54 protein-coding genes and 2 tRNA genes (1 of these 56 only partly in view) are annotated in these 54,684 nt (G+C 68.6%); 28 read left to right on the top strand and 28 right to left on the bottom strand.

The window, feature by feature from the left end; genetic code table 11:
- Together RHOFW104R8_RS03035 and RHOFW104R8_RS03030 are read left to right on the top strand one after the other, a co-directional pair.
- Positions 1-391, top strand: partial view of a methyl-accepting chemotaxis protein gene (locus tag RHOFW104R8_RS03035; protein WP_068095707.1) — the end only. Its footprint begins 788 nt before the window's first position; only the last 391 of its 1,179 coding nucleotides appear in the window; its start codon lies off the left edge, out of view; it ends in the stop codon at positions 389-391.
- Between the two features lie 10 nt (positions 392-401).
- Positions 402-701, top strand: a complete 300-nt coding sequence (locus RHOFW104R8_RS03030) for an STAS domain-containing protein (protein WP_068095709.1) — start codon at positions 402-404, stop codon at positions 699-701.
- A gap of 72 nt (positions 702-773) precedes the next feature.
- Here RHOFW104R8_RS03030 and RHOFW104R8_RS03025 read toward each other — a convergent pair whose 3' ends face one another.
- Positions 774-1,136, bottom strand: a complete 363-nt coding sequence (locus tag RHOFW104R8_RS03025) for a hypothetical protein (protein ID WP_068095710.1) — start codon at positions 1,134-1,136, stop codon at positions 774-776.
- 197 nt (positions 1,137-1,333) lie between these two features.
- On the opposite strand from RHOFW104R8_RS03025, the gene RHOFW104R8_RS03020 reads away from it, so the two are divergent.
- Positions 1,334-1,684: a hypothetical protein gene (locus tag RHOFW104R8_RS03020; RefSeq protein WP_068095711.1), complete on the top strand. Its 351-nt coding sequence runs from the start codon at positions 1,334-1,336 to the stop codon at positions 1,682-1,684.
- Between the two features lie 76 nt (positions 1,685-1,760).
- On the opposite strand, the gene RHOFW104R8_RS03015 is transcribed toward RHOFW104R8_RS03020, so the two are convergent.
- The 6 genes from RHOFW104R8_RS03015 to RHOFW104R8_RS02990 all read right to left on the bottom strand — a co-directional run bounded on the left by RHOFW104R8_RS03015 (position 1,761) and on the right by RHOFW104R8_RS02990 (position 7,146).
- Positions 1,761-2,324, bottom strand: coding sequence for an NUDIX hydrolase (locus tag RHOFW104R8_RS03015; protein WP_068095712.1), 564 nt, complete (start codon positions 2,322-2,324; stop codon positions 1,761-1,763).
- Between the two features lie 75 nt (positions 2,325-2,399).
- Positions 2,400-3,416: a magnesium and cobalt transport protein CorA gene (locus tag RHOFW104R8_RS03010; protein ID WP_068095713.1), complete on the bottom strand. Its 1,017-nt coding sequence runs from the start codon at positions 3,414-3,416 to the stop codon at positions 2,400-2,402.
- A gap of 74 nt (positions 3,417-3,490) precedes the next feature.
- The gene (locus RHOFW104R8_RS03005) at positions 3,491-4,708 is read right to left on the bottom strand and encodes a DUF4105 domain-containing protein (protein ID WP_082823501.1); all 1,218 of its coding nucleotides are present in this window, start codon (positions 4,706-4,708) and stop codon (positions 3,491-3,493) included.
- A 78-nt stretch (positions 4,709-4,786) separates the two neighbouring features.
- Positions 4,787-5,626 carry an HlyC/CorC family transporter gene (locus RHOFW104R8_RS03000; protein ID WP_068098996.1) on the bottom strand — a complete coding sequence of 280 codons (840 nt, stop codon included), beginning with the start codon at positions 5,624-5,626 and terminating at the stop codon, positions 4,787-4,789.
- 81 nt (positions 5,627-5,707) lie between these two features.
- Complete coding sequence (gene ybeY / locus RHOFW104R8_RS02995) at positions 5,708-6,169, bottom strand: rRNA maturation RNase YbeY (RefSeq protein ID WP_068095045.1); 462 nt, start codon at positions 6,167-6,169, stop codon at positions 5,708-5,710.
- Positions 6,166-7,146 carry a PhoH family protein gene (locus RHOFW104R8_RS02990; protein ID WP_068095043.1) on the bottom strand — a complete coding sequence of 327 codons (981 nt, stop codon included), beginning with the start codon at positions 7,144-7,146 and terminating at the stop codon, positions 6,166-6,168. Before RHOFW104R8_RS02990 ends, ybeY begins: the two co-directional genes overlap by 4 nt.
- Before the next feature lie 93 nt (positions 7,147-7,239).
- Between RHOFW104R8_RS02990 and RHOFW104R8_RS02985 the strand changes: the two genes are divergently transcribed.
- The 4 genes from RHOFW104R8_RS02985 to RHOFW104R8_RS02970 are packed head-to-tail and all read left to right on the top strand — an operon-like array spanning position 7,240 to position 10,950.
- Positions 7,240-7,920 (top strand): TetR/AcrR family transcriptional regulator, encoded by a 681-nt coding sequence (locus tag RHOFW104R8_RS02985; protein ID WP_235604449.1) that lies wholly within the window; start codon positions 7,240-7,242, stop codon positions 7,918-7,920.
- Entirely contained in the window at positions 7,917-8,888 is a 972-nt protein-coding gene (locus tag RHOFW104R8_RS02980; RefSeq protein ID WP_068095040.1) for an HlyD family secretion protein, read from the top strand. The genes RHOFW104R8_RS02985 and RHOFW104R8_RS02980 overlap by 4 nt, the downstream gene beginning before the upstream one ends.
- A 23-nt stretch (positions 8,889-8,911) precedes the next feature.
- A complete protein-coding gene (locus RHOFW104R8_RS02975) occupies positions 8,912-9,844 on the top strand; it encodes an ABC transporter ATP-binding protein (protein ID WP_068095048.1) in 933 nt (310 codons plus the stop codon).
- Positions 9,841-10,950: an ABC transporter permease gene (locus RHOFW104R8_RS02970; protein WP_068095037.1), complete on the top strand. Its 1,110-nt coding sequence runs from the start codon at positions 9,841-9,843 to the stop codon at positions 10,948-10,950. The genes RHOFW104R8_RS02975 and RHOFW104R8_RS02970 overlap by 4 nt, the downstream gene beginning before the upstream one ends.
- A 146-nt stretch (positions 10,951-11,096) precedes the next feature.
- Here the strand turns inward: RHOFW104R8_RS02970 and miaB are convergent, their stop codons facing one another.
- Complete coding sequence (gene miaB / locus RHOFW104R8_RS02965; protein WP_068095034.1) at positions 11,097-12,488, bottom strand: tRNA (N6-isopentenyl adenosine(37)-C2)-methylthiotransferase MiaB; 1,392 nt, start codon at positions 12,486-12,488, stop codon at positions 11,097-11,099.
- A 324-nt stretch (positions 12,489-12,812) separates the two neighbouring features.
- On the opposite strand from miaB, the gene RHOFW104R8_RS02960 reads away from it, so the two are divergent.
- Positions 12,813-13,856 carry a lytic transglycosylase domain-containing protein gene (locus RHOFW104R8_RS02960; protein ID WP_235604448.1) on the top strand — a complete coding sequence of 348 codons (1,044 nt, stop codon included), beginning with the start codon at positions 12,813-12,815 and terminating at the stop codon, positions 13,854-13,856.
- 4 nt (positions 13,857-13,860) lie between these two features.
- Here the strand turns inward: RHOFW104R8_RS02960 and RHOFW104R8_RS02955 are convergent, their stop codons facing one another.
- Entirely contained in the window at positions 13,861-15,030 is a 1,170-nt protein-coding gene (locus RHOFW104R8_RS02955) for a S1C family serine protease (RefSeq protein WP_068095030.1), read from the bottom strand.
- Between the two features lie 163 nt (positions 15,031-15,193).
- Between RHOFW104R8_RS02955 and petA the strand changes: the two genes are divergently transcribed.
- The 5 genes from petA (at position 15,194) to RHOFW104R8_RS02930 (ending at position 19,002) form a co-directional block, all read left to right on the top strand.
- Positions 15,194-15,799, top strand: coding sequence for a ubiquinol-cytochrome c reductase iron-sulfur subunit (gene petA / locus RHOFW104R8_RS02950; protein ID WP_068095027.1), 606 nt, complete (start codon positions 15,194-15,196; stop codon positions 15,797-15,799).
- On the top strand, positions 15,799-17,100 hold the full coding sequence (locus RHOFW104R8_RS02945) for a cytochrome bc complex cytochrome b subunit (protein ID WP_068095024.1): 1,302 nt from the start codon (positions 15,799-15,801) through the stop codon (positions 17,098-17,100). The genes petA and RHOFW104R8_RS02945 overlap by 1 nt, the downstream gene beginning before the upstream one ends.
- 13 nt (positions 17,101-17,113) lie before the next feature.
- Positions 17,114-17,854: a cytochrome c1 gene (locus RHOFW104R8_RS02940; protein WP_068095021.1), complete on the top strand. Its 741-nt coding sequence runs from the start codon at positions 17,114-17,116 to the stop codon at positions 17,852-17,854.
- A gap of 70 nt (positions 17,855-17,924) precedes the next feature.
- Positions 17,925-18,563, top strand: a complete 639-nt coding sequence (locus RHOFW104R8_RS02935) for a glutathione S-transferase N-terminal domain-containing protein (protein ID WP_068095019.1) — start codon at positions 17,925-17,927, stop codon at positions 18,561-18,563.
- A gap of 10 nt (positions 18,564-18,573) precedes the next feature.
- Positions 18,574-19,002 (top strand): ClpXP protease specificity-enhancing factor, encoded by a 429-nt coding sequence (locus tag RHOFW104R8_RS02930; RefSeq protein ID WP_082823500.1) that lies wholly within the window; start codon positions 18,574-18,576, stop codon positions 19,000-19,002.
- Between the two features lie 42 nt (positions 19,003-19,044).
- On the opposite strand, the gene RHOFW104R8_RS02925 is transcribed toward RHOFW104R8_RS02930, so the two are convergent.
- From RHOFW104R8_RS02925 to RHOFW104R8_RS02910, 4 genes are all read right to left on the bottom strand, one after another.
- Complete coding sequence (locus RHOFW104R8_RS02925; protein ID WP_068095014.1) at positions 19,045-19,449, bottom strand: DUF3301 domain-containing protein; 405 nt, start codon at positions 19,447-19,449, stop codon at positions 19,045-19,047.
- 43 nt (positions 19,450-19,492) lie between these two features.
- A complete protein-coding gene (nadC, locus tag RHOFW104R8_RS02920; RefSeq protein ID WP_068095010.1) occupies positions 19,493-20,350 on the bottom strand; it encodes a carboxylating nicotinate-nucleotide diphosphorylase in 858 nt (285 codons plus the stop codon).
- Entirely contained in the window at positions 20,347-22,611 is a 2,265-nt protein-coding gene (locus RHOFW104R8_RS02915) for a DUF1631 domain-containing protein (RefSeq protein ID WP_068099001.1), read from the bottom strand. The genes nadC and RHOFW104R8_RS02915 overlap by 4 nt, the downstream gene beginning before the upstream one ends.
- A 115-nt stretch (positions 22,612-22,726) precedes the next feature.
- A complete protein-coding gene (locus tag RHOFW104R8_RS02910; RefSeq protein ID WP_068096149.1) occupies positions 22,727-22,996 on the bottom strand; it encodes a Trm112 family protein in 270 nt (89 codons plus the stop codon).
- Between the two features lie 67 nt (positions 22,997-23,063).
- On the opposite strand from RHOFW104R8_RS02910, the gene purE reads away from it, so the two are divergent.
- Positions 23,064-23,567, top strand: coding sequence for a 5-(carboxyamino)imidazole ribonucleotide mutase (purE, locus tag RHOFW104R8_RS02905; protein WP_068096147.1), 504 nt, complete (start codon positions 23,064-23,066; stop codon positions 23,565-23,567).
- Complete coding sequence (locus RHOFW104R8_RS02900) at positions 23,564-24,754, top strand: 5-(carboxyamino)imidazole ribonucleotide synthase (RefSeq protein WP_068096145.1); 1,191 nt, start codon at positions 23,564-23,566, stop codon at positions 24,752-24,754. Before purE ends, RHOFW104R8_RS02900 begins: the two co-directional genes overlap by 4 nt.
- 50 nt (positions 24,755-24,804) lie before the next feature.
- On the opposite strand, the gene RHOFW104R8_RS02895 is transcribed toward RHOFW104R8_RS02900, so the two are convergent.
- Positions 24,805-25,383 carry a superoxide dismutase gene (locus RHOFW104R8_RS02895; protein ID WP_068096143.1) on the bottom strand — a complete coding sequence of 193 codons (579 nt, stop codon included), beginning with the start codon at positions 25,381-25,383 and terminating at the stop codon, positions 24,805-24,807.
- Between the two features lie 115 nt (positions 25,384-25,498).
- Between RHOFW104R8_RS02895 and grxD the strand changes: the two genes are divergently transcribed.
- From grxD to RHOFW104R8_RS02860, 7 genes are all read left to right on the top strand, one after another.
- Positions 25,499-25,822, top strand: a complete 324-nt coding sequence (gene grxD, locus RHOFW104R8_RS02890; RefSeq protein ID WP_068096141.1) for a Grx4 family monothiol glutaredoxin — start codon at positions 25,499-25,501, stop codon at positions 25,820-25,822.
- On the top strand, positions 25,819-26,589 hold the full coding sequence (locus RHOFW104R8_RS02885; RefSeq protein WP_068096139.1) for an SDR family NAD(P)-dependent oxidoreductase: 771 nt from the start codon (positions 25,819-25,821) through the stop codon (positions 26,587-26,589). The genes grxD and RHOFW104R8_RS02885 overlap by 4 nt, the downstream gene beginning before the upstream one ends.
- A 66-nt stretch (positions 26,590-26,655) precedes the next feature.
- Positions 26,656-27,255, top strand: coding sequence for a YhgN family NAAT transporter (locus RHOFW104R8_RS02880; protein ID WP_068096154.1), 600 nt, complete (start codon positions 26,656-26,658; stop codon positions 27,253-27,255).
- Between the two features lie 99 nt (positions 27,256-27,354).
- Positions 27,355-29,067, top strand: coding sequence for a lysophospholipid acyltransferase family protein (locus RHOFW104R8_RS02875; protein WP_068096137.1), 1,713 nt, complete (start codon positions 27,355-27,357; stop codon positions 29,065-29,067).
- Between the two features lie 353 nt (positions 29,068-29,420).
- Positions 29,421-32,735 carry a TonB-dependent receptor gene (locus tag RHOFW104R8_RS02870; RefSeq protein ID WP_068096136.1) on the top strand — a complete coding sequence of 1,105 codons (3,315 nt, stop codon included), beginning with the start codon at positions 29,421-29,423 and terminating at the stop codon, positions 32,733-32,735.
- A 148-nt stretch (positions 32,736-32,883) separates the two neighbouring features.
- A complete protein-coding gene (ppnN, locus tag RHOFW104R8_RS02865) occupies positions 32,884-34,284 on the top strand; it encodes a nucleotide 5'-monophosphate nucleosidase PpnN (RefSeq protein WP_068096134.1) in 1,401 nt (466 codons plus the stop codon).
- Positions 34,285-34,353: 69 nt separating this feature from the next.
- Positions 34,354-34,430, top strand: a tRNA-Asn gene (locus RHOFW104R8_RS02860).
- 52 nt (positions 34,431-34,482) lie between these two features.
- Here the strand turns inward: RHOFW104R8_RS02860 and RHOFW104R8_RS02855 are convergent.
- Positions 34,483-34,992: a GspH/FimT family pseudopilin gene (locus RHOFW104R8_RS02855; RefSeq protein WP_068096132.1), complete on the bottom strand. Its 510-nt coding sequence runs from the start codon at positions 34,990-34,992 to the stop codon at positions 34,483-34,485.
- A 198-nt stretch (positions 34,993-35,190) separates the two neighbouring features.
- Here RHOFW104R8_RS02855 and uvrB point away from each other — a divergent pair, with 198 nt between their 5' ends.
- Both uvrB and RHOFW104R8_RS02845 read left to right on the top strand, forming a co-directional pair.
- On the top strand, positions 35,191-37,215 hold the full coding sequence (uvrB, locus tag RHOFW104R8_RS02850) for an excinuclease ABC subunit UvrB (protein WP_068096129.1): 2,025 nt from the start codon (positions 35,191-35,193) through the stop codon (positions 37,213-37,215).
- Positions 37,216-37,302: 87 nt separating this feature from the next.
- Positions 37,303-37,377 (top strand) — tRNA-Val (locus RHOFW104R8_RS02845).
- 309 nt (positions 37,378-37,686) lie between these two features.
- Here RHOFW104R8_RS02845 and RHOFW104R8_RS02840 read toward each other — a convergent pair.
- Both RHOFW104R8_RS02840 and RHOFW104R8_RS02835 read right to left on the bottom strand, forming a co-directional pair.
- The gene (locus RHOFW104R8_RS02840) at positions 37,687-38,004 is read right to left on the bottom strand and encodes a hypothetical protein (RefSeq protein WP_068096127.1); all 318 of its coding nucleotides are present in this window, start codon (positions 38,002-38,004) and stop codon (positions 37,687-37,689) included.
- A gap of 86 nt (positions 38,005-38,090) precedes the next feature.
- Positions 38,091-38,372 carry a hypothetical protein gene (locus RHOFW104R8_RS02835; protein WP_068096125.1) on the bottom strand — a complete coding sequence of 94 codons (282 nt, stop codon included), beginning with the start codon at positions 38,370-38,372 and terminating at the stop codon, positions 38,091-38,093.
- Between the two features lie 263 nt (positions 38,373-38,635).
- Here RHOFW104R8_RS02835 and dapD point away from each other — a divergent pair, with 263 nt between their 5' ends.
- Genes dapD through dapE form a run of 4 tightly spaced genes read left to right on the top strand, consistent with a single transcriptional unit; the run spans position 38,636 to position 41,524 of the window.
- On the top strand, positions 38,636-39,463 hold the full coding sequence (gene dapD, locus RHOFW104R8_RS02830) for a 2,3,4,5-tetrahydropyridine-2,6-dicarboxylate N-succinyltransferase (RefSeq protein ID WP_068096123.1): 828 nt from the start codon (positions 38,636-38,638) through the stop codon (positions 39,461-39,463).
- Positions 39,464-39,490: 27 nt separating this feature from the next.
- Entirely contained in the window at positions 39,491-39,958 is a 468-nt protein-coding gene (locus RHOFW104R8_RS02825; protein ID WP_068096121.1) for a hypothetical protein, read from the top strand.
- Positions 39,955-40,311: a Spx/MgsR family RNA polymerase-binding regulatory protein gene (locus tag RHOFW104R8_RS02820; protein ID WP_068096119.1), complete on the top strand. Its 357-nt coding sequence runs from the start codon at positions 39,955-39,957 to the stop codon at positions 40,309-40,311. The genes RHOFW104R8_RS02825 and RHOFW104R8_RS02820 overlap by 4 nt, the downstream gene beginning before the upstream one ends.
- A 10-nt stretch (positions 40,312-40,321) precedes the next feature.
- Positions 40,322-41,524, top strand: a complete 1,203-nt coding sequence (dapE, locus tag RHOFW104R8_RS02815) for a succinyl-diaminopimelate desuccinylase (RefSeq protein ID WP_068096117.1) — start codon at positions 40,322-40,324, stop codon at positions 41,522-41,524.
- A 29-nt stretch (positions 41,525-41,553) separates the two neighbouring features.
- On the opposite strand, the gene tatA is transcribed toward dapE, so the two are convergent.
- From tatA to RHOFW104R8_RS02760, 11 genes are all read right to left on the bottom strand, one after another.
- A complete protein-coding gene (gene tatA, locus RHOFW104R8_RS02810) occupies positions 41,554-41,757 on the bottom strand; it encodes a twin-arginine translocase TatA/TatE family subunit (protein WP_068096115.1) in 204 nt (67 codons plus the stop codon).
- A 15-nt stretch (positions 41,758-41,772) separates the two neighbouring features.
- Positions 41,773-42,432 carry a nitrous oxide reductase accessory protein NosL gene (locus RHOFW104R8_RS02805; RefSeq protein ID WP_068096113.1) on the bottom strand — a complete coding sequence of 220 codons (660 nt, stop codon included), beginning with the start codon at positions 42,430-42,432 and terminating at the stop codon, positions 41,773-41,775.
- Between the two features lie 10 nt (positions 42,433-42,442).
- Positions 42,443-43,276: an ABC transporter permease gene (locus RHOFW104R8_RS02800; RefSeq protein ID WP_068096111.1), complete on the bottom strand. Its 834-nt coding sequence runs from the start codon at positions 43,274-43,276 to the stop codon at positions 42,443-42,445.
- Positions 43,273-44,205 carry an ABC transporter ATP-binding protein gene (locus RHOFW104R8_RS02795; protein ID WP_068096109.1) on the bottom strand — a complete coding sequence of 311 codons (933 nt, stop codon included), beginning with the start codon at positions 44,203-44,205 and terminating at the stop codon, positions 43,273-43,275. Before RHOFW104R8_RS02795 ends, RHOFW104R8_RS02800 begins: the two co-directional genes overlap by 4 nt.
- Positions 44,189-45,475 carry a nitrous oxide reductase family maturation protein NosD gene (locus RHOFW104R8_RS02790; protein ID WP_068096107.1) on the bottom strand — a complete coding sequence of 429 codons (1,287 nt, stop codon included), beginning with the start codon at positions 45,473-45,475 and terminating at the stop codon, positions 44,189-44,191. The genes RHOFW104R8_RS02795 and RHOFW104R8_RS02790 overlap by 17 nt, the downstream gene beginning before the upstream one ends.
- A 56-nt stretch (positions 45,476-45,531) precedes the next feature.
- Complete coding sequence (gene nosZ, locus RHOFW104R8_RS02785; RefSeq protein WP_068096104.1) at positions 45,532-47,463, bottom strand: TAT-dependent nitrous-oxide reductase; 1,932 nt, start codon at positions 47,461-47,463, stop codon at positions 45,532-45,534.
- A 30-nt stretch (positions 47,464-47,493) separates the two neighbouring features.
- Complete coding sequence (locus RHOFW104R8_RS02780) at positions 47,494-49,689, bottom strand: NosR/NirI family protein (RefSeq protein ID WP_068096102.1); 2,196 nt, start codon at positions 49,687-49,689, stop codon at positions 47,494-47,496.
- Entirely contained in the window at positions 49,689-50,756 is a 1,068-nt protein-coding gene (locus tag RHOFW104R8_RS02775) for an FAD:protein FMN transferase (protein ID WP_068096100.1), read from the bottom strand. The genes RHOFW104R8_RS02780 and RHOFW104R8_RS02775 overlap by 1 nt, the downstream gene beginning before the upstream one ends.
- A 54-nt stretch (positions 50,757-50,810) precedes the next feature.
- Entirely contained in the window at positions 50,811-51,875 is a 1,065-nt protein-coding gene (locus RHOFW104R8_RS02770) for an NAD(P)/FAD-dependent oxidoreductase (RefSeq protein ID WP_068096098.1), read from the bottom strand.
- Positions 51,876-51,942: 67 nt separating this feature from the next.
- On the bottom strand, positions 51,943-52,731 hold the full coding sequence (locus RHOFW104R8_RS17980; RefSeq protein WP_068096096.1) for a toll/interleukin-1 receptor domain-containing protein: 789 nt from the start codon (positions 52,729-52,731) through the stop codon (positions 51,943-51,945).
- 173 nt (positions 52,732-52,904) lie between these two features.
- On the bottom strand, positions 52,905-54,684 hold a 1,780-nt coding region (locus RHOFW104R8_RS02760), incomplete at its 5' end, for a penicillin acylase family protein (protein ID WP_068205423.1).

Genomic DNA, 54,684 nt, shown 5'->3' with positions numbered 1-54,684 from the left:
GCTCTCGGCCAAGGGCGGCATCGACGCGATGATGGCCCACGTCACCGAGAGCGACGCGCGTACCAGCGCGGTGGCCGACCAGGTGGTCGAGATCAACCGCGGACTCGGCAGCGACGTCTCCACCACGATCCGCTCGCTGCAGTTCGAGGACATCCTCAGCCAGCTGATCAGCCAGACCCGCACCCGCCTGACCGAGCTGCAGGAAGTCACCACCGAGTGTACCCGCGACATCGAGGAGCTGGCCTGCGCGCCGCTGGAGGCCGGGGCACTGGACGAACGCGCGCAGCGGGTGCGCAGCCGGCTGGCGATCCAGCGCGAGAAGGCGCGCCTGCGTTCGCGCGGCCCGGCCCTGCAGAACTCGATGGACGCCGGCGAGATCGAACTCTTCTGAGGATGGCACCATGATTGTCCACCACGACAGCGAACACGATTGCCTCACCCTGCAGCTGGGCGAGCGTTTCGATTTCAGCATCCATCGCGACTTCCACGACGCCTGCCTGGGCAGCGGCAGGGCCGCGCGCAGCTATGTCGTCGACCTCGGCGAAGTTACCCGCATGGACAGCTCGGCGCTCGGCATGCTGCTGCTGCTGCGCGAGCACGCCGGCGCCGATCGTGCCGATATCCGCATCGTCAACGCTGCCGGCGAACTGCGCAGCACCCTGCGCGTGGCCGGTTTCGACAAGCTGTTCGTGCTGCACTAACGGAACCGAAGGACAAGCGGCAAAAAGGCTCCCTGCGGAGCCTTCTTGCCATCTGCGGTCGACGATCGCCGGTTACCAGGTGCGCACCTCGACGATGCTGACGGTGAAGCTGCTCATGCCGGACTCGTAGCGGAACAGGCGGCCCAGGTCGAAATTCACCGCGCTGCCGGGGGCGATGTTGGAGGTGCCGGCCGGCCACCCCTGCTTGCTCTGCAACACCTTGCCGTCGGCATCCTTGACGTCGACGCGGACCTGCGCGGCCGAGGGGGCGGCACAGTTGTTGACCAGCTCGCCGCGCAGGCTGATCCGCATGGTGGAGCCCATGCTGTTGAACCCCGGGTGGAAATCCTTGATGGCGAAATCCCTGGGGTTGCAGTCGGCGTGGGCGGCCAGCGGAGCGAGCAGCAATACGGCGGAGACGATGAGTGTTTTCATGGGTATCGGCCATCCCGGTAAACGCTTTCAGCGCGGACATCGGGATCATCGGCACCGCGGGCGGAACCTTTAGAGCCTGTTCGCGACCCCGGGGCGTCCCGCGCCGGGCTAAAGATTCCCGCGCGGGCGCCGACATGGAGGGGCCGATCATTCGCGCTTCCCGGTTTCCCTCACTCCCCACTGCCAATGGAATTCCCATGAAAGCATTCGCCGCTTCCGCCGTGTTGCTGTTCGCTCCGCTGGCCGCCCACGCGGCCTGCTCGCCCACCGATTTCGCCATCAAGGATTTCAGGCCCGGTGTCGCCGCTTCGCGCCTCAGCCTGCGCGGCGAGCTGGTCAACAACTGTGCCGCCCCCTCGGCCGCGCAGGTCCGCATCGAGATCAAGGATGCCGACGGCAAGGTGTTGCAGAGCAAGCAGGGCTGGCCGGCCGGCACCTCCAACATCGCTCCCGGCGGCACGGTGAATTTCGACCTGGGCCGCCTGTTCCGCTACGAGTCCAGCATGAGCAGCTACACCGCCAGCATCGTCGACGTGCGCGCCTGGTAAAGGCGCGGGGCCACCCGGGAAAAGGCTCCGCGGGGAGCCTTTTCTTATGGCGTGCCGGTGCCCTTGCGCCCAGGCGTCAGCGCCGGCCGTGCTCGATGAACCACAGCCCGGCGAACAGTTTCGGGTCGATCGAATAGCCTTCGGCGGCGCGGGCGAACAGCCAGCTGCCGGCTTCGCGGCGCGGTACCTCGTGCACCACGATGTTCTCGGTTTCGTCGCCGCCGCCCGGGCCGACTTTTTCCAGGTCCCAGGCGCGCACGAAGGTGATCATCTCGGTGCTCATGCCGGACGAGGACGGCCCGCGATGGATGAACTCCACCCGCTGGCAGCGGTAGCCGGTTTCCTCCTCCAGCTCGCGCCGGGCGGCGAGCAGCGCGTCCTCGCCCTCGCGCCCCCGTTCGTCGCCGACCAGTCCGGCCGGCATCTCGATGGTGTTCTGCAGGATCGACACGCGGTACTGCTCGACGAACAGCACCCTGTCCTCGGGCGTCACCGCCAGGATGATCGCCGCGCCGCCGGGGTTGTTGCGCTCGGCGTACTCCCAGCGGCCACGCTTGCGCAGGCTCAGCCAGCGGCCTTCATGCAGGGTTTCCACCGGGGCGTTGGCGTCGGCGGGGATGCGGCTTGCGGAATCGTTCATCGGTGATCGCGTGCGGGTGAAGGCCGGCGGACATCTTGAACGTTCCGCATGGCAGCGACAACCGCCCGCCGCCGGCTACAGCCACCTGGCGCGCTTGAGGCCGAGGTAGATGCCGCTGACGACGCCGGCCACCACCACGATGATGGCGGGATAGGCCCAGGACTGGTGGAGTTCGGGCATGTTGGCGAAGTTCATGCCGTACCAACTGGTGAGCAGGGTCGGTGCGGCGAGCATGGCGGCCCAGCCGGCGAGTTTCTTCATCACCTCGTTCTGGCGCAGGCTCACCAGCGAGAGGTTGACGTTGATCGCGGCGGTGAGCATCTCGCGCATGGCGCCGATCGCCTCGTTGACGCGGAAGGCATGGTCGTAGACGTCGCGGAAGTACGCGTGCAGCACCTCGGGGATCAGGTTCGGGTGCAGCCGGATCAGCTGGTTGATGATGTCCTGCAGCGGCGCCACCGCCAGGCGCAGCGTCATCAGGTCGCGCTGCATGTCGTACAGCCGGCGCACCGTACTGCTCTTGAACGTCTCGCCGAAGATGTCGTGTTCGAGCTGCTGCACTTCCTCGCGAAAGTCGCGCACGATCGGCAGCAGGTTGTCGACGATGAAATCGAGTACACCGTACAGCGCATAGCTCGGGCCGTTCGCCAGCAGTTCCGGCGCGTGTTCGCAGGTGCGCCGCGCCGGCGCGTAGGACTGCGAGGCGCCGTGGCGCACGGTGACCAGGTAGCGCGGGCCGAAGAAGATGTGCGTTTCGCCGAACGCCAGTTCGCCGTTGATCAGCTGCGCGGTCTGCACCACCAGGAACAGCGAGTCGCCGTAGGCCTCCAGCTTGGTGCGCTGGTGCGCGGCGTGCGCGTCCTCGATCGCCAGGTCGTGCAGGCCGAACTCGTTCTGGATCTTTTCCAGCAACGCCTCGTCCGGCTCGTACAGGCCGACCCAGACGAAGGTATCCGGTTCGGCCAGCACGTCGCTGATCGCGTCGATGGTGACGTCGCCGATCCGCGTGCCGTCGTTCCTGTAGGCGATGCAGTTGACCACCATCGGCTGATCGGCGGTCGGTGTCGCGGTCGGCGGCGTGATCAGGTTCATGCGCGCATGATGCCCCGCGCCCGCAGGCGGGGCAATTGAGCCGGCGCGGCAGCGGGGTCCTTGCGCGACCGCACCTACCGGTACCGGCGTAGGCTCCAGGCCAGCGCCAGCCAGCACGGCAGGGCGAACAGCAGCCACGGCTGGTTCTGCTGCACGGTGCCGGGCAGCAGGTGCAGCAGCACGGCGGCCATGCAGGCGAACAGCTGCAGCGCGATCACGCCGTCGATGAAGCGCGAGGCGGCGAGGCCGCGGCGCGAGCGCCACAGCGTCGGCAGCAGCAGGAAGGCCAGTGGATTGAACAGCAGCAGGTTCGCGTTGGCCCACGCCGAATGGTGGGTGGTCAGCGTCCACAGGGCCAGCAGCAGCAGGCCGGTGACGCCGGCGGCGAGCAGGTACAGCGTGCCGAGCAGGGCGTAGCCGGTGGGCCACGCACGGCGGGCGAGCACGAGCAGCGCGGCCAGCAGCAGGCCGGCCAGGGCCAGCGGCAGGCGCAGGTCGGGTGCAGCCGGCGGCGGCACGTCCAGCCGGTTCGGCGAGACGAGCTGTTCGTCCTGCACCAGCGGGCGCAGGGCGCCGTGGCCGTCGGCGACATGCACTTCGCGCAACTGCGCCTGCAGCACCTCGGGCAGGAAGCTTTCCTGCCAGCCGCTCAGCGGCTGGTCGGCATACGGTCCCAGGCCAAGGTCGAGCACCAGCATCAGCCAGGGCTGCGCGCTCATCAGCCGTACGGTCTGCTGGCGGTAGGTCATGCCGCCGGCGCGCGCCTTCAGGCGGGTTTCCAGCGCGCCCCCGAGCGCCTTGTCCAGCGCGTCGCGCACGCGGGTGGTGCAGTTGTCGACGTAGTAGTCGTAGTCGTAGCCGGCGTTTTCCGGGCGCAGGTTCCACAGCAGGAAGTCGCGCAGCGCTGCAGCCTGCTCGGCGTTCAGTGCCAGCCGCTGGCGCGTGATCGAGCGGCCGGCCTCGACGTAGTAGCGCTCGTCGAGATCGCTGGGCGCCGCATCCATCAGGTAGTGCATGCGGCCGCGGGCGAAGTTCAGCAGGAAGTTCTTCTCGCTGAAATCGAACACGCCGTAGTTGAAGTTGGCCGCCTCGCCCGAGACCGTGTCGCGCAGCTCGATCGCGTCGTGGCCGAAGCGCTCCCAGTAGGTTTCGCCGGGGCCGTAGGTGACCAGCGACACCTCGAGGTTGGCGCCGGGTGCGTTGGCGACGCTGGCGCGTGCGGGCGGGAGCGCGGCCAATGCCAACAGCGCGAGCAGCAGGAGGTTGCGGCTGATCAGGTTCATGCGGCCCATCGTGTAGGAGCGCACCGAAGTGCGCGATGGCTCCAAGGTCGGTCGGGGCGAAGAGCATTCGCGCACTTTGGCGCGCTCCTACCGCTTCACCACGCGGAATGCCTGCACGCGGCGATCGTCGGCTTCGGTGACGTGGAACAGGTAGTCGCCGATGCCGACCTCTTCGCCGACTTCGGGCAGGTGGCCGAACTCGGCGGTGACCATGCCGCCGACGGTGTCGTATTCCTCGTCGGGGAAATCGGCGCCGGTCTGTTCGTTGAAATCCTCGATCGGGGTCAGCGCGCTGACCAGCCAGTCGCCGCCGGGCTGCTCGTGCATCAGCTCGGGCTCCACCTCGTCGTCGTGCTCGTCGTCGATCTCGCCGACGATCTGCTCGAGCACGTCCTCGATGGTGACCAGGCCGGCGACGCCGCCGTACTCGTTGACCACCAGCGCCATGTGGTTGCGGCTGAGGCGGAATTCCTCCAGCAGCACGTTCAGGCGCATCGACTCGGGAATCAGCACGGCCGGACGCAGGATCGCGCGGATGTCGAAATGCTCGGCGGCGCCGAAGTACTTCAGCAGGTCCTTGGCCAGCAGGATGCCGAGGATCTCGTCCTTGTCCTCGCCGTGCACCGGGAAGCGCGAGTGGCCGGATTCGACCACGGCGGCGAGGATGTCGGGCAGCGGCGACTCGGCGGCCAGCATCACGATCTGCATGCGCGGGACCATCACGTCGTCCACGCTCAGTTCGGTGACCTTGATGGCCCCCTCGACCATGGTGAGGGTGTCCACGGACAGCAGTCCGTTGGTCTGGGCGGAACGCAATTCCTCGATCAGTTCGTCGCGGTTGCGCGGCTCGCCGGAAAACATGTGGCCCAGTCGATCCCACCAGGTTCGGTGGGCCGGGCCGCTGGTACTGCCAGGGTCGTCGCTCATTACTCGTTGGGTGTCTGCCCGAAACCGGGCGGAAGGCCGATTCTAGCGGAAAACCCGTGACGGTTCAGGGCACAAGCCTCCTTACCGGTACGGGTCGGCGATGCCCAGGCCAGCGAGGATGCGGGTTTCCAGCGCCTCCATCGCCTCGGCCTCGGCCTCCTCGATGTGGTCGTGGCCGAGCAGGTGCAGCACGCCATGGACGGTGAGGTGGGCCCAGTGGTCGCGCGGCGATTTGCCCTGTTCGGCGGCTTCGCGCACCACCACCGGGGCGCAGATCGCCAGGTCGCCGATCAGCGGCAGCGCCACCCCGGGCGGCAGTTCGGCGGGGAACGACAGCACGTTGGTGGCGTAGTCCCTGCCGCGGTAGTTGCGGTTGAGCGTGCGGCCTTCGTCGGCATCGACGATGCGGATCGCCAGTTCGGTGCGCTTGCGCCGCTTCGCCCCGCGCAGCGCCGCCTCGACCCAGCGGCGGAAGCTGGCCGGCGCGGGCACCCCGGCGCGCGGCACGGCGTAGCCCACGGCGAGCGTCAGCGCCGCACTCATTCGCCGCCCTCGTCCTTCTGCTCGAACGCCTCGTAGGCGCGCACGATCTTCGCCACCAGCGGGTGGCGCACCACGTCGCGCGAGGTGAAGAAGGTGAAGCTGATGCCGCCCACGCCGCGCAGCACCTCGATCGCCTGGCGCAGGCCCGAGCGCGTATTGCGGGGCAGGTCGACCTGGGTGACGTCGCCGGTGATCACCGCCACCGTGCCGAAGCCGATGCGGGTGAGGAACATCTTCATCTGCTCGACCGTGGTGTTCTGCGCCTCGTCGAGGATCACGTAGGAATCGTTCAAGGTGCGCCCGCGCATGTAGGCCAGCGGGGCGATCTCGATCACGTTGCGCTCGATCAGCTTGGCCACCTTCTCGAAGCCGAGCATCTCGTACAGCGCGTCGTACAGCGGGCGCAGGTAGGGATCGACCTTCTGGCTGAGATCGCCGGGCAGGAAGCCCAGCTTCTCGCCGGCCTCGACCGCGGGGCGCACCAGGATCAGCCGCTGCACCCGGTTCGCCTCCAGCGCCTCGACCGCGCTGGCCACCGCCAGGTAGGTCTTGCCGGTGCCGGCCGGGCCCACGCCGAAGTTGATGTCGTGGCCGGCGATCGCGTGCAGGTAGCGCGCCTGGTTGGGGCCGCGGCCCTTGATCACGCCGCGCTTGACCTTGATCACCACTTCCTGGGCGCCTTCGGCGGCCGCCTCGGTGATCGCGTCGATGCCGGATTCGGCGAGCTGCAGGTTGATCCTCGCGCCGGTCAGCGCCTCGTCCCCGGTGGCGGCGTACAGCGCGCGCAGCACCTTTTCGGCGGCCCGCGCGGGAGCGTCTTCGCCGATTACCTGGAAGATGCCGCCGCGATGGTTGATCTCCACGCCAAGGCGCAGCTCGACCTGGCGCAAGTGCTCGTCGAACGGGCCGCACAGGTTGGCGAGGCGTGCGTTGTCTTCGGGATCGAGGGTGAAATCGCGCTGGTTGAGTTCGCTCATAGGGGCGCGAGAGTAGCGCGTCGGCGCCGACAGGGCCATGGCGAAGGCCCGCCCGACAAGCGGTTTGCAAATAATTAAATGATGAATTAATTTATGGGCATGACCACTCCGAACAAACGCTCCAAGGCCGGCCGCCGCGCCGGGCGACCCGGCGGCGACGACCGGGACTTGCGCCAGCACCTGCTGGACGCCGCGATCGCGCAGTTCGCCCGGGTGGGGATCGGCGCGACCTCGTTGCGGGCGATCGCCACCGCGGCAGGCGTCACGCCGGCGCTGCTGCATTACTACTTCGGCGACAAGGAGCGGCTGGTACAGGCGTTGGTCGACGAACGCCTGCTGCCCACGCTGGCGCCGCTGCGCGCCCGGCTGGAGCGCGCCGGCGACGATCCGTCCGAACTGATCGGCACCTTCGCCCGCGGCATCGGCGAGGCGGTGCAACGCCACCCCTGGCTGCCGGCGCTGTGGGTGCGCGAGGTGCTGTGCGAAGGCGGCGCATTGCGCGAGGTGCTGTTCACCCAGGCGGTGCCGGGCGTGCCGCAGCTGCTGGCTCGGCGCTTCGCCGCGGCGCAGGCGAATGGACGGCTGAACGCGGCGCTGGATCCGCGCCTGCTGGTCGTCTCGCTGGTCGGGCTGACCCTGTTTCCCGCCGCCGGCGCGCCGATCTGGCGGCGCGTGTTCGGCGCCGAGGGGCTGGGGCCGGAAGTGATGATTGGACATACGCTGGCGCTGCTTGCCCACGGCGTGGGCGCCGCGGGGCCGGGAGGAAATGCATGAATGCCGCACGCATGTTTCGCCGATCGCTGGCGGCGCTGTCCGTCCTTTTCGTTCTCGTCGCCTGCAGACCGGCGCCGCCGCAGGCGCTGGGCACGCTCGAGTTCGACCGCATCACCCTGCCGGCCCCGGCGGCCGAGCGCGTCGTGGCGATCGACGTGCGCGAGGGCGAACGGGTCGCCATCGGCCAGTCGCTGCTGCAGCTCGATCCCGCGCACACCCGCGCCGAACTCGCCGCGGCGCAGGCACAGGCGCGGCAGCAGCGCGAGCTGCTGGCCGAACTCGAAACCGGGCCGCGCCGCGAGGACATCGACAAGGCGCGCGCGAACCTCGCGGCCGCGCAGGCGCAGGCGCGCGAGGCGCGGGCCTACTACGCGCGGCTGGCCCCGCTCAAGGGCAACGGCTACGTGGCCGCCGCCGACCTCGACCGCGCCCGCGCCACGGCCGGCAATGCCGATGGCCAGGCGGCGGCGGCACAGGCCGCGCTGGACGAACTGCTGCACGGCACCCGTCCGGAGCAGATCGCGCAGGCCCGGGCCGCGCTGGCGGCGGCCGACGCACAAGTCGGTGCGCAGCAGGTGCTGCTGGGCAAGCTGGCCGTCGTGGCGCCGCGCGCCGGGCGCATCGACAGCCTGCCGTACAAGCTCGGCGACCAGGCGCCGGTCGGCGCGCCGCTGGCGATCCTGCTGGCGGGCGACGCGCCGTACGCGCGCATCTACGTGCCGGTGCAGCAGCGCGCCGGCGTGCGCGTCGGCGATCCGGTGCGGGTGTTCGTGGCCGGCCGCGGAACGCCGTATGCCGGCAAGGTGCGGATGATCCGCAGCGAGCCGGACTTCACTCCGTACTACGCGCTGATCGGCGACGACGCGGCGCGGCTGAGCTACCTCGCCGAAGTCGCGCTGGGCGCGGACGCGGCGGAACTGCCCGCCGGCCTGCCGGTGCACGCCGAGTTCCGCGGGGCCGCGAGGTGACCGCCGGCGCCGACGGCGTGGCGATCCGCGCGCGCGGGCTGACCAGGCGCTTCGGCCAGCTGGTGGCGGTGGATCATGTCGACCTGGAGGTGCCGATGAAGCGCGTGTACGGCTTCCTCGGCCCGAACGGCTCGGGCAAGTCCACCACCATCCGCATGCTGTGCGGGCTGCTCACCCCAAGCGACGGCGAGATCGAGGTGCTCGGCCTGCGCATCCCGGCGCAGGCCGACGCGTTGCGCCCGCACATCGGCTACATGACCCAGAAATTCTCGCTGTTCGAGGACCTCAGCGTGCGCGAGAACCTGGAGTTCCTCGCCGCGATCCAGGGCGTGCCGAAGGCGGGGACGAAACGCCGCATCGACGAGCTGGTCGCGCAATACCATTTCGGCGACCGCCAGCAGCAACTGGCCGGCACCATGAGCGGCGGCCAGAAGCAGCGCCTGGCGCTGGCCTGTGCGGTGATCCACGAGCCGCAACTGCTGTTCCTCGACGAGCCGACCAGCGCGGTCGACCCGGAATCACGCCGCGATTTCTGGGAGAAACTGCTCGAGCTGGCCGATGCCGGCACCACGCTGCTGGTCTCCACCCACCTGATGGACGAGGCCGAGCGCTGCCATCGGCTGGCCATCCTCGACCGCGGCGTGCTGGTGGCGGACGGCACGCCGCTCGAGCTGACCGCGCAGCTGGAAGGGCGCACCTTCGCCGTCGAGGCGGCCGATCCGCGGTGGGCCCAGCGCGCGCTGGTCGATGTGCCAGGCGTGCTCGGCGTGGCCCAGGTCGGCAATACCCTGCGCGTGCTGGCCGCCGACGGCAGCGATGCTGTCGCCCGGCGAATGGAGCAGGCGCTGGCCGCGTCGGCGCAGCAGGCCAGGGTCGTCCCCGCGTCGCCGAACCTCGAGGACGTGTTCGTCGCCGCCACGCGCAAGGGCGGTGCCGACCGCGAGCGCGCCGCATGAACTGGCGCCGGCTATGGGCGATCGTGGTCAAGGAGCTGCGCCAGCTGCGCCGCGACCGCGTCACGCTGGCCATGGTGGTGGGCATACCGGCGATCCAGCTGGTGCTGTTCGGCTACGCGATCAACACCAACCTGCGCGGGCTCGACGCCGGCATCGCCGACCAGGCCAACACCGCCGGCTCGCGGGCGCTGGTGCTGGACATGCTGGCCACCGGCGTGGTCGCGCCGGTGGCGAGGGCGGATACGCCGCAGGAACTGATGGCGATGATCCAGCGCGGCCGGATTGGCATCGGCATCGTGGTGCCGCCGGATTTCGAGCGACGCCGCATCGACGGCCGCGAGGTGGCCCAGGTGCTGGTCGACGGCAGCGACACGGCGGTGCAGGCCGCTGCCGCGCAGCTCGCGCAGACCCCGCTGGACAGCGCCGCGCCGGACATGCGCGCGCCGCTGGCCAGCACGCCGGTGGGCGGGCGGATCAGCGTGGTCGGTTTCTACAATCCGCAGCGGCGTTCGGCGCTCAACATCGTGCCCGGCCTGATCGGGGTGATCCTGACCATGACCATGGTGCTGTTCACCGCCATCGCGGTCGTGCGCGAGCGCGAGCGCGGCAACATGGAGCTGCTGATCGCCACGCCGCTGAGCAGCACCGAGCTGATGGTCGGCAAGGTGCTGCCCTATGTGGCGATCGGCCTGGTGCAGACCAGCGTGGTGCTCGCGCTGGGCGTCTGGCTGTTCGACGTGCCCATTCGCGGCAGCCTGCTCGACGTGTATCTGGCATCGGGGCTGCTGATCCTCGCCAACCTCACCCTGGGCCTGCTGATCTCCACCCGTGCGCAGTCGCAGTTCCAGGCGATGCAGATGACGTTCTTCGTGTTCCTGCCGTCGATCCTGCTGTCCGGCTTCATGTTCCCGTTCGCCGGCATGCCGAAGCCGGTGCAGTGGTTCGCCGAGGTGCTGCCGCTGACCCATTTCCTGCGCCTGATCCGCGGCGTGATGCTGCGCGGCGCCGGCCTGTGGGAGATGTGGGGCGAGGTGCTGGCATTGGCTGCATTCACCGTGCTGATGATGGCGCTGGCCATATTGCGCTTTCGCAAGCGGCTGGATTGATGGCGAGGAGCAACCCCTCCCCAGCCCTCCCCTGCGAGCAGGGGAGGGAGTAAAGCCTCCTATTGCCATGCTCCTCCCCCTGCTCGCAGGGGGAGGTCGGGAGGGGGTTGCTCACGATCGCGAAAGAGCCGGGCAGCGCGTCGCCGTCAAGTGGCGTCTTCAGCCGCCAGCCGCACCCGCCCGCGCAGCGAGTTGCTCATCGCGTCGGTGATCACCACGTCGACGAACCGGCCGATCAGGCGCGGGTGGCCGGCGAAGTTCACGTAGCGCATGTTCTCGGTGCGGCCGCTGAGTTCGTCCGGGTTGCGCGCGCTGGGTTTTTCCACCAGCACGCGCTGCACGGTGCCGACCATCGCCTGGTTGATCTTCCGCGCGTTCGCGTTGATCGCAGCCTGCAGGCGTTCGAGGCGCTGGTGCTTCACCGCCATCGGCGTGTCGTCGGCAAGGTTGGCCGCCGGCGTGCCGGGGCGCGCGGAGAAGATGAAGGAGAAACTCTGGTCGAAGCCGACGTCGTCGATCAGCTTCATGGTCTTCTCGAAATCCTCGTCGGTCTCGCCGGGGAAGCCCACGATGAAGTCGGACGAGACGCAGATGTCCGGCCGCACCGCGCGCAGCTTGCGGATCTTCTGCTTGAATTCCAGCGCGGTGTAGCCGCGCTTCATCGCGCCGAGGATGCGGTCGGAGCCGGCCTGCACCGGCAGGTGCAGGTAGTTGGCCAGCTGCGGCACGTTGGCGTAGGCCTCGATCAGCGAGTCGGAGAACTCCAGCGGGTGCGAGGTGGTGAAGCGGATGCGGCCGATGCCGTCGATCTGCGCGATCGCGTGGATCAGCACCGCGAGGTCGGCATAACCACCGTCACGACTCGCACCGAGGTGCGAGTCGGCGTCGTCGTGGGTGGGGCCGCGGTACGCGTTGACGTTCTGGCCGAGCAGGTTCACCTCGCGCACGCCCTGCGCGGCGAGTTGGGCCACTTCCACCAGCACGTCGTCGAACGGACGGCTGATCTCCTCGCCGCGGGTGTACGGCACCACGCAGTAGCTGCAGTACTTGGAGCAGCCTTCCATGATCGAGACGAAGGCGGTGGGGCCCTCGGCGCGCGGCTCGGGCAGGCGGTCGAACTTCTCGATCTCGGGGAAGGAGATGTCCACCTGCGGCTTGCCGGTCTCGCGCTGCTTCTCGATCAGTTCGGGCAGGCGGTGCAGGGTCTGCGGGCCGAACACCAGGTCCACGTAGGGTGCGCGCTTGACGATCGCCGCGCCTTCCTGCGAGGCCACGCAGCCGCCGACCCCGATCAGCACCGGCTTGCCGCCCTGCTTGTGCTGCTTCCAGCGGCCGAGCTGGCTGAAGACCTTTTCCTGCGCCTTTTCGCGGATCGAGCAGGTATTGATCAGGATCACGTCCGCCTCGGACTCGTCCTGAGTCAGCTCCAGCCCATGCGAGGCCTTCAGCACGTCGGCCATCTTGGCCGAGTCGTACTCGTTCATCTGGCAGCCGTGGGTCTTGATGAAAAGTTTATGGAGAGCTGGCTTGCCGCTCATTGGCGTGGGGTACCGTGGTTCGTGAAGTCGGACGCGCAACCCGATGGACCATGCAGTTTACCCCCGTGCACGCGGCGTCGCCAGTAATTCGGCATGGCGGATCAATCACTTGCGGGGACAGGGCGATCGCGGCGCCGATTCCGGTGGTGGCCGCCCGGAACGTCGCATGGCGCACGGAATCGCCGGTTCGTACTTGGCGCTGGCGCCCGCCGGCGGCACACTGCATCCATGTTCGGCGTCGCAAGCCATGGGGGAAGCGCCGATCGGCCTGCCGGGGGCTTCCCATTACGTTCGATCCTTTGCGGGGTCGCGTTCGGCTGCGCGTTGCTGTGGTGGTCGCCGGCGGGGGCGGCCACGCTGTACCAGTGCACCGGCTCCAGCGGCGAGGCGGTGTTCAGCAGCAGCAAAGCCGGCTACCAGGGCTGCAAGGCGATCAGCAGCTACGCCGCGCCTGCGCCACGCCGCCGGGTGCCGCCGCGGGCATCGCTGGGCAAGGTGGCCGGTTCGGCCGTGACCACGGCGCGCGGCCTTGCGGCGGATGGCACCGGAGCGGCCTCGCTGACCGGCGTGCGTGGGACGGTCGAAACCAGCGCCCAGCGCATCGGCGGAGTGCCGGCGGAGCAGACCTCGCTGGCGGCCGTACAGGGCTTGGCCATGACCGGCGCGAGGCTTCCCGCGGCGACTGCCGGCAAGCCGGGCCAGTGGAATTATCGCGAATCGCAGGCCGCTGCGGCGACGGCGGCACCGGTGGCGACCGCGGCGGCCGACAGGGTCCTGCGCGGCGCGGTCTACCGCATCGTGCGCGCGGACGGCAGCGTGGAATACACCAACCTGCCGCCGGCCGGCGGCAAGGGCCGCGCGGTGACCATGCTGTTCACCTACATCGCCACCTGCGTCGCGTGCAACCTGCATTCGCCGATCCACTGGGGCAGCGTGCCGCTCAACCTCACCGCGTACGCCGATACCATCCGCGCCGCCAGCATCGAGTACGGCGTCGACGAGGCGTTCCTGCGCGCGATCATCCACGCCGAGAGCGCGTTCAACCCGCGCGCGCTGTCGCTCAAGGGCGCGCAGGGGCTGATGCAGCTGATGCCCGGCACGGCCAGCGACATGGGCGTGCTGGATGCGTTCAACAGCGAGCAGAACATCCGCGGCGGTGCGCGCTACCTGGGCCTGTTGCTGCGCAATTTCGACGGCAACGAACGGCTGGCCGCCGCCGCCTACAACGCCGGCGCCGGCGCGGTGCAGCGCTACCGGGGCGTGCCGCCCTATGCCGAGACCCGGGTCTACGTGGAGCGGGTGGACACCCTGCGCAAGCGCTACGGCGCGGTGATCCATCCGCCGCTGGCCGCGCGCGGGCCGGGTTGATCCGTCAGCCGTCCGGCATGCCGTCGGCACTCATCGCCGGGCGCTGGACCAGGGTAGCTTCGACGTGGAACGGACTGCCGTTGCGCAGCCCCGAGATCGCCACCTTGCTGCCGGGCTTGAGCGCGGCCTCGTGCCGGCGCAGGTCGGCCGGGTCGAGGATGTCGTCGCTGCCGAGGCGCAGCAGGATGTCGCGCGGCCGGATGCCGGCCAATGCCGCCGGGCTGCCGGGGTAGACCGCCGTGACCAGCGCGCCGCGCGCCGCCGCGGGCAGGCCGCTGTCGGCGGCCACCGGCACGAACGCGTAGTCGGCGCCGAGCCAGCCGCGCACCACGTGGCCGGTGGCGATGATCTGGTCCAGCACCTTCTTGGCGGTGGTGACCGGGATCGCGAAGCCGATGCCTTCGGCGCCGGCGGCCTTGCCGATCAGCAAGGTGTTGATGCCGACCAGTTCGCCCTCGGCGTTGACCAGGGCGCCGCCGGAATTGCCCAGGTTGATGGCGGCGTCGGTCTGGATGAAGTCCTCGGCGCTGGAGCCGTTCAACTGGCGGCCGATCGCGCTGACGATGCCCATGGTGACGGTCTGGTTGAGGCCGAGCGGGTTGCCGATCGCCAGCACCACGTCGCCGGGGCGCAGCGGCTGCCCGGCGATGTGGATCACCGGCAGGTTGCTGGCGTCGATCTTCAGCACCGCCAGGTCGGATTCCTCGTCCGCGCCGACCAGGCTGGCCTTGGCGATGCGGCCGTCGTACAGCAGCACCTGGATGTCGGCGGCGTGCGCGATCACGTGGTTGTTGGTCAGCACGTAGCCCTGGCCCCGGGCGCTGACGATGACGCCGGAGCCGAGGGTCTGCTCGCGGTGCTGGAACGTGGTGGGCTGGCCGCCGAACAGCTGCTGCAGCACCGGGTTGTCGTACATCCGGACGGCCTGCTCGGTGACGATCTTGTTGGCGTAGATGTTGACCACCGAGGGTGCCGCGGCCGCCACGGCGTCGGCGTAGGATACGGGGCCGCCGGCGGCATGGGGCTGGCTGGCCGGCGCCGGCGCCGTCAGGCCGAAGCGCGCGCGCAGGCGCTCGCCGCTGCCGGGCCAGAACAGGCCGACCACGAACGCCATCGCCAGGCCGAGGATGGCGAAGCGGGCGATGAAGAGGAGGGTGCCGGCGGCATGTCTCATGTCGTGAATGGGGGTCCGGCGGGTCGTGGCGAATGTGGCGGCGGGCCGGGCCCGTCGCGATGCGGTTGATTGTACGGGGCAGGGGCTGACGCTACACTAACGCGATTTTTGCAGGCACCAAAAGCCTGTGTCTCAATGGCAAGCAAGTAATCCGGAGAGCCTGATGGCGAACGAAGTCGTCGATCACGGCCGCCGCCGTTTCCTGACAGCGACCACCGCAGTGGTTGGTGGCATCGGAATCGTGTCGGCAGCCGTGCCCTTCATCAAGTCGTGGGAACCCAGCGCGCGTGCCAAGGCCGCTGGTGCTCCGGTTACCCAGTCCCTGGCCAAGATCGAGGCGGGGCAATTGCTCATCGTCTCGTGGCGCAGCCTGCCGGTGTTCGTGCTCAACCGCACGGCGGCGCAGCTGGCCACGCTGCCGCAGGTCGATTCGCGCCTGGTGGACCCCAAGTCCAACGGCGTCTCCGCGGACCAGCAGCCGAAATACGCACAGAACGAGGGGCGCTCGATCAAGCCGGAATGGTTGGTGGTGATCGGCATCTGCACGCACCTGGGCTGCGTGCCCGACTTCGTGCCCGAGATCAAGCCCGAGCCGTTCGACCCGGAGTGGAAGGGTGGCTTCTACTGCCCCTGCCACAAGTCGCGCTACGACCTGGCTGGTCGCGTCTACGCCGGCGTGCCGGCGCCGAAGAACCTGCCGGTGCCGCCGTACCACTTCATCGACGACAGCACCATCCAGATTGGCGTGGATCCGAAGGAGGCTGGCTAATGGCCAACGTATTCACGAGCATCGGCGATTGGGTCAACGAGCGCGCGCCCGGCATGATGCCGATGTACCGCAAGCACATGACCGAGTACTACGCGCCGAAGAACTTCAACCTCTGGTACTACTTCGGCTCGCTGGCGCTGCTGGTGCTGGTCAACCAGATCGTCACCGGCATCTTCCTCACCATGAACTACAACCCGAGCGCGGCGGGAGCCTTCGCCTCGGTCGAGTACATCATGCGTGACGTGGAGTGGGGCTGGCTGATCCGCTACATGCACTCCACCGGCGCATCGTTGTTCTTCGTGGTGGTGTTCCTGCACATGTTCCGCGGCATCATGTACGGCTCGTACAAGAAGCCGCGCGAGCTGGTGTGGCTGCTCGGCATGCTGATCTTCCTGGCGCTGATGGCCGAGGCGTTCATGGGCTACGTGCTGCCGTGGGGCAACATGTCGTTCTGGGGCGCCAAGGTGATCATCTCGCTGTTCGGCACCATTCCCTACATCGGCGGCGACCTGGTCGAGTGGATCATGGGCGACTTCCTGCCGGCCGACGCCACGCTCAACCGCTTCTTCGCGCTGCACGTGGTCGCGCTGCCGATCGTGCTGCTGCTGCTGGTGGTGCTGCACCTGGCCGCGCTGCACGAGGTGGGTTCGAACAACCCCGATGGCGTGGAGATCAAGAAGGGTCCCAAGGGCAATCGCTGGGATGCGCTGAAGCCGACCGACGGCATCCCGTTCCACCCGTACTACACGGTGAAGGACCTGGTCGGCGTGGGCTTCTTCCTGCTGATCGCCGCCTTCATCATCTTCTTCGCGCCGACCTTCGGCGGCTGGTTCCTGGAGCACGACAACTTCATCCCGGCGAACAACCTGGCGACGCCTTCGCACATCAAGCCGGTGTGGTACTTCACCCCGTTCTACGCGATCCTGCGCATGATCCCGTCGCTGTTCGGCACCGCGGTGTGGGGCGTGCTGGGCATGTTCGGCGCGATCGCGCTGCTGTTCCTGCTGCCGTGGCTCGACCGCGGCCAGGTGAAGTCGATCCGCTACCGCGGCACCGGCTTCAAGGTGGCGCTGGGGCTGTTCGTGGTGGCGTACATCATGCTGGGCGCGGTCGGCGCGGGCGTCACCGCCGAAGTGATCCCGGCCTGGTTCGGCAACGTGGACGTGACGTTCTGGGAGAACCTGTTCGGCCGCCTGATGACGCTGGTCTACTTCGGGTTCTTCGTATTCCTTTGGGCCTACACATACTACGGCTGGGAAAAGACCAAGCCGGTTCCGGAACGGGTGACGACGCATGACTAAGCGGCAGCTGCTAATGAAGCGATACATCTTCCCGGTGGTGTTGGCGCTTGGCCTGGTCGTCGGCAGCGTGCCGGTGCAGGCGTCGGAAGGCGGCGCCCTGCCCAGTGCCGGCACCAACGTGCAGGACCAGGCTTCGCTGCAACGCGGCGCCAAGCTGTTCTTCAACTACTGCGTCGGCTGCCACTCGCTGAAGTACATGCGTTACGAGCGGATCGCCACGGACCTGGGCCTGTCCGAGCAGGAGGTGATGCAGAACCTCAACTTCACCGGCGCCAAGTTCGGCGAGACCGTGGTCTCGCACATGCCGGAGGATGCGGCCGCGAAGTGGTTCGGCAAGGCTCCGCCGGACCTGTCGCTGGAAGTGCGCTCCAAGGGCGCCGACTGGGTCAACGCCTACCTCAATTCGTTCTACCTGGACCCGAGCCGCCCGGTGGGCTGGAACAACACGGTGTTCCCGAACGCGTCGATGCCGTTCCCGCTGTGGGAGCTGCAGGGCCTGCAGACGGCGGAGATGAAGCCGGCCAAGGCGGGCGAGGATCCGGCGGTGGAGAAGCTGGTGCTGTCGCAGCCGGGCAAGCTGACCCCGGCGCAGTTCCAGCAGGCCACCCGCGACCTGACCACTTTCCTGGAGTACGCTTCCGAACCGGCCGCGCTGCAGCGCCACCATTACGGCATCTGGGTGCTGCTGTTCCTGGCGTTCTTCACCTTCCTGGCTGCCTTGCTGAAGAAGGAATACTGGAAAGACGTCCACTGAGTACGGATGGCACCAACCGACCGCGGCGGCCACGAGCCGCCGCGGTCGTATCAACGATGGGGAATCGCGCATGGTCCCAAGCGCTCGCTCGCGTACTGTATTGACGCTCTACACCACGGCCGACGATGTGCAATGCCATCGCGCGCGGCTGGTGCTGGCCGCCAAGGGGGTCAGTTACGAACGGGTGCTGGTGGATCCGGCCAGGCCGCCGGAGGATCTGGTCGACCTCAACCCCTACGCCAGCACGCCGACCCTGGTGGACCGCGACCTGACCCTGTTCGACACCTCGGTGGTCTGCGAATACCTCGACGAACGCTATCCGCACCCGCCGCTGATGCCGATCGACCCGCAATCGCGCGCGCGCCTGCGGGTGGCCGCGGTGCGCATCGAGAAGGACTGGCTCACCGAGGTGGACATCGTCCGCGCCGGCGGCCGGCCGGCGGATGCCGCGCGCAAGCGCCTGCGCGAGCACCTGCTGTCCGCCGTGCCGCTGTTCAAGGCGGCCCGGTTCTTCCTCAATCCCGAGATGAGCCTGGCCGACTGCCTGGTGGCCCCGGTGATCTGGCGGCTGCCCTGGCTGGGCGTGGAACTGGGGCGCGAAGGCAAGCCGATCGTCGACTACGGCGAGCGTTTGTTCCACAGTCAGGGTTTTGCGCGCAGCATGACCGACCAGGAAAAGGCGATGCGGCAGATCCATGAGCAAGAATGAAGTTGCGCCGATGAGTTCCAACCGCCCGTACCTGCTGCGGGCGATCTACGACTGGATCAGCGACAACGACCTGACCCCGTACGTGCTGGTCGACGCCGGTTTCGCCGGCGTGCGGGTGCCGCCTCAGGTGGTCAAGAACGGCCAGGTGGTGCTCAACCTGGCCACGCGCGCGGTGGCCAACCTCGACCTCGGCAACGAGTGGATCAGTTTCCAGGCGCGCTTTTCCGGCGTCAGCCAGGCGATCCAGATCCCGGTGCGCGCCGTGCTGGCGCTGTATGCGCAGGAGAACGGCCAGGGCATGATGTTTCCCGCCGAAGAGGAAGGTGGCGATACGCCGCCGTCCGCCCCCGATCCCGACGACACTCCGCCGGTGCCCGGCGACGACGCCGGCAGCGACAAGCCGAAACGCAGCGCGCCGCATCTGCGGGTGGTCAAGTAGGCGTAGCCCGCGCGCCAGTGGTACGGCGTGCCAGTCTGGCGGTCAGTTCAGGCGGTGGTCCGTGCGGGCACGCGGGCGCAGCGGCACCACGTTGCTGGCCGGCGTGAGGGGGCGCACCGCGGCCTCCTCGTGCGGCAGCAGTTCGATCGTGGGCAGGCTGAGGCTGCTCAGCGTGTCGTCGGCCATCCACAACCGCCCCGGCTCGCGGTCGTGGCCGTCGATGCTGACCTCGAAGCCGTAGCATCGCTCGACCCGGCGTCGGCCGTTGATCCGGCGCAGGCGCAGGCCGCGCAGGCCGACGGTCTCGTCGAGCAGTTGCAGGCCGTGCTGCTGGCACTGCCGCCGCGCTTCCTGCACGGCCCGCTCGCGCGCGGCGCTGAGCCTCAGCCACAGTGCCACGACGGCACCGAGCACCAGCAACAGCAGGAGACTGGAGAGATCGCTCATGCCCGCAGTGTGCGGGCGCGGTTGGCCGGGCGCAAGCCGCGGCTCAGTCCAGTTGCAGGCGCAGCGACAAGTCCACCGCCCGCACGTGCTTGGTCAGTGCGCCGACCGAAATGAAGTCGACGCCGGTACGGGCGAATTCGCCGATCGTGTGCAGGTCGACGTTGCCGGAGGCCTCCAGCGGCACGCGTCCGGCCGTGCGCCGCACCGCCTCGACCATCGTCGCCAGCTCGAAATTGTCCAGCATGATGCGGTCCACGCCGGCCTGCAGCGCTTGCTCCAATTCGTCCAGGTCCTCCACCTCGACCTCGAGCGGCAGTTCCGGGTGAAGCCGGCGTGCGGCCTGTACCGCCGCGGCGATGCCGCCGGCGGCGGCGATGTGGTTTTCCTTGACCAGGATCGCGTCGTACAGGCCCATGCGCTGGTTGTGGCCGCCGCCGCAGCGCACCGCGTACTTCTGCGCTAGGCGCAGGCCGGGAATGGTCTTGCGGGTATCCAGCACGCGTACGGCGGTGCCGGCGACGGCGGCGACGTACGCGGCGGTCACCGTGGCGGTGGCCGACAGCAACTGCAGGAAATTCAGTGCCGAGCGTTCCGCGGTGACCAGCGAGCGGGCATGGCCGGACAGGCGGCAGATCACCGAGCCGGGCGCGGCGCGTTCGCCGTCGCGCACCTGCCAGTCGAGATGCACGGCCGGATCGAGCCGGCGGAAGCAGGCGTCGAACCAGGCCGTGCCGGCGATCACCGCCGTGTCGCGGCAGGTCAGTGCGGCATGCGCGCGGGCGCCGGCCGGCAGCAGGCCGGCGGTGGCGTCGCCCCGGCCGAGATCTTCGGTGAGCGCGCGCTCGACATCGGCGGCGATCTGCGCGGCATCCGGCAGCGCGAACGACGGGGCATGGCTCATTCGGCGGCGTCGCCTGCGGGCGCCGCCGCGTCGGACTGGCTCAGCTTGCCGACGATAGCGGTCATCGCCCGGTCGAACAGGGCATTGCCGGCGAGTACGCGGGCGCGGCCGTCGGTGAGCAGCACGGTCAGTTCCCGCGGCGAGTGGTCGGCCACCTTCAGGCCGCGCCGGTTGACGAACAGGTAGCGACCGCTCATCGGGCTGATCCACGACAGCTTGGCCCGGGTCATCGCCTCGTCGGGCATGCAGAATTCCAGCCAGGAGCCCGGTTGCAACGCCTGTACCTGGTGCCACTCGGGGCTGTCCAGCGGCACTTCGACGACTTCCTCGTCGATAGCGTCGTCCGCCGGGGCATCCTGGCTGATGACCGGCTGGATGCTGTCGGGGATGGACAGCATGGCGGCGGCATCTTCGGCATGGGTTGCCTCGATCGTCGCCGGCGCCTCGCCGAGCTGCTGGCGGTAGTACGCGTGCAGTTGGCCGAGCAGGCGCTCGATGTCCTGTTCCTGGAAGGCCACGTTGGCCAGGCCGTGGCGCAGCGCGCGCTCGATCCCGGGCAGCATCTGCCGCAGCGCCTGCCGGCTTTCCTGGGTGGTTGCAGGCCGGGTGCTGGCGATGAATTCGTCGACGAAGCGCAGCGCGCCCCTGAACTCGGGCGAGCCCTCGCCCTGGCGCAGCAGGGTCAGCACCAGGTGGTTGGCCCAGGCCCGTGCCAGCACGCCGTGCAGCAGTGGCGGCAGCTTGTGCCCGCCGATGCGGTCGAGGATCTCGCGGGCGGCCCGGCGGCGCGCCTGTTCCAGTTTCTCGCGGCCGCGGGTGGATTCGGCGACGCGCTGCTCGGCCAGTTCGGAGCGGCGCTTGTTGAGGTCCTGGAACTGCTGCAAGTCGACCAGCAGGCGCTCGAAGATGCCCATGTCATCGTCGAATTCGTGCAGCAGCTGGTCGACGATCGACTTGACCTTCTCGTGCAGGCGGTGGTCGCGATCGGACTCCTCGGACCAGCCCTTGGCCTGCTCGGCCAGGCCGTCCAGCAACCGGCGGGCCGGGTGCTGGCGGTGCGCGAACAGCTTGCGGTCGAGGATCGCGGCCTTGAGGTAGGGGATCTGCAGCCGCGCCAGCATGACCTGCATGGCGACGGGCAGGTTGCGGTCCTCCAGAATGAACTCGAACAGCATGCCGACCAGGTCGATGGTGTCCTCGTCGATGCTGGCGACGTGGCCGGGCTTCTCGCCGCGCAGCGCGCCGATCTGGGCCAGCAGCTGGCCCTTCAGCTGCATCACCTCGCGGCTCAGCTCGGCAGCGTCGCCGGGTTCCGCGTAGGGCAGCGGACCGGCGCTGGCGATCTGGCTCTGCAGCACGCTGAGGGCGCCGAGCAATTCGTTTGCCGAGGGCAGCGGGCCGGTCGGTATCGAGTGCACGCCGGCGGCCGCGGGGCCGCGGCGCGCGCTGAACAGCGCGTGCAGGGTCTGCAGCAGGTCGCTGGGGATCTCGTTGGCCTCTTCGCCGGCCGCGGCGTGGGCCGGATCGGTGCCGGCGGCGGCCTTTGCGTTGCTGCGCGAGGCCTCCTGACGCAGCTGCGGCAACACGCCGGCGCGCGCCAGTTCGGTGTTGATGTCCTGGTAGAGGTCTTCCAGCGACGACAGCACGTAACGGTCGAACAGTTTGTAGATGATCAGCTTGACCCGCATGTCCGCGCTGAGTTCGTGCAGCGCGTGGCGGAAAGCCTGGGTCAGCCCCGCCGGTGCCACCGGGTTGCCGGAATCCTCGATCTTGTGGCCGCCGCAGATCACCGACAGCCGCTGGTTGACCGCGAACAGATCGCGCGATAGCCGCGACTCGTGCTTGCTGGTCATGCTGGTGATCGCCAGCGATTCCTCCAGCTCGTTGTCGGCCACCAGCGTCAGTTCGACCGTGCCCGACGATGTCGACATGCCTGCGCCGAACGGGCGCTGTTGCGGATGCGCCAGCTCGCCGAGGTCGCGGTTGACCCGGCCCAGGAAGCTGCGCTCCACCGCGGAGCGACGCTTGCGCACTTCGCGCATGCCGTCGAAGTAGTGCATCTGCGCGGCGTTGTTCTCGGCCTTCTCGGCCAGGTCGAACAGTGCGTCGTCGACGTGCTCGAAGGCATTGCCGATCCACTGCTGCAGCCGCTTGCCGGCGATGTTGCGCACGGCGTTGAGCAACTCGCCGACGCGTTCGCTGGCGGGGTCCAGGCGCTGGCTCAAGTTGATGACTTTGGATGGATCACTGGCTTCGTTCATCGCCAACCCCCTGAAACATTGCGGTGCACAGCCGAATCCGGCACGGGCTGGGCAGGTACCGACGATAAGCCAAAGCGGGTATGCGTGTCATTCCCCGGCGGCCGTCGGCGCGACGCTACGCCGCGGGAAATCCGCTCAGTTGGAGGGTGCCGATGCCTTCCTCGGGCAGCATCACCGGGATGCCGTCCTCGACCCGGTAGATCACCTTGCGATCGGTGGTGATCAGGGCCTCGCCGACCCGCTCGCGCACCGGTGCGCCCGCGACGGTGTCGACCTTGCCGGTGGCTATCGCGTCGTTCAGCGCATCGAGCTCGCGCTTGCCCAGCGGGCGCAGCGGCATTTTGCTGACGGGGCAGCACAGGATGTCGAGCAGGCGCTTGTCCATGGTGGATCGCTTGGGTGTGCCGGACTGGTGAAAGCCCGTACAATAACCGCTTTTGGATGGCCCGGCCATGACAGGAACAAGCAGACTGCCGCGCGTTGGCGTCGTGATGGGTTCGCGGTCGGATTGGGAAACCATGCAGCACGCGGCGAACGTGCTGACCGAACTGGGCGTGGTTCACGAGGTGAGGGTGGTGTCCGCGCACCGTACGCCGGACCTGCTGTTCAGCTACGCCGAACAGGCCCATGCACGCGGCATCCAGGTGATCGTCGCTGGCGCCGGCGGCGCCGCCCATCTGCCCGGCATGCTGGCGGCCAAGACCCGCCTGCCGGTGTTCGGCGTGCCGGTGCAGTCGAAGGCGCTGAACGGGATGGACTCGCTGCTGTCGATCGCGCAGATGCCGGCCGGCATTCCGGTCGGTACCCTGGCGATCGGCCGCGCCGGTGCGGTGAATGCCGGCCTGCTGGCCGTGGCGGTGCTGGCATTGCACGATCCGGCATTGGCCACGGCGCTGGATCACTGGCGCGCGCGGCAGACCCAGGCCGTGATCGAGCAGCCGGACCCGCGTCAATGAGCGAACGGCGGCAGCCCGTACTGGGCGTACTCGGTGGCGGCCAGCTGGCGCGCATGCTGGCGCTGGCGGGGGCGCCGCTGGGCGTGAACACCCTGGTGGTGGACAGCGCGGCCGACGCCTGCGCCGGCCAGGTCGCGCCATTGGTGGTGGCCGACTGGACCGACTACGCCGCCCTGGAGGCGTTTGCGGGCGGGGTCGACGTGGTCACCTTCGATTTCGAGAATGTGCCGGCCGAGACGGCTCGCTGGCTGGCCGAACGGGTGACGGTCTTCCCCGCGCCGCAGGCACTGGCGGTGGCGCAGGACCGGCTGGCCGAGAAGACGCTGTTCCGCGAGTGCGGCCTGTCCACGCCTGATTTCATGACGGTGGATACCCGCGAACAGCTGGACCAGGCGCTGGCCGTGGTCGGTGCGCCGGCCATCCTGAAGACGCGCCGGCTCGGCTATGACGGCAAGGGCCAGTTCCGGCTGCGCGACCTGGCCGATGCCGATGCGGCATGGGCTGCGCTCGGCGCGCAGGCGTCGCGGCATGGCCTGATCCTGGAGGCGTTCGTGCCGTTCGAGCGCGAGTTGTCGGTGGTCGCCGTGCGTGGCCGCGACGGCGACTTCCGCACCTGGCCGCTGACCCGCAACTGGCACGTCGATGGCGTGCTGTCGATGAGCCTTGCGCCGGCGCCGGACATCGAGCGGTTGCAGCAGCGCGCCACCACGCTGGCGCGGACGCTGGCCGAGCGGCTGGACTACGTAGGCGTGTTCGCGCTGGAACTGTTCGTCAAGGACGGCGACCTGCTCGGCAACGAGATGGCGCCGCGGGTGCACAACTCCGGCCACTGGACCATCGAGGGCGCGCACGCCAGCCAGTTCGAGAACCACGTGCGTGCGGTGCTCGGCCTGCCGCTGGGCGACACCGGCGCGCGCGGCCCGTCGGCGATGTTCAACTGGATCGGCGAGCTGCCCGATGCGTCCGCGGTGCTGCGGGTCGTCGACGCGCACTGGCACGACTACGGCAAGCAGGCCCGGCCCGGCCGCAAGGTGGGCCATGCCACGGTGTGCGCGCCGGATGCGGGGCAGCTGGCCGCGCGGCTGGGCGGGATTGCCGCGGCGCTCGGGCGCGAGGCACAGGTGGCGCCGGTGCTGCAGGTGCTGGATCCTACGGGCTTTTACATCGTGGATGGGGTTGCCCGATAAAAAAACGGAGCCGTCGCCGGCTCCGTTTTTATCGCATGGGTGTCGGGGAATCAGGCCAGGTTGCCGGCCGCGAATTCCCAGTTCACCAGGTTCCAGAACGCCTCCACGTACTTCGGGCGGGCGTTGCGGTAGTCGATGTAGTACGCATGCTCCCACACGTCGGTGGTGAACAGCGGCTTGTCGCTGCCGGTGATCGGAGTGGCGGCGTTGGAGGTGTTGACGATGCCGAGCGAACCGTCCGGGCGCTGCACCAGCCAGGTCCAGCCGGAGCCGAAGTTGCCGGCGGCGGACTTGCTGAACTCCTCCTTGAACTTGTCGAACGAGCCGAACGCCTTGTTGATCGCGTCGCCCAGCTTGCCGGTCGGGGCGCCGCCGCCCTTCGGGCTCATCGAATTCCAGTAGAACGTGTGGTTCCAGATCTGCGCGGCGTTGTTGAACACGCCGCCGGAGGATTTCCGGATGATCTCCTCGAGCGGGGCGCTGGCGAACTCGGTGCCATCGATCAGCTTGTTGAGGTTGGTCACGTAGGCCTGGTGGTGCTTGCCGTAGTGGTATTCCAGCGTTTCGGCGGAGATGTGCGGCTCCAGTGCGTTCTTTTCGTACGGCAGCGGAGGAAGTTCGATCGCCATGATGAGGCTCCTTGAGATGTGGCTGGGGGAGAAAAGATCGGCGCAGCGGACGGCAGCCGACGGGTGACTGATACAATACCGGTCTGCCTGCATTGTAAAGATGAAACACCGAGCCATGGATATCAACGAGCAAATCAGGGCGACGCTGGCCGAGCATCCCATCGTGCTTTTCATGAAGGGCACGCCGGAGTTCCCGATGTGCGGGTTCTCCAGCCGGGCCGCGCAAGCACTGGCCGACGCCGGTGCCGCGTTCCACGCGGTGAACGTGCTGGCCGATCCGCAGATCCGCGCGGCGTTGCCGCACTTTTCCAACTGGCCCACGTTCCCGCAGCTGTTCATCCAGGGCGAGCTGATCGGCGGCTGCGACATCATCGAGGACCTGAAGTCCTCCGGCGAATTGTCCCGCATGGCCAGCGACGTGGCCGGGGTGGCGCCTTGACGGCGCTGCCGGTTGCCCGGTTGCCGGCCGGCTGGCAACCGGCCGCCGACACCCTGGCCGATCGCGTGGTGCTGGTGACCGGGGCCTACGGCGGGCTCGGCGGCGCGGTGGCGCGCGCAGCGTCGCGCGCCGGGGCCACGGTGGTGATCACCGGCAGGCGCAAGCGACAGCTGGAGCAACTGTACGACGCCATGCTGGCCGAGGGCCTGGCCGAGCCGGTGATCCATCCGCTGGACATGGAGGTGGCCACGCCGCGCGAATACGCTGCCCTGGCCGAAGGCCTGGAGCGCGACTTCGGCCGGCTCGACGGCATCGTGCATGCGGCCGCCAGCTTCGGCGGGCTTACCCCGATCGCCATGCACAAGCCGGATGCCTGGCTGCGTGCGATGCACGTCAACGTCAACGCCCCGTTCGCACTGACCCAGGCCTGCCTGCCGCTGCTGACGCAGGCCCAGGACAGCGCCGTGGTGTTCGTGCTGGACGACCCCGAGCTGCTGCAGCGCGCGCACTGGGGCGGCTACGGCGTGTCGAAGGCGGCGCTGGAGCGCTTCGTGGCGATCCTGCACGAGGAAAACGACAGCGGCCCGTTGCGCGTCCATGCCATGCTGCCGGCGCCGATGCGCACGGCATTGCGGCAGCTGGCCTATTTCGGCGAGGACATCCTGCAACGCCCGCTGCCGGATGTCGCGGCCGCGGCGGCGGTGTATCTGCTTGGCGCGCAGGGCGCGGCAGCGCGCGGCACGATGCTGGACCTGCGGAACGACTGACCGGTTGTCACTCCGCGGCATGATGGCGTGCCGCCCAACGAGGATGGAGTCGAGATGGAAACGCAGATGACCACATTGTCGGCGGGCATCCTGCTGTTCCTGATCATGGACCCGCTGGGCAACATCCCGCTGTTCCTGAGCCTGCTGAAGAACGTGCCGCCGAAGCGCCGGCGCCATGTCATGGTGCGCGAGTTGCTGATCGCGCTGGGCGTGCTGCTGGTGTTCCTGTTCGGCGGCCAGCACATCCTCAAGCTGCTGCAGCTGAAGCAGGAGTCGATCAGCATCGCCGGCGGCATCGTGCTGTTCCTGATCGGCATCCGCATGGTATTCCCGCCAGCCGACGGCGGCGGCATCTTCGGCAAGTCCGGCGGCGGCGAGCCGTTCATCGTGCCGATGGCGATTCCCGGCGTGGCCGGCCCCTCGGCGATGGCGGCGTTGCTGCTGCTGACCAATACCCAGCCCGGCCGCACCGCCGACTGGACGATCGCGCTGCTGCTGGCGTGGCTGGCCAGCTCGCTGATCCTGCTCAGCGCCACCTATCTTTTCCGCTGGCTGGGCGAGAGCGTGCTGACCGCGTTGGAGCGCGTGATGGGCATGCTGCTGATCGCGTTGTCGGTACAGATGTTCATGGCCGGCGTGGCGGCGTTCCTGCACATGAATGTTTGAAACGGCGAGCTTGCCGTCATGTCGCAGGCATCGCTTCGGGTCATCGTGCTGCTGTCATAATCGGGCGCCAGGATGGAGGGGGAATCCGAGGACGCAGACATGCTGAGTATCGAACAGTCCCTGACCGAACGATTGCCTTGGCTGGCGCAGTTCCCGCGCCTCCGCCGACCCGTGGCCGGCATGCTGGGGCGGCTGGCCGACGAGGACGGCTTCAACCGCGTGCTGGATCGGGCCGGCAGCGCCGAGGGTTTCGATTTCGTCGATCGCGTGCTGGAGGTGCTCGGCACCAGCCATCACGTCAATCCCGGCGATCTCGAGAACATTCCGGCCGAGGGCCCCCTCCTGGTGGTGGCCAATCACCCGCTGGGCATGCAGGACGCACTGGCGATGCTGCAGCTGATCGGTTCGGTACGCCGCGACGTGCGCATCCTGGGCAATGACTGGCTGGCGACCGTGCCGCAACTGGGCAAGCTGCTGCTGCCGGTGGACGTGTTCGGCAAGGGAGCTGCCTCCCGCTTGCGTGGTATCTACCGCGCGCTGGAGCGGGGCGAGGCGCTGATCGTGTTCCCTGCCGGCGAGGTCTCGCGCGTGCGCGCCGGCGGCGTGCGCGACGGCCGCTGGTCGGAGGGGTTCGCGCGGCTGTCGCTGCGCAGCAAGGTGCCGGTGTTGCCCGTGCACATTTCGGCGCGCAATTCGGCGATGTTCTACGGCCTGTCGATGCTCGCCAAGCCGTTGAGCACGGCGATGCTGCCGCGCGAGGCGGTGGCGCCCGGCAAGCGCAGGATCGGCTTCAGCATCGGCGCGCTGATCGATGCCGAGGAGCTTGCCCGGCGCAGCGGCGGTTCACCGGAGCGGGTGGCGAAACTGATGCGTCGGCACGTCTACCGGGTCGGCCAGCATCGGGGCCTGATCTTCGGTGGCCAGGCGCCGCTGGCGTTGCCGGAACCGGCGGCGCAGGTGGCGGCGGAACTGGCGCGCGGCGAGAAACTGGCCGATCTTGCCGACGGCAAGCAGGCCTGGTTGTACATGGGCGCTGCAGGCGGCGCGGTGATGCGCGAGATCGGCCGGCTGCGCGAACTGACCTTCCGCAAGGTGGGCGAAGGCACCGGTACGCGATGCGACCTGGACGCCTACGACCCCCACTACGAGCATCTGGTGCTGTGGGACCCGCAGGCATCGCGCATCGTCGGCGCCTACCGCTTCGGCCATGGCAGCCGGTTGCTTGCCGAACGCGGCATGGCCGGCCTGTACACCTCCAGCCTGTTCTCCTATTCACCGGCGCTGGAATCGCGGCTGGCGCAGGGACTGGAACTGGGCCGCAGCTTCATCGCGCCGGCCTACTGGCGTTCGCGCGCGCTGGACCAGCTGTGGCAGGGCATCGGCCTGTACCTGCAGCGGCATCCCGAGCTGCGCTACCTGTTCGGACCGGTCAGCATGTCGGTGAGCCTGCCGCGCGAGGCGCGCGAATGGATCGCCGCCGCGCATCAATATTATTTCGGTGCACCGGGCCTGGCCGCGGCGCGGCAGCCGTTCGTGGTCTCGCCCGAAGTGGTGCAGGGCGTGCATGCGGCACTGGAGGGCCTGGATGCCGTCGCCGGGCTGGGCAAGCTCAAGCACCACCTGGATGCACTGGGCGTCAGCATTCCGGTGCTGTACCGCCAGTATGTGGACCTGGTCGAGCCCGCCGGCGTGCAGTTCTTGGGTTTCGGCGAGGATCCGGATTTCTCCGGTTGCGTGGATGGCCTGGTGATGCTCGACCTGGCGAACCTGAAACCCGCCAAGCGTGCGCGCTATCTCGGCAAGACAGGTTGAGTCGATGTTGCCCCACGGCCGCCGCCGCAGCGTCACATGATGACTGCGATTGATGTATATGCTTGATTTAAAAGTAACAAACAAGTTTTGTGCAATCTGGTCATGTATGGCTGGTGACGTGTAAATGTTACAAAAGTGTCATACAATGCCGTTAAAGTTCGCTTAAACAACCGGCCGACGCAAAATCTTGCTGGCCGAAGCGTCCCGAATCCACTCTGTTGGTGCATCGGGGGCCTGCCATACCAGGGTATCAAACAAACACGGGTCAATAGTGCGCTTGGCATGCTCCGGGCCAGGCACCGTTTGCATCCCGAGACGCAAATACTTTCGTTTCGAGCCTGAGAGTCGACAGAATGAATAGCCGAATTCGCGCCAAACTCCTGCCGTTTGCCATCGCTTCGCTGCTGGCGTCGTCGGTGCCTGCCATCGCGCAGGACACCTCCTCTTCGATCAGCGGCCGCGTGCTGGACGCGAGCGGCCAGCCGGTGGCGGGCGCCACCGTGCAGATCGTGCACGAGCCGTCGGGCACCACCAAGATCACCACCACCGATGCCAGCGGCCGTTATGCCGCACAGGGTCTGCGCGTGGGCGGTCCGTTCGACGTCACGGCATCCAAGGCCGGCCTGGCGCAGGCGGAGCATGGGCAGGTGTACCTGCAGCTGGCCCAGGAAACCCCGGTCAACCTGACCATGGGTGCGGAACAGGCCAAGCAGGTCCAGAACCTTGCCGGAGTCATCGTCTCGGCCAACGCATTGGCACAAACCTTTACCCCGGACAACAAGGGCATCTCGACCAACATCTCGCAGCGTGAAATCGAGGCGACGCCGACCCCGGGCCGCTCGATCCAGAACATCGTGCGCCTCGATCCGCGCATCGTGATCTCCGACCGCGACCGCGGCGAGATCTCCGCGATCGGCCAGAACAGCCGCTACAACAACATCACGGTGGATTCGGTCAGCGCCAATGATCCGTTCGGGCTGAACGCGAACGGCCTGCCGACGCTGGGCACGCCGATTTCGCAGGACACGATCCAGGAATACAACATCTCGACCGCCAACTACGACGTGGCCACGCGTCGCGGCGTCGGCGCGATCGTCAACGCAGTGACCAAGAGCGGTACCAACGATTTCCATGGTTCGGCGTACTACGCGTTCCAGAATCGCGACAAGATGATCGCCGACTATAACGACAAGCCGTATGGCGGCTTCCGCCGCACCTGGACCGCCGGCGGCACCGTCGGCGGCCCGATCATCAAGGACAAGCTGTTCTTCTTTGCCTCGTACGAGAAGAGCAAGCAGATCGGCCCGTCCTCCCAGTACGGCGTGCAGGGCTCCGGCGCGACCACCGAGATCCGCGGCCTGACCCAGCAGAATGTCGACGCCATCACCGCTGCAGCCAAGGCCAAGGGCTTTGACGTCGGTGGTCTCGGCGGCGGCAACACCGATCTGCAGGACAAGCGTTACCTGGCCAAGATCGACTGGAACATCACCAACAACCACCGCGCCAGCTTCACCTACAGCCAGACCAAGGAAAACAAGCCGATCATCACCGGCAACAACAACATCCTGGTGCTGTCCAGCGGCTGGTACAAGACCAACGTCGACAACAAGAGCTACGCGCTGCACTTCTATGACGACTGGTCGGATGTCTTCTCCACCGACACCACTCTTTCCTACGCCGACTTCCAGCAGAACCGCGGCCCGTACAACGGCGTCGCCCAGCCGGACGTCTCGGTGTGCCTGAACAGCGTCAACGGTTGCTACAGCTCCAGCAGCTCGCCGGGCGTGGAGTTCGGTACCGAATACTCCAGCCAGGCCAACGTGCTGCACGTGAAGACGCTGAATGCGGCGTGGGCCGGCACGCTCTATCTGGGCGACCACACGGTCAAGGGTGGTTTCGATTTCCAGCGCGGCCAGTACTACAACCTGTTCCTGCAGAACGCGTTCGGCAGCTACCAGTTCAACACGCTGGCCGATTTCAATGCCGGCAAGTATTACCAGTACCGTTACAACGCACCGGCCGCAGGCCTCGGCCTGAGCGACGTCGCCGCCAACTTCGAGTTGAAGGAATACGGCATCTTCCTGCAGGACACCTGGCAGGTGAACCACAACCTGTCGGTGCAGTACGGTTTCCGCGTCGATATTCCGCTGACCAGTGACCGGCCGCTGTACAACCCGTGCTATGCGGCTGCTCCCGGGGTAGCCGTGGTGGCGGCCAACTGCGTTTCGGCCAAGGGTGGTTTCGGTCGTACCAATACCAGCACGATCAATGGCAACCGCCAGGTACAGCCGCGGATGTCGTTCAACTACACCTTCGACACCGAGCGCCTGACCCAACTGCGCGGCGGTGCCGGCCTGTTCATCTCCAACCCGCCGAGCGTGTGGCTGGGCAACATCTACCAGAACTCCGGCGTGACCCAGGTGCAGTACAACTGCGGTCCGACGCAGAGCGCGTGCAATACCGCGACCGGCCTGCCGCCGTTCAGCGCCAACCCGAACGGGCAGAATGGCGGCTCGGCGCCGGTTCCCGGCGCCAAGGGCGCGCAGATGGCGGTCAGCACGGTCAGCGACAACTTCCAGCTTCCGAGCGTTTGGAAAATGTCGCTCGGCTTCGATCGCGAGCTGCCGTGGTGGGGCCTGGTGTTCACCGCGGATTACGAGCACATCAAGAACCGCAACGCGATCTGGTACCAGAACCTCAATATCGGCGCACCCACCGGCGTGCTGCCGGATGGCCGGTTCACCTACTACAAGAATCCGACGGGCGGCAGCAGCGGCAATACCGCGCGTGCGAATTCCAACCAGGCGTTCGGCGATGCGGTGATCAACCTGGCCAACAGCGCTCGGGGCAGCGCCGACAGCCTCAGCCTCTCCCTGAAGAAGCCGTTCGCGGACGAGTGGTCCGGCATGGTCGGCTTCACCTGGAGCCGCGCCACGGAGGTGAACCCGGGTACCTCGAGCGTGGCCCGTTCGAGCTTCAGCAACAACGTCTGGGTGAACCCGAACGCCAACAAGGCAAGCACATCCAGCTACTCGATCCCGAAGCGCGTGATCGCTTCGCTGACCTGGCAGCACCGCTTCTTCGGCGACTACGCCACCAGCGCCACCATGTTCTATGACGGCCACTCGGGCACTCCGTACAGCTGGCGCTTCGGCAACGACGCCAACGGCGACGGTTTCACCTCCGACCTGGCCTACATCCCGAACAAGGGCGACATCAACTTCGCGCCGGGCACCACGCAGGCACAGAAGGATTCGTTCTGGGCGTACATCGACAGCAACAAGTATCTGCGTGACCACAAGGGCGAGATTGCCAGCCGCAACGGCGCCCGTGCTCCCTGGATCAACCAGATCGACCTGAGCTTCAGCCAGGAGATCCCGGGCCTGTTCAAGGGCAACAAGGGCGTCATCCGGCTGGATATCTACAACGTCGGCAACATGCTCAACAAGAAGTGGGGCGTCGACCACCGCGCCAGCTTCCCGCTGGTTCGCAACCTCGCCGATTTCGCCGGCGTAGGGGCCGATGGCAAGTACATCTACGACATCAGCAAGGCGGCTTACAAGGACAGCAACGGCAACTACAGCCCGCTGCCGCTGCCGCGCGCCGACGAGTTGAACGGCCCGACCCAGCGCTGGTCGATCCTGGCCACCCTGCGTTACACGTTCTGAGTCATCCGTTGTTCGGTAATACTGGCCGGCGCCCGCGAGGGTGCCGGCTTTTTGTTGGCCGGTACTTGACCCTGTCCCGCGTATGCCTTGAAGCTAGGCGGTCTGCCCTGCATGAAGGCAGTGCCTGTCGTAGGACCATGGAGATTCGATGAACACCCATTACGCCGACCCTTCCGGCACAACCAAGACCGTCAGCGCCCGCATCTCGCCGATCGGCGGGCTGGACGTCCTGTCCCGCAACGAAGTGGCGCGCCTGCGCGGCGCCAGCGGCTCGGGCCTGCATGCGCTGCTGCGGCGCTGCGCGCTGGCGGTGCTGACCTCGGGCAACGTCAGCGATGACCCGCGGGCGATGTTGGAGCAGTACCCGGATTTCGACATCCAGGTGCTGCAGCAGGACCGCGGCATGAAGATCGAACTGACCAACGCGCCGGGGCAGGCCTTCGTGGACGGCCAGATCATCCGCGGCATCAACGAGCTGCTGGTGGCGGTGGTGCGCGACATCGTCTACGTGTCGACCCAGCTGGAACAGATCGGCTTCGATCTCGACGGCTCGGCCGCGCTGACCCAGGGCGTGTTCGAGATCCTGCGCAACGCGCGCATCCTGAAACCGCAGGTCGATCCGAACCTGGTGGTGTGCTGGGGCGGCCATTCGATTTCGCGCGAGGAGTACGACTACACCAAGCTGGTCGGCTACCAGCTCGGCCTGCGCGGACTGGACATCTGCACCGGTTGCGGCCCCGGCGCGATGAAGGGGCCGATGAAGGGCGCGACCATCTCGCACGCCAAGCAGCGGCGGCGGCACAACCGTTACATCGGCATCACCGAACCGGGCATCATCGCGGCGGAATCGCCGAACCCGATCGTCAACCACCTGGTGATCATGCCGGACATCGAGAAGCGGCTGGAGGCGTTCGTGCGCCTGGGCCACGGCATCATCGTGTTCCCCGGCGGCGTCGGCACGGCCGAGGAGATCCTCTACCTGCTCGGCATCCTGCTGCACCCGGACAACGCCAGCACGCCTTTCCCGCTGATCTTCACCGGGCCGCGCCAGTCGGCTGCCTATTTCGAGCAGATCGATCGTTTCCTGCGCCTGACCCTGGGCGACGAAGTGGCCCGGCACTACCAGATCATCGTGGACGATCCGGAGACGGTGGCGCGCACGATGCTCAAGGGTCTGGAAAAGGTACGCCACAACCGGCTCGACACCAAGGACGCGTTCTTCTTCAACTGGGCGCTGCAGATTCCGCTGGAATTCCAGCAGCCGTTCCGCCCCACCCACGAGGCGATGCGCGCACTGCAGCTGCACCACGGGCGCCCGCGGCACGAGCTGGCGGCGGACCTGCGCCGGGCGTTCTCCGGCATCGTCGCCGGCAACGTGAAGGAGGAGGGCGTGAAGGCGATCGAGCAGGATGGTCCGTTCGAGATCGACGGCGATGCGGACATCATGCACGCGCTGGACAAGCTGCTGCAGGCCTTCGTCGAGCAGCATCGGATGAAGCTGCCCGGCGGCGCGGCGTACGTGCCGTGCTACCGGATACTGACCGGCTGAATCGATGGGCGCTGCCCGCGTCCGCCGGCTTGACAGCTCATCGCGGCCCCGACAAACTACGCAGCTCCCGCCCGAATAGCTCAGCCGGTTAGAGCACTTGACTGTTAATCAGGGGGTCGTTGGTTCGAGTCCAACTTCGGGCGCCAGACATACTCCACGAAAGCCGGCATGCTGCCGGCTTTCGTGTTTTCGCGCCGCCTATTCCTTGCAGCTGGCGGCCTGCGCCGTGCTGCCCGGCGCGCCGCGGACGCGGCCGGCGTTGGAGACCACCACGCTGAGTACCCGTTCCGCACCGGATCGCTGGCAGAACAGCAGGGTGAGGTTGCTGCCATGAGCGGTGCCGTCGGGATGGAAACGCACGATGGGCCGGGCGCTGCTGCTCCGGATGATCAGCTTGTCACGGTAGCCGGATCCGACGCGAAGCGGCCGGTTGTCGGGTTGGTCGTTGTGGTCGGCGTCGTGGGCAAGCAGCCAGCCGTCTTCCCAGCGCGCGTCGTTGCTGCAGCTGCTGCCGTCGCGCGACGGGCAGAACAGCGTGCGCCTGCCGCTCATGATGGCGGTTTCGCGGGCGTGTCGCAGCGCTGCGATGAAATCCGCCTGGGCAACCTGCAGATGGTTGCGGCCAAGCAGCTTCGCCATTACCGGTATGGACATGCTGGTGACGGCAGCGATGATCAGGAGCACCATGATCTGCTCGATCAGGGTCATGCCATGTTGCAGCGGGCAAGGTGCCGAATGCCTGGAGGTCGTCACGGCGTCGCTTCCTGCGGGTCCGGGAGGTTCCATGCTAGGGCGCTGGCGCCATGCGGCCAGCAGCCCGGTGCCGATGCGGCTGTCGGCCCCTGCTGACGGTTCCTGTCAGCAGGCCCGATTTAAAATGACCTGCCGCGCCCACACCTGTAGCCGATGACCGACCGCTTCCAACTCGCCGCTCCCTACCAACCCGCCGGCGACCAGCCGCAGGCGATCGCACGGCTGGCCGAGGGCTTCGAGGCCGGCCTGGCCGCGCAGACCCTGCTCGGCGTGACCGGCTCGGGCAAGACCTACACCATCGCGAACGTGATCGAGCGCATCCAGCGTCCGACCATCGTGATGGCGCCGAACAAGACGCTGGCAGCGCAGTTGTACGGCGAGTTCCGCGAGTTCTTCCCGCACAACGCGGTGGAGTACTTCGTCAGCTACTACGACTACTACCAGCCGGAAGCCTACGTGGTGGCGTCGGACACCTTCATCGAGAAGGACTCCTCGATCAACGAGCACATCGAGCAGATGCGCCTGTCGGCGACCAAAGCGCTGTTGTCGCGGCGGGATTCGATCATCGTCGCCACGGTGTCGGCGATCTACGGCCTCGGCAATCCGGAGGACTACCTGTCGCTGCGGCTGATCCTGGCCAAGGGCGAGCGCATCGACCAGCGCAAGCTGATCCACCAGCTCACCGAACTGCAATACACCCGCAACGAGCTGGAACTGCGTCGCGGCACCTACCGCGTGCGCGGCGAGATCATCGACGTGTTCCCCGCCGAGTCGGAGACCGAGGCGCTGCGCATCGAGCTGTTCGACGGCGAAGTGGAGAACATGGTGCTGTTCGATCCGCTCACCGGCGAGACGATCCGCAAGGTGCAACGCTATACGGTCTACCCGCGCACGCACTACGCCAGCACGCGCGAAAGCGTGCTCAACGCGATCGAGACGATCAAGGTCGAGCTGAAGGAACGGCTGGAGCTGCTGTACCGCGAGAACAAGCTGGTCGAGGCGCAGCGGCTGGACCAGCGCACCCGCTTCGACCTGGAGATGATGGCCGAGGTGGGCTACTGCCAGGGCATCGAGAACTACTCGCGCCACCTGACCCGGCGTGCGCCGGGCGAGCCGCCGCCCACGCTGTTCGACTACCTGCCGGCCGACGGCCTGCTGGTGGTGGACGAATCGCACGTCACCGTGCCGCAGCTGGGCGCGATGTACAAGGGCGACCGCTCGCGCAAGGAGACCCTGGTGGAGTTCGGTTTCCGGCTGCCGTCGGCGATGGACAACCGGCCGCTGCGCTTCGAGGAGTGGGAAGAGCGCGTGCCGCGGGCGATCTACGTCTCCGCCACCCCGCGCGACTACGAGTTGCGCAAGTCCGGCGACGCGGTGACCGAACTGGTGGTGCGCCCGACCGGCCTGGTCGATCCGGAAGTGGAGGTGCGCCCGGTGCGCACCCAGGTCGACGACCTGCTCAGCGAGGTGCACAAGCGCGTGGCGATCGGCGACCGCGTGCTGGTCACCACGCTGACCAAGCGGATGGCCGAGAACCTCACCGAGTATCTGGCCGAGCACGACGTGAAGGTGCGCTACCTGCACTCGGACATCGAGACGGTGGAGCGCAGCGAGATCATCCGCGACCTGCGCCTGGGCGAGTTCGACGTGCTGGTCGGCATCAACCTGCTGCGCGAAGGGCTGGACATGCCCGAGGTGTCGCTGGTGGCGATCCTCGACGCCGACAAGGAGGGCTTCCTGCGCTCCACCGGCTCGCTGATCCAGACCATCGGCCGCGCCGCCCGCAACGTGCGCGGCAAGGCGATCCTCTATGCCGACGAGGTGACCCGCTCGATGCGGGCGGCGATGGACGAGACCGCCCGCCGCCGCGAGAAGCAGATGGCCTGGAACGAGGCCAACGGCATCACGCCCAAGACCGTGGTGCGGCGCATCGCCGATATCATGGAAGGCGCGCGCAGCGAGGCGGGCAATCGCCGTGGCGGCAAATCCTCGACGCGCGGTCGTGCCGCGGTGGCCGAGCCTGCCGCCGAGTACGCCGGACTCAGTCCCCAGCAGGCGGCCGGTACGATCAGGAAACTCGAGGCGCAGATGTACAAGCACGCGCAGAACCTCGAGTTCGAGGACGCCGCCCGTCTGCGCGACCAGATCCACCAGTTGCGCGAACAGGCCCTGCGCTGAGTCGGCAACGGGGCCGCCTGCGGGATATTGTCCGGTGCCGGCAGCTCCCGTATACTGCGCGGCTCGCGTAGCTGGTTTGCGCGATACGGGCGGTTAGCTCAGCGGTAGAGCACTACCTTGACATGGTAGGGGTCACAAGTTCGATCCTTGTACCGCCCACCACCTTGAGTCCAGCAACGGCGCGGCTTTCGGGCTTGGCGCCGTTTCTGCTTCTTGCGGCTGCTGACTCCGAACTGACCTGTGAAGCCGGGGCACGCCATCGTCCGGATCGGCGTTCCAGGCGTCCGGCGCTCCGCGGGGCTGCCCGAGGTGGGCTGGGTTGAACGCGGCGTACCGCCCGTCATGGCCGCCACCTCCTCTCCCTTGCTCGTCACCGATTCGCCCCGGCGCATCCCTGTCCGTTACGTTGCGGTGACGCGACTCCGAGGCAACAATGATGCCGTAGCCCGTTGGGACGAAGCACGCCGGCGACTACCTGTTTGCGCGCTGACGCCGGCGTTTCCAGCGCAGCCAGCGCCGTTCCGTCCAGACCAGGGCCCGCCCCATCGGGCGGCGCAGGAAAGGAAGGTCCTGGGCCAGCAGCAACAGGCCGAGCGGCAGCATCCACAGGCCGAGGATCGGCAGGATGCTGAAAACCCCGCCCACCACGAGCAGCAGCCCCACGGGGAGGCGCACCCAGCGCGCCGAGGGCGAGCGCAGCCGGCGAACCCACCGGCCGACACCCTTCGGCAGCTCCCGTTCCAGACGGTCGAGTCGCCGGTCCAGTCTTTCCTTGTCTTTGTCGTTCATGCCTCGCGGGCAACCGTCGCCTGAGCCGGGGCCATCGTATCGGCAAACCGGTGCCTCCCACCCGCAACGGGCCGGTGGATGGGGGCCTACTCGTCCTCCGTCGAAGCGGGCGACAGGTAGTTCGGGTCTTCCGAATCGCGCGCGTGGCGGATGGCGTTGCGCAGGCGAAGGTCGAGATGGTCGAAATCGAGGATGACCTTGCCGGAGTGGACGGCCTTGACGGCCGACATCGGCACCACGAAGTCGCCGGCGTTCTCGATGTAGACCAGCAGCTCGGGCAGCCCGTGCCGGATCTCGCGGACGGAGCCGATGCCTTCGCAGCCGTCGGCGACGAAAACCATGGAACCCTCGTTGATCTGCTCGCGCATGTCTCGATTCTCCGGGGCGGGTGGGCGGAGGGGCGCCGCATGGCGGGCCGCGGCGCATGATGGGCACAGCTGTCGTCTTGGAGCGGTGAAAGGCCACGTTCCGTACCCGGCTGGCCGCGCCTGGGTCGCGGCTTCCGGGCCGGCTGTGAAAGAATGGAGGCCTGCCATCGTGGATGGCCGAACCCGACCGTGGCCGCCACCGCCGCGGCATGTACCCCCGACGGCCGTCGCGCTCGACGGCCGTCTCCAAGCGAACGAGCCCCATGCAAGCCATCGAAACCCTGATCGACGACGCCTTCGAGCGCCGCAACGCGCTCACCCAGGCCGAGATCGAAACCCACCTGCGGCCGGCCATCGGCCAGGTCCTCGACCTGCTCGAATCCGGCGAGCGCCGCGTCGCCGAACCGGACGGCCGCGGCGGCTGGACGGTGAACCAATGGATCAAGAAGGCGGTGCTGCTGTACTTCCGCATCAACGACAACCGCGTGGTCGACGGCGGCCCGGCGCAGGCGTTCGACAAGGTGCCGCTGCGCTTCGCCCACGGCAACGATGAGGAACTGCAGCGGCTCGGCGCGCGCGTGGTGCCCGGCGCGCTGGTGCGCCGCGGCGCGCATATCGCGAAGGACGCGGTGCTGATGCCCAGTTACGTCAACATCGGCGCCTACGTGGGCGCCGGCAGCATGGTCGACACCTGGGCCACGGTCGGTTCCTGTGCGCAGATCGGCGCGGGCGTGCACCTGTCCGGCGGCGTCGGCATCGGCGGCGTGCTGGAGCCGCTGCAGGCCAACCCCACCATCATCGAGGACGGCTGCTTCATCGGCGCGCGCTCCGAAGTGGTCGAGGGCGTGGTGGTGGAGAAGGGCAGCGTGATCGGCATGGGCGTGTTCCTCGGCCAGTCCACCCGCATCTACAACCGCGCCACGGGTGAAACCAGCTACGGCCGCGTGCCCGCCGGCAGCGTGGTGGTGGCCGGCAGCCTGCCGTCGAAGGACGGCAGCCACAGCCTGTACGCGGCGATCATCGTCAAGCAGGTCGACGAGAAGACCCGCGGCAAGACTTCGATCAACGACTTGCTGCGGAGCGGCGAGTGAGGCAACAGGACCACGGGGGAGGCGGGGATGGAGAAGATTTCGTACGGGGGCACTTTTTTCGTCAAGGTCGTATTCCCCGTGTTCTGGTTCGTGTTCCTCACGCTGTTCCTGCTCGTCGGCGCGGTCAGCGGTGACTGGAAACAGCCGATGTTTGTGCTCCAGCCGCTGCTCATGATGGCCTTCGGCTACTTCCTGTTCCGCAAGCTGGTATGGAATCTTGCCGATGAAGTGCGCGATGGCGGCAGCTACCTGCTGGTGCGCAAGGGCTCCGTGGAGCAGCGGGTACCGTTGGCGAACGTGATGAACGTGAGCATGAGCCAGTTCACCAATCCGAAGCGATTGACGCTGCGCCTTCGCAAGCCTTGCGAATTCGGCGACGAAATCACCTTCATACCGCGGTTGCCGTTCCTTCAGTTCAACCCGTTCGCATGCAACGCCATCGCTGAAAACCTGATGCGTCGCGTCGATGATGCCCGGCGAGGCGAACCAGCATGACCACGATCCATGGCCTGCCCACCTGCGACACCTGCCGCAAGGCGCGCAACTGGCTGGACCGCTTCCAGGTGCCGTACACGTTCGTGGACTACCGCGCCACCCCGGTGCCGGCGGCGACGCTGAAGGACTGGGCGGCGCAGCTCGGCGGCTGGGAGAAGCTGGTCAACAAGTCGTCCACCACCTGGCGCAACCTGCTGCCGCAGCGCAAGAACCCCGGCAGCGACCCGGAGTGGACCTTGCTGCTGAAGGAACATCCCGCGCTGATCCGCCGCCCGGTGGTGCTCAAGGAGGACGGCAGCGTCAGCGTGGGCTTCACCGACAACGGCTTCAAGAAGCTGTTCGGCAAGCCGTGAGCACGCCTCGATGAGTGAAGTTCTCGACCTTGCCCGTGACCTGATCCGCCGCCGCTCGGTGACGCCCGAGGATGCCGGCTGCCTGCCGCTGATCGGCGGGCGCCTGCAACATGCCGGTTTCCGCGTCGAGCATCTGCGCTACGGCGACGTGGACAACCTGTGGGCCACGCACGGCACGGACGGCCCCACACTGATCTTCCTCGGCCATACCGACGTGGTGCCGAGCGGCCCGGAAGCGGCATGGCAGAGCCCGCCGTTCGAGCCGACCATCCGCGATGGCGATGGCTTTTGCGTTCGTCCTGACCGCGAGCATCAAAAAGCCGCCATCCGTGGCCGCACTCCTCACCTGTACGGCCGCGGCGCCGCCGACATGAAGGGCTCGGTGGCGGCGATGGTGGTGGCGCTGGAGCGGTTCGTGGCGGCGCATCCCGACCATCGCGGCCGGGTCGGCCTGCTGCTGACCAGCGACGAGGAAGGCCCGACCAACCTCGACGGCGTGCGCAAGGTGGCCGAACGCTTCCGTGCCGGCGGCGAGCGCATCGACTGGTGCGTGGTGGGCGAGCCGTCGGCGAAGGAACGGCTGGGCGACCTGATCCGCGTGGGCCGGCGCGGCTCGCTGTCCGGCACGCTCGTCGTGCGCGGGGTGCAGGGCCACGTGGCGTATCCCGAGAAGGCGCTGAACCCGATCCATGCCTTTGCCCCCGCGCTGGCGGAACTCGCCGCCGAGCGCTGGGACGCGGGCAACGCGGATTTCCCGCCCACCTCGTTCCAGGTCTCCAACCTCAACGCGGGCACCGGCGCCAACAACGTGATCCCGGGCGAACTCAGCGCGCTGGTCAACTTCCGCTACTGCACCGCGAGCACGGCGGACGAATTGCGCGCGCGCACCGAGGCGATCCTGCAACGGCACGGCCTGGACTATGCGCTGGACTGGAACCTCTCCGGCGAACCCTTCCTCACCCCGCCCGGCGGCATGCTGCGCGAAACCGTGCTGGCGGTCTGCCGCGAGCTGTGCGGCATCGAGCCGGAGCAGAGCACCGGCGGCGGCACGTCGGACGGCCGCTTCATCGCGCCGCTCGGCGCCGAGGTGATCGAGCTGGGACCGGTCAATGCGACGATCCACAAGGTCGATGAATGCGTGTCGCTGGACGAGCTGGAGCGCCTGCCGCAGCTGTACCACGCCATCTGCGAACGGCTGCTGGCCGCGGCCTGACCTTTCGGCCGGCGGCGGAGTGCTTGGCGTCAGGGCCGCCGTTCGTCGCCGGCCTCCGACGGGATCGCCCGTGGCGCGGCTTCGTCCGGCGGAGTATCCCGGAGTCCCTTGCGAAAGTCGGCGATGGCGCTGCCGAGGTCGCGGCCGGCGTTGCGCAGCTTGCCGGTGCCGAAGACCAGCAGCGCCAGCACGAGCAGCACGATCCAGTGCGAAAAACTGTCGAGTCCGAACATGTGGTGGATTCCCGGTTATGGAAGTGGGTGGGCCGGCCGCGCGTGCAACGTCGGCGGAAGCGGTGGCTGCGAACTGGCCAGCGGGCCCGCGGCTGGCGCGGGTGTGGCCAGGCACTGCAGCGGGCCGCGGGCGCCTGTGGCGGCCCGGGTGGGGCACTGGTAATCCAGTGCAGCCACCAGCGCGGGCGTGACCTCGTCGAAACCGAGCACGGCGCCGCCGTGTTCGTGCACGAAGGCTTCCGCCGCGGCACGGGTGGCGAACGGCGCCAGGGTCGGCCCCATCGAGCCAGGCAGCGGCTGCCAGGCCGCGTAGAAAGCGCGACGCGCGTCGATGAAGCTGACCGCGGCGTGGCTGGGCTGCTGCCAGTCGAGGTGGGCGCTGTCCTGCACGTACAGCTCCAGCAGCGCGGACTGGTTCTCCGGCTGCAGCACGTAGGCGAAGAAATCGCGGGTGGAGTCGAACACCAGCGGCCTGGCGCGGCCGGCCACCCAGGCTTCCGCCCGCGGGCCGGGCGAGCCGTCCAGGTACATGCCGCAGACGGCGCAGGCGTCGTCCGGGTGGGTGTCGACCGCGTGCTGCGCGGGAGCGCGGCCGCCGCCGCAGCCGGCAAGCAGGGCCAGCGCGACGGCCAGTGCGGCCAGTCGGCCGGAGCGGGACGCGGGGCGGGTTCGCATGCGGTTCTCCTCAGACTTCCTTGCGCCGGAACGCGAGCATCGCCCACGCGAACGGCGCCACCGCCCAGGCCAGCATCACCAGGCACAGCAGCAGCGGCGGATAGGCGTGGTGGGCGGTCATGCCGGTCAGCAGGTCGTTGCCGGCGCCGTCGCCCAGCGCGGTGAGGTTGACCAGCCGGAACACGTCGACCGGGTTGAGCAGCAGCAGGTACGGATACACCGCGCGCTCCACCGGGTTGCCGCCGCTGACCACCAGCAGCGCCAACAGCGCGAGGTCGAACAGCACCACGCTGACCAGCCAGCCGATCAGTGCCAGGCCGGCGGCGCGGGACTTGTCGACGGTCTGCACGCTGATCAGGCAGGCCAGTCCGACGAAGCAGGCGCCCAGCAGCGAGGCGCTGAGGATGAAGCGGCCGATGTGCAGCCACGCCTGCAGCGTCTGCGCGGGCGGCTGCATCAGCTGCATGATCGCCACCGCCAGGCCGAAGCCGGCCAGCGTGGCGGCGGCCAGCGCGCCGCAGTGGCCGAGGAACTTGCCGGCGACCAGCTGGCCGCGCGCCAGCGGGTAGCTGAGCATCAGCAGCAGGGTGCCGTCGTCGCGTTCGCCGACGATGGCGTCGTAGGCGATCAGCAGGCCGATCAGCGGGATCACGAAGGCGCCCAGCGTGGTCAGGCTGGCCAGCGTGGCGTCGAACGAGGTGAACCCGACTTGGCCGGCGGCGGCGCTGCCGAACCAGGCGATGCCCAGCGCCAGCAGCGCGAACAGTATGGTGAGCGCCACCGTCCAGCGGTTGCGGAAGTCGTCGCGGAACTCCTTTCCGGCAACGATGAGGATGGTGTTCATGCGCAGGCCTCCGCGGCGGCGGGCCGCTGGCCGGCGCCGAGCCAGTCGTAGAGCTGCGCCAGCGTGGGCTCGCGCACGTCGAGGTCGACCACGGCGGGGTCGGCGAGCAGTTCGCGCAGCATGGGCAGCTTGCCGGCGCGCGGCACCTGCAGTTCCAGCCGGCCGTCGGGCCGCAGCTGCGCGGGCAGGCCGCGCGCGTCCAGCCGGATCAGCAGCCCGTCGACGGCGTGCTGGTGCGGGCGCAGCAGCAGGCGGGCGGGCAGCGCGGCCTGCTCGCCCAGCGCGTTGAGGCTGCCGGCGGCGAGCAGCCGGCCCTGGCGCAGGATCAGCGCGCCGTCGATGTGCGGTTCCAGTTCGGCCAGCAGGTGCGAGGAGATCAGCACGCAGCGCCCGTCCGCACGCAGCTCGCCGACGATGCGGTACAGCTCGCGGGTGGCCTGCGGGTCGAGGCCGGTGGTCGGTTCGTCCAGCAGCACCAGTTCCGGCGAGCCCAGCAGGGCCTGCGCCAGGCCGAGGCGCTGGCGCATGCCCTTGGAGTAGGTGCCGATGCGCCGGTCGGCGGCGTGCGCCAGGCCGACGCGTTCCAGCAGCGCCTGCGCCTGGCCGCGCGGCGCCTGCTTCAGCCGGGCCAGGTAGTCGAGCAGCTCGCGCCCGCTCAGGCTGGCGTAGAAGGTGGCGCTCTCGGGCAGGTAGCCGATGCGCCGGCGCAGCGCGTGCGCGCGCCACGGCGACTGGCCGAGCACGTCGAGGCGGCCGCTGCTGGGTGCGATCAGGCCGAGGATCAGCTTGATCAGGGTCGACTTGCCGGCGCCGTTGTGGCCGAGCAGGCCGATCACCTGGCCGCGCGGCACGCAGGCGCTGACGCCGTCGAGCGCGGCGAGCGTGCCGTAGCGCTTGGCCAGCGCCTCGAATTCAATCGCGTGGTTCATGGTCGGGCCGGAAGGAGGTGGGGGCTTTCATCAGCGGATGGCTGTCCTGCACCGACGGCGGCGTGAACACCGGGAACGCGCGCTGCACGTAGCGCATCAGCAGCACGGCGGGGCTGGACATCAGGTTGCGCGCGGTGGGGTATTTCCACAGCAGCACGTCGACGCCGTCGTTGGGGCGGAACGGGACGTCGCCGATGCCGTCGGCGTCCAGGTCCCAGCCGAGGTAGTCGCTCCAGAAATTGCCGCGGCCGTCCGCCGACCACTCCTGGGCGAGGTTCTGCACGTACTTCACCTGGATGCGGTTGTCCACGAAGCGGTTGCCCCAGAGGCGGTTGTTCTCCGAGCCCGCGGTCACGTGGATGCCGATCTGCGAGTCGGCCACGAGGTTGTCGTGGAGGGTGTTGAACTGCGACAGGTAGACGAACAGCCCCTTGCCCTCGGTGCCGTCGATCAGCCCGCCCTGCGTGTCGCGCAGGCCGTCGACGTGGCGTATCTGGTTGCCGGCGATTTCACTGTGCGAGATGTAGTTGAGCAGGAAGCCGTAGGAATCCTCGTGCTCGGCGGTGTTGCCGATCACCCGCAGGTGGTCGGACGACATCAGCGCGTAGCCGGCGAGGTTGCCGCGACTGACGTTGCCCAGCAGCAGGTTGTGCTGGGAATACATGTAGTGGATGCCGTAGCGCACGTCGTGCACCACGTTGCGCGCGATGGTGTTGTGCGGGCTGACGTAGACGTAGATGCCGTCGCGCGAGCCGGCCACGTCGTTGCCCTCGATGGTGCAGCCGGTGTCGTTCCACAGGTGGATGCCGTCGCCGCGGTCGGCCACGCGCAGCGAGCGCATGCCGCGGATCACGTTGTGCGCCACCCGCACGTCGGCCGCGCCGTCGAGGTAGACGCCGAACAGGCTTTCCTCGATGCGGTTGCCCTCGAGCGTGACCTCGCGCGCCTGGCGTTCGACGAAGATGCCCGCGTTCATCGCGGTGAGGTCGCTGCCGCTGCGGCGGAGGGTCAGCCCGCGCACGGCGACCCGCGCGGCGCCGATGCGCACCACGTCGCCCGAGCCGCCGCCGTCCAGGATGGCGCCGGGCTCGCCGACCAGGGTGATGGGCTTGTCCAGCCGCAGATGCACCGCGTGCACGCCGGCCGGCACGCGGACGGTGGCACCCGGCGCCGCCGCGGCCACGGCCTGCTCCAGTGGCTCGCGCGCATGTGCCGGCGCCGCCAGCGGCAGCGCCAGCGCCAGGACGGCGAGGAGGCGGGGCATGTCCATGGAAGCGGAAGATCCGGCCGTGCCGCCGCGCGCGCTGCGCGGCGGCACGGCGCGGCTCAGGCCTCGACCAGCATCCGCCCGCTCATCTCCATGTGCATCGCATGGCAGAAGAACGTGCAGTAGTACCAGAACACCCCCGCCTTGTCGGCGGTGAAGGTGGCCGAGGCGGTGGCGCCGGGGCTGATCTCCATGTTGATGCCGTAGTTGGTGATGCAGAAGCCGTGGCTGACGTCCTCCACCGCGTCGATGTTGGTCACCACCACCGTCACCTCGTCGCCCTTCTTCACCTTGAAGCTGCCCAGGCCGAAGATCGGCGCGGCCGAGGTCATGTACACGAACACCTTGCGGCCCTCGCGGATGACCTTGCTGTCGGCCAGCACGTTGATGTCGTGGCGCTTGGCCATGGCCACCGTCTCGGCGAAGAAAGGGTCGTCGCGCTCCCAGCTCTTCTTGACTTTGTCGATCAGCAGCCGGCGGTGCAGCAGGATCACGTCGTGCGGCTCGGCGTAGACCGGGCCGTCGGCGACCAGCTTCATGGTCTCGCCGGAGATGTCGATCAGCTGGTCGTTGTCCGGATGCAGCGGGCCAGTGGGCAGGAAGCGGTCCTTGGAGAACTTGTTCAGCGACACCAGCCACTTGCCGTCGGCGTCGCGCGTCTCGCCCATCGAGCTGTGGCAGTGGCCGGGCTGGTAGGCCACGTCGATCTTCTGGCGCAGGTAGTTGACCTTCTTGCCGCCGTGGGCGGCGATCGCGTCCTCGATGTTCCACTTGGCGATCTGGCTGTCGATGAACAGCGTGGTGTAGCCGTTGCCGCGGCCGTCGTAGGCGGTGTGCAAGGGGCCCAGGCCCAGTTCGGGCTCGGCCACCACGGTGTCGCGCGGATCCTTGAGCTTGCCGGCGAACCAGTCGTCGATGCGGCTCCACTCCATCACGGTGACGGTGGGCGAGAGCTTGCCGTTGGCCACCACGTACTTGCCGTCGGGGCTGGCGTTGATGCCGTGCGGGTTCTTCGGGATCGGGATGTAAAGGGTGAACGACGAGCCGTGGCGGCCGTCCAGCACCGGCACCTTCGAGCTTCCGATGGTCTTGAAGTCGCCCTTCTTCACCGCCGCCTCGATGCGCGCGATGTCGAACACCACCACCCAGTCGCGCTCGGCCTGCATCGTGCTGGGCAGGTCCATGCCGCCCTCGCTGTTGTAGCAGGTGGAAATGGCGTACTTGCCGGCGTAGTCGGCCTCGGTGTTGTCCAGGTTGCCGTCCACCAGCACCTGCCAGGCGACCTCCATGGTGTCACCGTCGAGGGCGCTGAACATGGTCTGGTACTTCTTCGGATCGTCGAGGTCGCGGCCGTCGTTCGGCGCCGGGATCAGGAACTCGCCGTTGGCGAACACGTAGCCGGTGCGCGGCGCGCGCTGCACGCGCAGGCCGTGGATCGCCTGCACGTTGGGCACGTCGGTGATGCGGTCGGTGCGCATCACGTCGCAGCGGATGCGCGCCACGCGGGTGTGCGCCTTGTCGTTGATGAAGATGTAGCGGCCGTCGTAGTGGCCGTCAGTCTGGCTCATGTGCGGGTGGTGGCAGTCGCCGCCGGGCGGGAAGTTCGGCCCGAGCACGCGCTTGCTCTCGTTGGTGACGCCCCAGCCGATGGTGAAGTCGGGGTTGAATACCGGGATGCGCATCAGCTCGCGCATCGAGGGCACGCCGACGATGCGCACCTCGCCGGACTGACCGCCGCTCCAGAAGCCGTAGTACTCGTCGAGCTGGCCGGGCGGCACGTGGTCGGAGAGTTCGCCGGCGGCCGCGGCCGCCTTGGCCGGTCCGGCCGTGCCGACCTGGTCACCCTTGCGGCCGCAGCCCGCCAGCGCCAGTCCCGCCGCGCCGGCGAGGCTGGCCAGCGCGCTGGTCTTCATGAAGTTGCGGCGCGCTGGGTTGCCCGGTTCCACGGACTGGCCGGACTGGCCGGATTTGTTGCTCGATTCGTCGTGCATGGCATTCCATCCCTTCGGACAGGTGGTGGGTCAGTCGGCGAGCTTCGCCGGCTCGCGGGTTTCCGGCGTCGCCGCCGGGGTGATCGTCAGTACCGGGGTGGGCAGCGGCCGCGCGGCGCGCTCGCGCTTCTTGCGGCGCTCCACCAGCGGTGGGCATTTCTGGTCGTTGGCGTAGGTGACCTGGCAATCCAGGCAGTAGTGGCATTCGTTGAAGTTGATCTGGCCGATGGCGTTGATCGCCTTCACCTCGCACTCGTTGGCGCAGATCTGGCAGGGGCGGCCGCACTCGCGCCGGCGGCGCAGCCACTCGAACAGGTGGAAGCGGCCGGACACCGCCAGCCCGGCGCCCAGCGGGCACACGTAGCGGCAGTAGAACTTGTTGTTGAACGCCGACACCGCCACCAGCGCCACCGCGTAGAGCACGTAGCTCCAGGAGCGGGCGAAGTGCAGGTTGATCGCGGTCTTGAACGGCTCGACCTCGGCGTAGTGCTCGGCCATGTTGAGCGACTGCAGCGACATCCCGAACAGCACCAGCAGGATGATGTACTTGATCGCCCACAGCCGCTCGTGCAGGTACTGGGGCACCTCGAACTGCGGCACGCGCAGCCGGCGCGCCAGCTTGTTCACCAGCACCTGCAGCGCGCCGAACGGGCACAGCCAGCCGCAGTAGATGCCGCGCCCGAGCAGCAGCAGGGTGGCGGCCACGAACACCCACAGGATGAACACCAGCGGGTCCATCAGGAACGTGGACCAGTGGAAGCCGTGCAGCACCGCCTGGATGAAGGTGAGGATGTTCACCACCGACAGCTGCGCCAGCCCGTACCAGCCGATGAACACCAGCGTGTAGACGAGGAAGCCCACGCGCAGGCGTTCGAGCAGGTGCGGGCGTGTCACGATCCAGTCCTGGAACATCAGGATCAGCGTGAGCACGGTGAGCCCGGCCAGCAGCAGCGCGATGTCGATGCGGCGGCCGTACCAGATCTTCTGCCACAGCGGCGCGTTGGCCGGCAGCGCGTCGGCCGGTTCCTCGGCGGTGGCGTCCGGCCGCGTGGTGTAGGCCGTCGGCATGCGGTAGTTGCGGGTGAAGGTGTGGTAGATGCTCTGCAGCGGGCCGACCTGGCGGTTCACCATCAGCTGCAGCGTCCACGGCCGGGTCGCATCGAAGCCGCTGACGCTATGGCGCACGATGAAGATCGCCTGCTCGGCGAAGGCCGGCTTGCCGCGCAGCGGGGTGTCGTTCATCGACACCAGGTCGGTGTCCTTGAACAGCACCAGCTTGCCGTCCTGCAGCAGGTGCACGCGGTCGAAGATGCCGCCGCGCACGTAGCCCACGCCCTTGAACGAGTAGATGCCGTTGGCCATCACCGCGACCGCCGAATCGCCGGGCTTGAGCTGCTTCATCAGGTCGGCGTGGGCCACGTCGCCGAGCAGGTTGCGGCCCACCGTGGGCGGGGTGACGTCGGCGAAGTACAGGTCGATGAAGCTGTCCGCGCCGTGGCCGGGCGCCGGCGCGGTGGGGTCGTCGACCAGGCCGCTTTCCGGCTGGCCCTTGAAGGCGTCGGTGATCGCCTGCCGCGCCAGCTGCAGGTGGCCGATCGCGCCGTTGCCGGTCAGCGCCTGCCAGTCGGCCGGAACGAAGTAGTCGCTGCGGACCTGCGCGGCGGCCGCGCCGGCGTCGGCTGAGCCGGCGATCAGCCGGCGCGAGGCGGCCACCTTCAGCGCCGAGTTCATGATCGTCTCGTTGGCCACCATCGAGGTCACCGTGGCGCTGCTGATGGCGTCGATGCGCACGCTGCCGCTGCCGCCGCCGCCGACCACGATGCGGTCGTCCACGCGGTGGCCGACGTAGCGGGCCACGAAGTCGTACAGCTTCTGCACCGGGATGCCGACCAGCAGGATCGGCTCGTGCTGCTCCAGCACGCGGGCGTCGCGGATGGTGCCGTCGGCGCCGATCGACACCAGCATGTTGATCGGCGCGCCGGAGTAGGCCGGCACCGGCGCCACCATCACCGTCTCGAACACGTAGCCGACCACCTTGTCGCCGCGGTACACGGCCGCCGCGGGCGGGGTACCCTCGACGTCACCGAAGCGGTCGGCGTCGGGGAACACCTGGTGCAGCTGCGGGAAGCGGGCGTCGATGCCGGCCAGCGCCGCCGAGGCGGGCGCCAGCAACAGCAGCGCGAGCAGCAGCCTTGCGATGAGGGAGCGGGGGCGTGCGTCGCGCATCAGGCCAGCTCCGCCGTGCCTGCGATCAGCGGCAGTTCGCGCGAGCGCCAGCGTTGCTCGCCGTCGCGCGAGAACGCCAGCCACTGGTGGTCCTGCGCCGCCATCAGCGCGGACAGCTGCGGCAGCTCCAGCGAGAACGCCGCCGTGCTCATGCCGTCGGCCAGCACCGAGCGCCGTGCCACCACGGTCATGCTGGAATAACCTTGCGGCGACCAGCCGGTGCGTGGGTTGACGATGTGGAACAGGCGCCGGTCGGTGGAGAAGAACACGCGGTAGTTGCCGGAGGTCGACAGCGCCGCGTTGCGCACCTGCACCACCGCCGCCACCCGGCCCGTGTCGCGCGGATCGACGATGCCGACGCTCCAGTGCCGCTCGGGATCGTTGCCGCAGATCGCCTGGATGTCGCCGCCGGCGTCGATCAGGCCGTACTCGATGCCCGCCGCGCGCAGCGCCGCGATGCCCTGGTCGACCACGTGGCCCTTGGCGATGCCGTCCAGGGTGACCGCCATGCCCGGCCGCAGCAGCCGCGCGCCGCGCGCGTCCAGCGCGAGGTCGCGCCAGCCCACCAGCTGTTCGCGGTGCTCGACCGTGCGGCGTGCGGGTGCGTCGATGCCGGATGCCCCGCGCAGCGTCTCAAAATAGCGCAGCACCGGCAGCACGGTGACGTCGAACGCGCCCCCGGTGAGCGCCGACAGCGACAGCGCCTCGCGCAGCACCGCCTGCAGGTTCGACGGCACCAGCGCCAGCCGGCCGTCGCGGTTCAGCCGCGACAGCGGGCTGGCCGGGTCGAAGCGGGTCAGCTCGGCGGCCGTCGCGGCCATGCGCGCAAAGGCCGCCTCGATCGCCGCGCCCGCTGCCTGCACGTCGTCGCACAGGCAGGTGACCGCCACCGAGGTCTGCATCAGCGTGCGTTCGCGGCGCACCTGCCACAGGTTCTGCCTGCGCTTGAGCACCGCCCAGCCGCCGCTGGCCAGCAGGCCGCCGGCCACGGCAAGCCGGCCGGTCTGCTGCAGCCAGCGGCGACGCTCGGGTGAGCGCAGGTCGCCGGGATCGGAGGAGCGATGCATGGGGTGCCTCCCGTGGCGGTGAGCGTGTGGGCGTGACGAAGGCGAGGCGCGGGTTCAGGCCGCCGCAACGGCCACCCGTGGCGGCGGATGCGCGGCGTCGTCGCGCACGCCCAGGCGCCGCTGCAGCGCCGGGCTGGTGGTCGTGTACTGCAGGTTCGCCTTGTCGCCGGGATGCAGGTGCGCATGCGCGGCGAACGCGCACAGCGCCGTCTCGTGGAAGCCGGAGAGGATCAGCTTCTTCTTGCCCGGGTAGGTATTGATGTCGCCCACGGCGAAGACGCCGGGCGCGGAGGTCTGGAACGTCGACGGGTCCACCACCAGCTGCTGGCGTTCCAGGGCCAGCCCCCAGTCGGCGATCGGCCCCAGCGCGGGATGCAGGCCCCAGAACACCAGCAGGTGCGCAGCCCCGATGCGCTGGACCATGCCGCTGCGCGTGCGCACGCGCACCTGCGCAAGCGCCCCATCGGCCGTCTCCAGGCCCACGATGTCGCCTTCGCACAGCTGCATGCGGCCCTCGTCGCACAGCGCCTGCATGCGCGCCACGCTGGCCGGCGCCGCGCGGAAACTGGACGAGCGGTGCACCAGCACCAGGCTGCGCGCCCGGTCGACCAGGGCCAGCGCCCAGTCCAGCGCCGCATCGCCGCCGCCGGCGATCACGATGTCCTCGCCGTCGAGCAGCGCCGGCTGCGCCACCTTGTAGTGCAGCGTGCGGCCCACCAGCGGCGCGGCTTCCGGCAGGTCGAGCGTGCGCGGCGCGAACGCGCCCAGGCCGCCGGCGATGACCACCGCGCCGGCATCGAACACCAGCCCCCCGCTAGTGCGCAGGCTGAAGCGGCCGTTCGCCAGGCGCTCCAGCGAGGTGACGGTGTGGCCCAGGTGGAACTGCGGCGCGAACGGGCGGATCTGCTGCTGCAGGCGCTCGATCAGCTCGCGCCCGCTGCACACTGGCACCGCCGGGATGTCGTAGATCGGCTTGTCCGGGTACAGCTCCATGCATTGCCCGCCGGCATGCGGCACGGCATCGACCACGTGCGCATCCAGCCCCAGCAGGCCCAGCTCGAAAACCTGGAACAGGCCGACCGGGCCCGCGCCGATGATGACGGTATCGCAGCTGATCATGGAATGAATCCGCCGTGTGGACGGTGCGGATCATGCGCGCGCACAAAGGCAGTGCCTTTGACTTCGGTCAGACATGCCCACGGGGTTCGTGCGGTCGAATGCCGCATGGGCGGCCGGGCGCCCCGACCCGCGTATACCGCAACGAATCGCTGCCCGGCGCGCTTGCCTTGCGTGGCGTGCAGGGACGCGTGACCTGTCCGGGAAAGGGGTTGAACCCGAGCCGTGCCTTCGTCCCTGCGTCGGCTGAGCTGGCGGCCGAGTGCGGGGACGAAGGCAGCGGCGATTTCCCGCCGTCTCGTTCCAGGTTTCCGGCTCCAACGCGGGCACCGGCGCGAACCGCGTGATTCCCGGTGCCGGCGCGTGCGTCGGCGGCGATCGGTTCGGTGCGCCCGGTGGTGGGCTGGCCGTCCGCATCCAGCCGGAAAGACAATGCCGGCGCGAAGCGTTCTTCGGCGGCGCGGCCGGGCAGGTCGCTGGCGTCGGGCTCGCCGTCGACGACCAGGAAGAAGATACGATCGGCGTGCCCCATCCGCTTGAACGCCAGCACTTCCGCATTGACCCAGGGCGAGGTTGCCGAGCGCGGCGAGCAGATCACGATCAGGTTCGCCGACTGCGCCAGCCCTCCATCGACCTTGCGGCCGAGATCGGTCGCGCTGGCCAGTTCGTCGCGGTCGCGGAAGATCGGTGCGAGACGGCCGGGGATGACGCCGGCGGTGGTGGTCTGGCCGACCGGCCGTTTCGGGATCGCGCAGGCTTCCAGGGGCTTGTGCAGCCAGCCGGCCCGGGACTTGTCCTGGTGGCTGTGGCTGATGAAGGCGCGATACCGGAAGGCCGGCATCACGGAGGCCTGCGTCATGATGCATCGCACCCCCGCACGGAACTGCGCATTCCCTTGCCGGGAAGTCCCCATTCACCCGGCCGCAGCTCAGGCGCAGGACAGTTGCAGCATCCCGGTAGGCACCGGCGATTTCATGACGATGCCATGCAAAGTGCGATGTGCATTACGTTTACGTGCTGTGCGGCAGCGAATCAATGCCGCGGTTCGAGGACCAGGGTGTGCTGGTCCGGTCCCGGCAGCAGCGGCGTTGGCCGCCCTTTGAACCAGTCGTCATGGCCCGCGCCGAAGTACGGCGACAATGGGTGGTCGCTCTGGCCGCCGGGCATGTTGAGGATGCCGTCGGCCTCGTGGCCGGGCGCCACGTCCAGGTGCTCGGAGGCGCCGAAGCCGGGCGCGGCGACGTGCGGCATGTTGTTGTCGCCGGGGATCGGCTGATCGGGCATGTCGATGAAGCGGTCCAGCCAGGACGGCAGGGCCGCGGACAGCGGGTGGCGGATGCCGGCGCGGTTGCGCTCGCCCCAGCTGCGCGCGGCGAGGCCGCCGGGTCGCCTCCCGAGTTCGTTTGCCACATGGCGGGCGGCGTCGACGAGCAGGGCGTGCCAGTCGGGGTATTTCGGGGCGAGCAGGTGCGCGGGCTGGGCACGCACCAGCGCCCACACGGCCGCCTCGGCGCTGTTCTCGCCGGGCCAGCTGAAGTCGGGGTAGCGTTGCTGCACCCGTGCCGCGAACGGGGTCAGCACGGCTTCGCCGACCCGGTCGCGGAACGCGCGCACCAGCCGGTAGTCCACGCTGTCGACGGCGGCGCGTTCGCGCCAGTGCGCGGTGAGCTGGCGCAACTGCCGCAGCGACGGGTCGGTGCCGTCAGCCAGGGTGTCCTGCAGCAGGCGCTGCCAGGGAGTGAGGAACACGGCGCGGTCGTCGAGCTGGATGTCGAGCAGGCTGCCTGGCGTGAAGCTGGCGCGGGTACGCAGGTCGTCGCGGATCTGCTGCGCGCGGGCGCCGAGATCGTGGCCGCCATTGCCGAGCAAGGCCAGCGCATCGCCGTCGACAGTGCGGTTGTTCGCCGTCCACAGCCGGCCATCGGCGGGATTCTCGAGGCGCGGGTACTGTGCGGGCGCGGCCCAGCCCTGCCAGCCGCTGCCGGGCGCGGACCAGTCCGAGGGCAGCAGCGGGTCGATGCCGGCACGCAACGGGATGCTGTTGCCGGCGATGGTCCAGCCGATGTGCCCGGCACGGTCGGCGACCAGCAGGTTCTGCGGCGGCATGCCGAGCCGCGGCGCCAGATCCAGCGCGCCGGCCACGTCGGTGGCGTGCTCCAGCTGCATCAGCTCGAGGTTGTAGCCGTGCGGCCGGCCGCCGATCCAGGCCAGCGCCAGCGGCGTGCCGTCGGTATCTTCCCCCATGATCGGGCCCCAGCGGGTGTCCTCGACCTTGAGGATGGCGTCGGGGCGGCCCTTGACCTGGAGGTGCTCTTCGTGGGCGTCGATCGTGGCCCAGCCCTCCGGCACCTTGTAGCGGGAAGCGTCGGCAGGATCGCGCCGCACGCGCACCCAGTCCTGCCAGTCGCCGTAGCTGTTGGTGAAGCCCCAGGCGATCTGGCCGTTGGAGCCGACGATGATCGCCGGCGTGCCGGGCAGGCTGACGCCGTTGACGTCGCGCCGGCCGCCTGGCGCGGCGGGGTCGGGGTAGCGCAGGCGGGTGCGGAACCAGATGTTCGGCACGCGCAGTCCCAGGTGCATGTCGTTCGCCAGCAGCGCGGCACCGTTGCCGGTGAGCGTGCCGGCCACCGCGAAGCTGTTGCTGCCGGGGCGCGGCGCGTCCAGCGCCGGCGCCAGCGCGGCGGCCAGCGACGTCGCGGAGACGGCCGTCGTCGGGGCGGCGGTGGACGCGGGCCGCCGCAGGTCGTACACGTCGGCGGCGGGGACCATCGGCGGGCGCGACAGCTGTCCGCTCAGCGGCGCCTCCCAGTCG

The sequence above is a fragment of the Rhodanobacter sp. FW104-R8 genome (genome assembly GCF_001617365.1).
Taxonomy (GTDB): domain Bacteria; phylum Pseudomonadota; class Gammaproteobacteria; order Xanthomonadales; family Rhodanobacteraceae; genus Rhodanobacter.
This window is presented reverse-complemented; position numbering and strand designations above follow the sequence as displayed.

Bases quoted from the DNA above. Each gene is read 5' to 3' on its own strand.
- RHOFW104R8_RS02915 (WP_068099001.1), bottom strand. From the start codon at position 22,611: ATGAACGAAGCCAGTGATCCATCCAAAGTCATCAACTTGAGCCAGCGC.
- RHOFW104R8_RS02870 (WP_068096136.1), top strand. From the start codon at position 29,421: ATGAATAGCCGAATTCGCGCCAAACTCCTGCCGTTTGCCATCGCTTCG.
- RHOFW104R8_RS02770 (WP_068096098.1), bottom strand. From the start codon at position 51,875: ATGATCAGCTGCGATACCGTCATCATCGGCGCGGGCCCGGTCGGCCTG.
- miaB (WP_068095034.1), bottom strand. From the start codon at position 12,488: ATGAGCGGCAAGCCAGCTCTCCATAAACTTTTCATCAAGACCCACGGC.
- dapE (WP_068096117.1), top strand. From the start codon at position 40,322: ATGAGTGAAGTTCTCGACCTTGCCCGTGACCTGATCCGCCGCCGCTCG.
- RHOFW104R8_RS03030 (WP_068095709.1), top strand. From the start codon at position 402: ATGATTGTCCACCACGACAGCGAACACGATTGCCTCACCCTGCAGCTG.
- RHOFW104R8_RS02805 (WP_068096113.1), bottom strand. From the start codon at position 42,432: ATGCGAACCCGCCCCGCGTCCCGCTCCGGCCGACTGGCCGCACTGGCC.
- RHOFW104R8_RS02820 (WP_068096119.1), top strand. From the start codon at position 39,955: ATGACCACGATCCATGGCCTGCCCACCTGCGACACCTGCCGCAAGGCG.
- RHOFW104R8_RS02945 (WP_068095024.1), top strand. From the start codon at position 15,799: ATGGCCAACGTATTCACGAGCATCGGCGATTGGGTCAACGAGCGCGCG.
- RHOFW104R8_RS03020 (WP_068095711.1), top strand. From the start codon at position 1,334: ATGAAAGCATTCGCCGCTTCCGCCGTGTTGCTGTTCGCTCCGCTGGCC.
- RHOFW104R8_RS02910 (WP_068096149.1), bottom strand. From the start codon at position 22,996: ATGGACAAGCGCCTGCTCGACATCCTGTGCTGCCCCGTCAGCAAAATG.
- RHOFW104R8_RS02780 (WP_068096102.1), bottom strand. From the start codon at position 49,689: ATGCGCGACGCACGCCCCCGCTCCCTCATCGCAAGGCTGCTGCTCGCG.
- RHOFW104R8_RS03025 (WP_068095710.1), bottom strand. From the start codon at position 1,136: ATGAAAACACTCATCGTCTCCGCCGTATTGCTGCTCGCTCCGCTGGCC.
- ppnN (WP_068096134.1), top strand. From the start codon at position 32,884: ATGAACACCCATTACGCCGACCCTTCCGGCACAACCAAGACCGTCAGC.
- RHOFW104R8_RS02800 (WP_068096111.1), bottom strand. From the start codon at position 43,276: ATGAACACCATCCTCATCGTTGCCGGAAAGGAGTTCCGCGACGACTTC.
- RHOFW104R8_RS02835 (WP_068096125.1), bottom strand. From the start codon at position 38,372: ATGCGCGAGCAGATCAACGAGGGTTCCATGGTTTTCGTCGCCGACGGC.
- RHOFW104R8_RS02925 (WP_068095014.1), bottom strand. From the start codon at position 19,449: ATGAGCGATCTCTCCAGTCTCCTGCTGTTGCTGGTGCTCGGTGCCGTC.
- RHOFW104R8_RS03010 (WP_068095713.1), bottom strand. From the start codon at position 3,416: ATGAACCTGATCACGCCGCCGACCGCGACACCGACCGCCGATCAGCCG.
- RHOFW104R8_RS02840 (WP_068096127.1), bottom strand. From the start codon at position 38,004: ATGAACGACAAAGACAAGGAAAGACTGGACCGGCGACTCGACCGTCTG.
- grxD (WP_068096141.1), top strand. From the start codon at position 25,499: ATGGATATCAACGAGCAAATCAGGGCGACGCTGGCCGAGCATCCCATC.
- purE (WP_068096147.1), top strand. From the start codon at position 23,064: ATGACAGGAACAAGCAGACTGCCGCGCGTTGGCGTCGTGATGGGTTCG.
- petA (WP_068095027.1), top strand. From the start codon at position 15,194: ATGGCGAACGAAGTCGTCGATCACGGCCGCCGCCGTTTCCTGACAGCG.
- RHOFW104R8_RS02790 (WP_068096107.1), bottom strand. From the start codon at position 45,475: ATGGACATGCCCCGCCTCCTCGCCGTCCTGGCGCTGGCGCTGCCGCTG.
- RHOFW104R8_RS02880 (WP_068096154.1), top strand. From the start codon at position 26,656: ATGACCACATTGTCGGCGGGCATCCTGCTGTTCCTGATCATGGACCCG.
- RHOFW104R8_RS02825 (WP_068096121.1), top strand. From the start codon at position 39,491: ATGGAGAAGATTTCGTACGGGGGCACTTTTTTCGTCAAGGTCGTATTC.
- RHOFW104R8_RS02970 (WP_068095037.1), top strand. From the start codon at position 9,841: ATGAACTGGCGCCGGCTATGGGCGATCGTGGTCAAGGAGCTGCGCCAG.
- dapD (WP_068096123.1), top strand. From the start codon at position 38,636: ATGCAAGCCATCGAAACCCTGATCGACGACGCCTTCGAGCGCCGCAAC.
- RHOFW104R8_RS03005 (WP_082823501.1), bottom strand. From the start codon at position 4,708: ATGGGCCGCATGAACCTGATCAGCCGCAACCTCCTGCTGCTCGCGCTG.
- ybeY (WP_068095045.1), bottom strand. From the start codon at position 6,169: ATGAGTGCGGCGCTGACGCTCGCCGTGGGCTACGCCGTGCCGCGCGCC.
- RHOFW104R8_RS17980 (WP_068096096.1), bottom strand. From the start codon at position 52,731: ATGACGCAGGCCTCCGTGATGCCGGCCTTCCGGTATCGCGCCTTCATC.
- RHOFW104R8_RS02875 (WP_068096137.1), top strand. From the start codon at position 27,355: ATGCTGAGTATCGAACAGTCCCTGACCGAACGATTGCCTTGGCTGGCG.
- RHOFW104R8_RS02935 (WP_068095019.1), top strand. From the start codon at position 17,925: ATGGTCCCAAGCGCTCGCTCGCGTACTGTATTGACGCTCTACACCACG.
- RHOFW104R8_RS03015 (WP_068095712.1), bottom strand. From the start codon at position 2,324: ATGAACGATTCCGCAAGCCGCATCCCCGCCGACGCCAACGCCCCGGTG.
- RHOFW104R8_RS02940 (WP_068095021.1), top strand. From the start codon at position 17,114: ATGAAGCGATACATCTTCCCGGTGGTGTTGGCGCTTGGCCTGGTCGTC.
- RHOFW104R8_RS02775 (WP_068096100.1), bottom strand. From the start codon at position 50,756: ATGCATCGCTCCTCCGATCCCGGCGACCTGCGCTCACCCGAGCGTCGC.
- RHOFW104R8_RS02985 (WP_235604449.1), top strand. From the start codon at position 7,240: ATGGGCATGACCACTCCGAACAAACGCTCCAAGGCCGGCCGCCGCGCC.
- RHOFW104R8_RS02980 (WP_068095040.1), top strand. From the start codon at position 7,917: ATGAATGCCGCACGCATGTTTCGCCGATCGCTGGCGGCGCTGTCCGTC.
- RHOFW104R8_RS02895 (WP_068096143.1), bottom strand. From the start codon at position 25,383: ATGGCGATCGAACTTCCTCCGCTGCCGTACGAAAAGAACGCACTGGAG.
- uvrB (WP_068096129.1), top strand. From the start codon at position 35,191: ATGACCGACCGCTTCCAACTCGCCGCTCCCTACCAACCCGCCGGCGAC.
- RHOFW104R8_RS03000 (WP_068098996.1), bottom strand. From the start codon at position 5,626: ATGAGCGACGACCCTGGCAGTACCAGCGGCCCGGCCCACCGAACCTGG.
- nadC (WP_068095010.1), bottom strand. From the start codon at position 20,350: ATGAGCCATGCCCCGTCGTTCGCGCTGCCGGATGCCGCGCAGATCGCC.
- nosZ (WP_068096104.1), bottom strand. From the start codon at position 47,463: ATGCACGACGAATCGAGCAACAAATCCGGCCAGTCCGGCCAGTCCGTG.
- RHOFW104R8_RS02955 (WP_068095030.1), bottom strand. From the start codon at position 15,030: ATGAGACATGCCGCCGGCACCCTCCTCTTCATCGCCCGCTTCGCCATC.
- RHOFW104R8_RS02930 (WP_082823500.1), top strand. From the start codon at position 18,574: ATGAGTTCCAACCGCCCGTACCTGCTGCGGGCGATCTACGACTGGATC.
- RHOFW104R8_RS02855 (WP_068096132.1), bottom strand. From the start codon at position 34,992: ATGACCCTGATCGAGCAGATCATGGTGCTCCTGATCATCGCTGCCGTC.
- RHOFW104R8_RS02990 (WP_068095043.1), bottom strand. From the start codon at position 7,146: ATGAGCGAACTCAACCAGCGCGATTTCACCCTCGATCCCGAAGACAAC.
- RHOFW104R8_RS02900 (WP_068096145.1), top strand. From the start codon at position 23,564: ATGAGCGAACGGCGGCAGCCCGTACTGGGCGTACTCGGTGGCGGCCAG.
- RHOFW104R8_RS02795 (WP_068096109.1), bottom strand. From the start codon at position 44,205: ATGAACCACGCGATTGAATTCGAGGCGCTGGCCAAGCGCTACGGCACG.
- tatA (WP_068096115.1), bottom strand. From the start codon at position 41,757: ATGTTCGGACTCGACAGTTTTTCGCACTGGATCGTGCTGCTCGTGCTG.